The sequence below is a fragment of the Streptococcus cristatus genome, from assembly GCF_003944225.1.
Taxonomy (GTDB): domain Bacteria; phylum Bacillota; class Bacilli; order Lactobacillales; family Streptococcaceae; genus Streptococcus; species Streptococcus cristatus_K.
Genome location: NZ_RJPN01000005.1, coordinates 1 through 57,671 on the forward strand (window position 1 = coordinate 1; position 57,671 = coordinate 57,671).

At 41.6% G+C, this 57,671-nt stretch carries 52 protein-coding genes, 2 pseudogenes, 2 CRISPR repeat arrays and 1 riboswitch (1 of these 57 running past the window's edge); of the genes and pseudogenes, 48 read left to right on the top strand and 6 right to left on the bottom strand.

The features are described 5' to 3' along the window. Positions 1-160 precede the first annotated feature (160 nt). From cas10 to D8797_RS06275, 14 genes and pseudogenes are all read left to right on the top strand, one after another. On the top strand, positions 161-1,789 hold the full coding sequence (gene cas10, locus D8797_RS06215) for a type III-B CRISPR-associated protein Cas10/Cmr2 (RefSeq protein ID WP_125379684.1): 1,629 nt from the start codon (positions 161-163) through the stop codon (positions 1,787-1,789). Next, positions 1,789-3,060 (top strand): hypothetical protein, encoded by a 1,272-nt coding sequence (locus D8797_RS06220; RefSeq protein WP_125379685.1) that lies wholly within the window; start codon positions 1,789-1,791, stop codon positions 3,058-3,060. Before cas10 ends, D8797_RS06220 begins: the two co-directional genes overlap by 1 nt. 10 nt (positions 3,061-3,070) lie before the next feature. After that, positions 3,071-3,784, top strand: a complete 714-nt coding sequence (locus D8797_RS06225) for an RAMP superfamily CRISPR-associated protein (protein ID WP_125379686.1) — start codon at positions 3,071-3,073, stop codon at positions 3,782-3,784. Continuing rightward, entirely contained in the window at positions 3,765-4,178 is a 414-nt protein-coding gene (locus D8797_RS06230) for a hypothetical protein (RefSeq protein ID WP_223327673.1), read from the top strand. The genes D8797_RS06225 and D8797_RS06230 overlap by 20 nt, the downstream gene beginning before the upstream one ends. Before the next feature lie 2 nt (positions 4,179-4,180). Then, complete coding sequence (cmr6, locus tag D8797_RS06235; RefSeq protein ID WP_125379687.1) at positions 4,181-4,984, top strand: type III-B CRISPR module RAMP protein Cmr6; 804 nt, start codon at positions 4,181-4,183, stop codon at positions 4,982-4,984. Between the two features lie 14 nt (positions 4,985-4,998). Further along, positions 4,999-7,143 carry a hypothetical protein gene (locus tag D8797_RS06240; protein ID WP_125379688.1) on the top strand — a complete coding sequence of 715 codons (2,145 nt, stop codon included), beginning with the start codon at positions 4,999-5,001 and terminating at the stop codon, positions 7,141-7,143. Then, entirely contained in the window at positions 7,144-7,656 is a 513-nt protein-coding gene (locus tag D8797_RS06245; protein ID WP_125379689.1) for a 3'-5' exonuclease family protein, read from the top strand. It begins immediately after the preceding gene. Between the two features lies 1 nt (position 7,657). Beyond that, a complete protein-coding gene (locus D8797_RS06250) occupies positions 7,658-8,032 on the top strand; it encodes a hypothetical protein (RefSeq protein WP_125379690.1) in 375 nt (124 codons plus the stop codon). A gap of 24 nt (positions 8,033-8,056) precedes the next feature. Then, positions 8,057-8,464: pseudogene (locus D8797_RS10415) on the top strand (reverse transcriptase domain-containing protein); the annotation flags it as partial. Continuing rightward, positions 8,450-9,577, top strand: a complete 1,128-nt coding sequence (cas1, locus tag D8797_RS06255; RefSeq protein WP_260471217.1) for a CRISPR-associated endonuclease Cas1 — start codon at positions 8,450-8,452, stop codon at positions 9,575-9,577. The pseudogene D8797_RS10415 and the gene cas1, both read left to right, overlap by 15 nt. 164 nt (positions 9,578-9,741) lie before the next feature. Next, a CRISPR array of direct repeats spans positions 9,742-10,289; the repeat unit is 29 nt; unit sequence GTTATACCTTACCTATAAGGAATTGAGAC. Between the two features lie 86 nt (positions 10,290-10,375). After that, entirely contained in the window at positions 10,376-11,851 is a 1,476-nt protein-coding gene (locus D8797_RS06260; RefSeq protein WP_125379692.1) for a hypothetical protein, read from the top strand. 1 nt (position 11,852) lies between these two features. After that, complete coding sequence (gene cas2, locus D8797_RS06265; protein WP_125379693.1) at positions 11,853-12,113, top strand: CRISPR-associated endonuclease Cas2; 261 nt, start codon at positions 11,853-11,855, stop codon at positions 12,111-12,113. Between the two features lie 245 nt (positions 12,114-12,358). Beyond that, positions 12,359-12,779: a CRISPR direct-repeat array (repeat unit 29 nt; unit sequence GTTATACCTTACCTATAAGGAATTGAGAC). Positions 12,780-13,006: 227 nt separating this feature from the next. Next, positions 13,007-14,743 carry an ABC transporter ATP-binding protein gene (locus D8797_RS06270; protein ID WP_125379694.1) on the top strand — a complete coding sequence of 579 codons (1,737 nt, stop codon included), beginning with the start codon at positions 13,007-13,009 and terminating at the stop codon, positions 14,741-14,743. A gap of 9 nt (positions 14,744-14,752) precedes the next feature. Next, complete coding sequence (locus D8797_RS06275) at positions 14,753-16,525, top strand: ABC transporter ATP-binding protein (protein WP_125379695.1); 1,773 nt, start codon at positions 14,753-14,755, stop codon at positions 16,523-16,525. A 90-nt stretch (positions 16,526-16,615) separates the two neighbouring features. On the opposite strand, the gene D8797_RS06280 is transcribed toward D8797_RS06275, so the two are convergent. Both D8797_RS06280 and D8797_RS06285 read right to left on the bottom strand, forming a co-directional pair. Continuing rightward, a complete protein-coding gene (locus tag D8797_RS06280) occupies positions 16,616-17,299 on the bottom strand; it encodes a B3/B4 domain-containing protein (protein ID WP_125379696.1) in 684 nt (227 codons plus the stop codon). A gap of 56 nt (positions 17,300-17,355) precedes the next feature. Then, the gene (locus D8797_RS06285; protein ID WP_125379697.1) at positions 17,356-18,369 is read right to left on the bottom strand and encodes a YdcF family protein; all 1,014 of its coding nucleotides are present in this window, start codon (positions 18,367-18,369) and stop codon (positions 17,356-17,358) included. 230 nt (positions 18,370-18,599) lie between these two features. Between D8797_RS06285 and brnQ the strand changes: the two genes are divergently transcribed. The 12 genes from brnQ to sdbB all read left to right on the top strand — a co-directional run bounded on the left by brnQ (position 18,600) and on the right by sdbB (position 31,916). Further along, positions 18,600-19,931, top strand: a complete 1,332-nt coding sequence (brnQ, locus tag D8797_RS06290; protein ID WP_125379698.1) for a branched-chain amino acid transport system II carrier protein — start codon at positions 18,600-18,602, stop codon at positions 19,929-19,931. Between the two features lie 239 nt (positions 19,932-20,170). Further along, positions 20,171-23,185 carry an SSURE domain-containing protein gene (locus tag D8797_RS06295; RefSeq protein ID WP_125379699.1) on the top strand — a complete coding sequence of 1,005 codons (3,015 nt, stop codon included), beginning with the start codon at positions 20,171-20,173 and terminating at the stop codon, positions 23,183-23,185. 80 nt (positions 23,186-23,265) lie between these two features. Further along, a complete protein-coding gene (locus tag D8797_RS06300; protein WP_125379700.1) occupies positions 23,266-23,964 on the top strand; it encodes a response regulator transcription factor in 699 nt (232 codons plus the stop codon). Continuing rightward, positions 23,961-24,995: a HAMP domain-containing sensor histidine kinase gene (locus tag D8797_RS06305; RefSeq protein ID WP_125379701.1), complete on the top strand. Its 1,035-nt coding sequence runs from the start codon at positions 23,961-23,963 to the stop codon at positions 24,993-24,995. Before D8797_RS06300 ends, D8797_RS06305 begins: the two co-directional genes overlap by 4 nt. A 143-nt stretch (positions 24,996-25,138) precedes the next feature. Further along, positions 25,139-25,849, top strand: a complete 711-nt coding sequence (gene ccdA2 / locus D8797_RS06310) for a thiol-disulfide oxidoreductase-associated membrane protein CcdA2 (RefSeq protein WP_125379702.1) — start codon at positions 25,139-25,141, stop codon at positions 25,847-25,849. 27 nt (positions 25,850-25,876) lie between these two features. Then, positions 25,877-26,197, top strand: coding sequence for a hypothetical protein (locus D8797_RS06315; RefSeq protein ID WP_125379703.1), 321 nt, complete (start codon positions 25,877-25,879; stop codon positions 26,195-26,197). 68 nt (positions 26,198-26,265) lie between these two features. Next, positions 26,266-26,829, top strand: a complete 564-nt coding sequence (locus D8797_RS06320) for a TlpA family protein disulfide reductase (RefSeq protein ID WP_125379769.1) — start codon at positions 26,266-26,268, stop codon at positions 26,827-26,829. A 15-nt stretch (positions 26,830-26,844) separates the two neighbouring features. Beyond that, the gene (gene msrB / locus D8797_RS06325; RefSeq protein ID WP_125379704.1) at positions 26,845-27,963 is read left to right on the top strand and encodes a peptide-methionine (R)-S-oxide reductase MsrB; all 1,119 of its coding nucleotides are present in this window, start codon (positions 26,845-26,847) and stop codon (positions 27,961-27,963) included. A gap of 59 nt (positions 27,964-28,022) precedes the next feature. Further along, the gene (locus D8797_RS06330; protein WP_125379705.1) at positions 28,023-28,757 is read left to right on the top strand and encodes a response regulator transcription factor; all 735 of its coding nucleotides are present in this window, start codon (positions 28,023-28,025) and stop codon (positions 28,755-28,757) included. Then, positions 28,754-30,457 carry a cache domain-containing sensor histidine kinase gene (locus tag D8797_RS06335; protein ID WP_125379706.1) on the top strand — a complete coding sequence of 568 codons (1,704 nt, stop codon included), beginning with the start codon at positions 28,754-28,756 and terminating at the stop codon, positions 30,455-30,457. The genes D8797_RS06330 and D8797_RS06335 overlap by 4 nt, the downstream gene beginning before the upstream one ends. A 187-nt stretch (positions 30,458-30,644) precedes the next feature. Beyond that, entirely contained in the window at positions 30,645-31,352 is a 708-nt protein-coding gene (ccdA2, locus tag D8797_RS06340; RefSeq protein ID WP_125379707.1) for a thiol-disulfide oxidoreductase-associated membrane protein CcdA2, read from the top strand. Between the two features lie 12 nt (positions 31,353-31,364). After that, complete coding sequence (gene sdbB / locus D8797_RS06345; protein WP_125379708.1) at positions 31,365-31,916, top strand: thiol-disulfide oxidoreductase-associated lipoprotein SdbB; 552 nt, start codon at positions 31,365-31,367, stop codon at positions 31,914-31,916. A gap of 50 nt (positions 31,917-31,966) precedes the next feature. Here the strand turns inward: sdbB and D8797_RS06350 are convergent, their stop codons facing one another. From D8797_RS06350 to D8797_RS06360, 3 genes are read right to left on the bottom strand one after another with little or no spacing between them, the layout of a single operon-like run. Then, positions 31,967-33,199, bottom strand: coding sequence for an NAD(P)H-dependent oxidoreductase (locus tag D8797_RS06350; RefSeq protein ID WP_125379709.1), 1,233 nt, complete (start codon positions 33,197-33,199; stop codon positions 31,967-31,969). Positions 33,200-33,221: 22 nt separating this feature from the next. Beyond that, on the bottom strand, positions 33,222-33,830 hold the full coding sequence (locus D8797_RS06355; RefSeq protein ID WP_005589803.1) for an NADPH-dependent FMN reductase: 609 nt from the start codon (positions 33,828-33,830) through the stop codon (positions 33,222-33,224). Between the two features lie 19 nt (positions 33,831-33,849). After that, positions 33,850-34,779 (bottom strand): FAD:protein FMN transferase, encoded by a 930-nt coding sequence (locus D8797_RS06360; RefSeq protein WP_312023864.1) that lies wholly within the window; start codon positions 34,777-34,779, stop codon positions 33,850-33,852. Positions 34,780-35,008: 229 nt separating this feature from the next. On the opposite strand from D8797_RS06360, the gene nox reads away from it, so the two are divergent. The 12 genes from nox (at position 35,009) to D8797_RS06425 (ending at position 48,694) form a co-directional block, all read left to right on the top strand. Then, a complete protein-coding gene (gene nox, locus D8797_RS06365; protein ID WP_000036764.1) occupies positions 35,009-36,388 on the top strand; it encodes a H2O-forming NADH oxidase in 1,380 nt (459 codons plus the stop codon). Between the two features lie 203 nt (positions 36,389-36,591). Further along, a complete protein-coding gene (locus tag D8797_RS06370) occupies positions 36,592-37,410 on the top strand; it encodes a PrsW family intramembrane metalloprotease (protein WP_125379711.1) in 819 nt (272 codons plus the stop codon). 183 nt (positions 37,411-37,593) lie between these two features. Beyond that, positions 37,594-39,147: a H(+)/Cl(-) exchange transporter ClcA gene (locus D8797_RS06375; RefSeq protein WP_125379770.1), complete on the top strand. Its 1,554-nt coding sequence runs from the start codon at positions 37,594-37,596 to the stop codon at positions 39,145-39,147. Positions 39,148-39,273: 126 nt separating this feature from the next. Then, complete coding sequence (gene efeO / locus D8797_RS06380; RefSeq protein WP_125379712.1) at positions 39,274-40,146, top strand: iron uptake system protein EfeO; 873 nt, start codon at positions 39,274-39,276, stop codon at positions 40,144-40,146. Between the two features lie 4 nt (positions 40,147-40,150). Then, complete coding sequence (gene efeB / locus D8797_RS06385) at positions 40,151-41,359, top strand: iron uptake transporter deferrochelatase/peroxidase subunit (RefSeq protein ID WP_125379713.1); 1,209 nt, start codon at positions 40,151-40,153, stop codon at positions 41,357-41,359. Next, entirely contained in the window at positions 41,337-43,034 is a 1,698-nt protein-coding gene (locus D8797_RS06390; RefSeq protein WP_125379714.1) for an FTR1 family iron permease, read from the top strand. The genes efeB and D8797_RS06390 overlap by 23 nt, the downstream gene beginning before the upstream one ends. Further along, the gene (gene tatC, locus D8797_RS06395) at positions 43,027-43,734 is read left to right on the top strand and encodes a twin-arginine translocase subunit TatC (RefSeq protein WP_125379715.1); all 708 of its coding nucleotides are present in this window, start codon (positions 43,027-43,029) and stop codon (positions 43,732-43,734) included. Before D8797_RS06390 ends, tatC begins: the two co-directional genes overlap by 8 nt. Further along, the gene (locus tag D8797_RS06400; RefSeq protein WP_045496898.1) at positions 43,734-43,919 is read left to right on the top strand and encodes a twin-arginine translocase TatA/TatE family subunit; all 186 of its coding nucleotides are present in this window, start codon (positions 43,734-43,736) and stop codon (positions 43,917-43,919) included. The genes tatC and D8797_RS06400 overlap by 1 nt, the downstream gene beginning before the upstream one ends. 170 nt (positions 43,920-44,089) lie before the next feature. Continuing rightward, positions 44,090-45,073, top strand: coding sequence for a GMP reductase (guaC, locus tag D8797_RS06405; protein WP_037586165.1), 984 nt, complete (start codon positions 44,090-44,092; stop codon positions 45,071-45,073). Next, a riboswitch (purine riboswitch) is annotated at positions 45,068-45,165 on the top strand. Its footprint overlaps the gene before it by 6 nt. A gap of 101 nt (positions 45,166-45,266) precedes the next feature. Continuing rightward, a complete protein-coding gene (locus D8797_RS06410) occupies positions 45,267-45,848 on the top strand; it encodes a xanthine phosphoribosyltransferase (protein ID WP_125379716.1) in 582 nt (193 codons plus the stop codon). A gap of 1 nt (position 45,849) precedes the next feature. Beyond that, the gene (locus tag D8797_RS06415) at positions 45,850-47,115 is read left to right on the top strand and encodes a nucleobase:cation symporter-2 family protein (protein WP_125379717.1); all 1,266 of its coding nucleotides are present in this window, start codon (positions 45,850-45,852) and stop codon (positions 47,113-47,115) included. A gap of 238 nt (positions 47,116-47,353) precedes the next feature. After that, the gene (locus D8797_RS06425; protein ID WP_125379718.1) at positions 47,354-48,694 is read left to right on the top strand and encodes an MATE family efflux transporter; all 1,341 of its coding nucleotides are present in this window, start codon (positions 47,354-47,356) and stop codon (positions 48,692-48,694) included. A gap of 53 nt (positions 48,695-48,747) precedes the next feature. Here D8797_RS06425 and D8797_RS06430 read toward each other — a convergent pair. Beyond that, positions 48,748-48,939, bottom strand: a pseudogene (locus tag D8797_RS06430) (4-oxalocrotonate tautomerase); the annotation flags it as partial. A gap of 157 nt (positions 48,940-49,096) precedes the next feature. Here D8797_RS06430 and D8797_RS06435 point away from each other — a divergent pair. The 10 genes from D8797_RS06435 to D8797_RS06480 all read left to right on the top strand — a co-directional run. Next, complete coding sequence (locus D8797_RS06435) at positions 49,097-49,669, top strand: thymidine kinase (protein WP_048764258.1); 573 nt, start codon at positions 49,097-49,099, stop codon at positions 49,667-49,669. A gap of 35 nt (positions 49,670-49,704) precedes the next feature. Further along, the gene (gene prfA, locus D8797_RS06440; protein ID WP_125371734.1) at positions 49,705-50,784 is read left to right on the top strand and encodes a peptide chain release factor 1; all 1,080 of its coding nucleotides are present in this window, start codon (positions 49,705-49,707) and stop codon (positions 50,782-50,784) included. Next, positions 50,784-51,614 carry a peptide chain release factor N(5)-glutamine methyltransferase gene (gene prmC, locus D8797_RS06445; protein ID WP_125379719.1) on the top strand — a complete coding sequence of 277 codons (831 nt, stop codon included), beginning with the start codon at positions 50,784-50,786 and terminating at the stop codon, positions 51,612-51,614. The genes prfA and prmC overlap by 1 nt, the downstream gene beginning before the upstream one ends. After that, positions 51,607-52,197, top strand: coding sequence for an L-threonylcarbamoyladenylate synthase (locus tag D8797_RS06450; RefSeq protein ID WP_125379720.1), 591 nt, complete (start codon positions 51,607-51,609; stop codon positions 52,195-52,197). Before prmC ends, D8797_RS06450 begins: the two co-directional genes overlap by 8 nt. Before the next feature lie 47 nt (positions 52,198-52,244). Beyond that, on the top strand, positions 52,245-53,507 hold the full coding sequence (gene glyA / locus D8797_RS06455; RefSeq protein WP_125379721.1) for a serine hydroxymethyltransferase: 1,263 nt from the start codon (positions 52,245-52,247) through the stop codon (positions 53,505-53,507). Position 53,508: 1 nt separating this feature from the next. Then, entirely contained in the window at positions 53,509-54,483 is a 975-nt protein-coding gene (locus D8797_RS06460) for a nucleoid-associated protein (RefSeq protein ID WP_125379722.1), read from the top strand. After that, on the top strand, positions 54,483-55,085 hold the full coding sequence (locus D8797_RS06465; RefSeq protein WP_125379723.1) for a lysozyme family protein: 603 nt from the start codon (positions 54,483-54,485) through the stop codon (positions 55,083-55,085). Before D8797_RS06460 ends, D8797_RS06465 begins: the two co-directional genes overlap by 1 nt. 220 nt (positions 55,086-55,305) lie before the next feature. Continuing rightward, on the top strand, positions 55,306-55,803 hold the full coding sequence (gene msrC / locus D8797_RS06470; protein ID WP_125379724.1) for a free L-methionine (R)-S-oxide reductase MsrC: 498 nt from the start codon (positions 55,306-55,308) through the stop codon (positions 55,801-55,803). Then, positions 55,803-57,467, top strand: a complete 1,665-nt coding sequence (gene dnaX, locus D8797_RS06475) for a DNA polymerase III subunit gamma/tau (RefSeq protein WP_125379725.1) — start codon at positions 55,803-55,805, stop codon at positions 57,465-57,467. The genes msrC and dnaX overlap by 1 nt, the downstream gene beginning before the upstream one ends. A gap of 38 nt (positions 57,468-57,505) precedes the next feature. Beyond that, a protein-coding gene (locus D8797_RS06480) for a DUF3272 family protein (RefSeq protein ID WP_125379726.1) crosses the window boundary here: on the top strand, positions 57,506-57,671 show its 5' portion. The gene runs 26 nt beyond the window's last position; only the first 166 of its 192 coding nucleotides appear in the window; the start codon lies at positions 57,506-57,508; its stop codon lies beyond the right edge, outside the window.

Sequence of the window (57,671 nt, forward strand, 5' to 3'; positions counted from 1 at the left end):
GGGAAAAACTTTATCTAACAACTCCAGAGGAGTTTGATTTACTAAAATTTTTAGACTTTGCTGTGAAATATTATAATAAAGAAGATAATAGATATTTGCATAATGTCGATATTTTGTATAAGATTGAGAAATCCTAACAGACACAAAAGGAGATGAGTAAATGAAATACGTAGGTATTACAATCGGTCCGATTTTTAAAACCATTGGAGAGGCGATCTCTCCGGCAGGTTTGTGGTTTGGCAGTTATTTTTTCTCAACGGTGACAAAGAAACTCTGTGAAAAACTTGTTGAGATTCCAAATGTCAAGATTTTTTCACCGTTTTATGACTCTAATAGTAATCAAAACCCACAAGAAGATGGTATTGGTCGTTACCATGATCGGATTTTGTTTTCAGTTGATGGTAATACAGTAACTGAGGAAAAATTACAGAAGATAATTTCAGCAGTGAAGAAGGAAATGGCTGGAAAGTTTGGAAAATTTAATTCAGGGCAGATTGAGAATTTTATTAACAATTATCTGAGAATTGATTTTGTTATTCTTAATGAAAAAACTATGAATGAAATTAAAGAAAAAAGTGTAAAAGATGGAAATAACATAGCTATAATACTGAATGATGCTTTGGATAAACTGGAGCTAATGGCAGCAGGTAAGGGAAAAACAGATATGAACTTATTTGCTCCATTCTTTGCAGGCAAGAAAGACAATCGGAATTGCTATATTAAAGGAAGTGAGCTATTTACAGATACCAGGCTAAATAGCCAGTTGCTTACAAGCTACTCAGACCACGCTTCTGAATTGAAATCAATAGAAGATATAGCTCTATCTCGAAAGAAAGAGGAAAACTCTTCTGAAGAGGTCCCTGATGGTGAGGTAGCACCGATCAGAAGCGAATATTATGCAGTCGTCAATTCAGATGGGGATAAGGTCGGAACGCTTTTGAAGGATTTATGTAGAGGTGTAGATATCTCCCAACAGTCTGATAGGATAAATAGTTTTTCGAAGGCTTGTTTAAAATATGCTGGTGAAGCGGCTAAACTTGTCGGAGATTATGGCGGGATGACTATTTATGCTGGGGGGGATGATTTACTGTTTATCGCCCCTGTTCATTCTATTTTTGCCCTATGTCAGAAACTAAATATATTATTTATAGATACTTTGTCAAAAAGTATTAAGGAGTTGAAGGAGGAAGTCAAGATTAGCTTGTCTTTTGGTGTTGCTATTCAGTATGTAAAATATCCTCTATATGAAGCGCTGGAAAGAGCTAGAGTCCAACTTTATAAGGCTAAAGAAAGTTGCGGTAAACGTCCGAATGGTAGTGAAATCAGCGGAGGCAATCGTCTGGGGATAGAGTTGGTCAAGCACAGCGGAAAAACCGTTCAATTGATGGTAGAAAACGAGAAGTTGGAGGCCATTGATCATCTGATAAAATATCGAGCAACTACGAACGATCAAGCATTGGAATCTGTCCTCTATAATCTGCAGGATACAGAAATTATTTTTAAGTTGTTGTTTGAAAAAACCGCGCAGGATATATTTGATTTTCAAGAATATAAAATGAGGTTTTTGAATAACTTTAACAATCCAAACCAGTTGTCTTATCATAGTTATCTTGACGAAATAGCTAAATTTTTCTATGACAACTATTTAAAAGAATATAAAGATAAGCCAGAGACGAAAGAAAAGATTGATGGGATTTGTATAAAACGAAACATAAGTATCGGGGAATATTATACAAAAGAGTTGCAAGCTATTTTATTTCTGGTGAAGTTTTGGCAGGGAGGTAAGTGATGACAGACTATCTTGTGACTTTTAGACCGCTAGGAGACTATTCTTTTGGTTCAGACAGACACTTTAGCTTTGTCGGTAAAAATAACTATTCGAAGGATGAATATGCCCCTTATTTTATCCGTACTAATCGCGTTCCTGAGCAGTCCACAGTCTTTGGGATGATACGCTATCTTATCTTAGTCAGTAATGGGATTAAGCTGAAGCAGGATTTTAAGTATGGTGACGATACGCGAAATAAAATCGAAGCTCTAATCGGAGAGAAGAGCTTTTCTCTAAATGGAGGTGTGCGAGACTTTGGAAAATTAGAAAAAATCTCTCCCATCTTTCTGCTAAAAAATAGTGAGGAAATTGTCATACAAAATCCTTTTAACAACAAGCAGGGGAGAGAGGGGATTGATCAGTTTGCACCAATGCTACTAGAAGAAAAAATTAAAGTATCAACTAGTTTTGGTAAAATCGCTCTTCCTAAATCTAAGGAATATAATCCTAAAGAAGGATATGGGGATGGCTATTATAATATTGATACAGGTCATTTAGAAGCAGTCGAAGATATTTTTAGGACTAAGGTGGCAACTGGTGTAAGGCGTGTTACGCAGAAGGATCTGCAGGAGCTAAAGAAAAATATTCAGGCTTTGTGTAAGTTGTTTGTGAATGAAGATATGAAACAGGAGGATTCTAGTTTAGATAGGAACAGCAATCTTAGTTTAACCGAGTTTATAACTAATTTTATGGATTTGTTAGAAAAGTATAACAAAGAGGAAAAAAACCACTTTCAAGAAGAATTAGAAAAACTACTCAAAAATTATGATGCTGACCGTCTATTTAAGCGAGAGGTACATCAGCTACATAAGGACTATGAATTTGCAGTCTATGTAAAGGTTAATGGTGATATTACATTGAAAGACAGTATTGTTCCTATGGGGCAGAAAGGTACACTCTTCAAGGTTTCTGTAAAAGAATCGGAAAATAATTTAGAAAGTGAAATCACAAAGCATTTCCAGAAACATACTCCAAAAGGGCAAACCTGGCATTACTGCCTCTCAGATGTGTGCCTCTTAAATGATGTGACAGGCTTTGCGATCTTAGAGGAAAAGTTAGTTCGCCAGCTTCATACAGACCTTAGTAAACATCGTCTAAAAGGACTTGATTTGCAAGGATCTAGTCTTCTTTATAAGGCAGGGAGCGTCTTTTATGGTGATGATGCTATTTCGGTAAAAACTGGTTTAGAGTCAGCAGGTTACAATACTATCTATAAGATTACAGGGAAGTAAGGAGTAAAAAATGAAAGCAAAAATTTTTGTCATTGAATGTTTAACAAATTTGCATGTGGGCAATGGAGATGTTAATTTTAACATCATTGATAACGAAGTGGAGCGAGATGTTGTGACGGGATTTCCGACGATTAACTCCTCAGGTGTTAAAGGTGCTCTGAGGGCCTTCTTTAAAGAAAACGAGTTATCGGACATTATTGAAATATTCGGTTCGGAAGATAAAGGGGTTACTACTTCAGGAGCACTAAAATTTCTTAGTGCGAATCTACTAGCCCTGCCAATTCGTTCAATAAGTGGTGGGGATAAGCCCTATTCAATACATGCTCCGAAAACAGCTTGTGAAGATTTCAAGAAAATGCTTAAAAATTTTCAATTAGAAAATGTTTCAATAGCAGATATAAAGGGTGGAGATGAGAAGATAACTCTGGACGCAGATAATTCTTGCTTTGAAAAATATGGTTTACCAGTAATTGCTCGGAATAGTGTCGGAGAACAAACTAATTTGTGGTATGAGGAAGTTGTGCCCCACAAATCGATTTTCTATTTTGCAGTGGTGGCATCAACCAGTGAGGCAGATGGCCTTTTAGATGTGTTTACAGAGTCGGTGAGAGAAAAAATCATCCAGTTTGGTGCAAATGCTTCTGTAGGTTATGGACTTTGCAAGGTTGTTAAAGTGATTTCAGGAAATGAAGAAGGAGCAAACAATGGACAAGAACAGAATTAATCGGTTGCTTCCTATTGCTGTTGAGGTGATTAAAAAAGAGCTTTCGGAGCCAATTCCAAATGAGTTTCGAGGATATATCGCTTCTTTTGGAGCCGCGGTTACTATGGGAAGTCTCCCTGCAGCAGTTGCCTACTATTCGGCTGCATCAAAAAATGCCAAAGAAGATCGTACCAAGCTACCTGTTATGATTTTGGAAGTATTGAAGAAAGAAAACACAGCCATTAAAGAAACCACCTTGTTTGAGTATGTTACATCGTTCAAAAATGATAATGAGAGTTTCGCTATTAAAGAGGATGTATTGCATGCAGCCATTGCGATCAAACTAGGGCTAAACTTGTTTGAAATTGAGTCAAAAGATCAAAAAGTCAAGGAAGACGAGAAAAATGGAGGGTAAGGATGATGTTTAGTTCAAAAAACATGTCTTATATCTACTATCATGAATATTTTAAAGGATTAGAGGAGCGAAAAGAAAAATCAGGTTTAGTTTATGAACTGGGTAGGCAAAAAAAATCTAGTGAGGAGCAATTTCGTGATAGAAATATGGCTTTGCAGGATTTTAAATTTGACCTTTCTCTATCACCTTTGGAGCATTTAAAAAATGCTTCAAAAGGTGTAGCAAGTTTCCAAACCTTTTCTTTGGAAACTATTTATCCTGGCCTCATGATAGGAACTGGCAATCCCCATGATTTGAAATCAAAGGGTTCTATTTATTCTGGCTTTTCATTTGATTATGTAACGGGACTGCCCTATATACCTGGCTCCTCTGTCAAAGGGGTATTGAAAAGCGTCTTTCCTACGAAAGAAGATACCAAAGATGATATTAATCAACAAAAGATGGAGTATATTAAGTCACTTCTTAAACCAGAACTTTCTGATGAAGAAGTTTATGGCTTGAAAGATGATATTTTCGAAGATAATGATGTCTTTTTAGATGCTTATCCCTGTCCAACCTCTAAGCAACAGTGCCTAGCATTGGAATTCATTACGCCTCATAGTGATATTATCAAGAATCCTATTCCAATCAACTGTCTGAAAGTTAAGCCTGGAATCTCTTTTGAATTTGGCTTTTATCTGAACGAGTACCAGCTTTCAGATAAACTTCAAATTACGGTTAAAGAAAAAATAGAGTTATTTAAAACCATCTTAACTGATGTAGGCATTGGTGCTAAAACGAATGTTGGTTTCGGACAGTTAGAGTAGCAGAGGAAGCTTTTATGAAACAATTTGAGTTGTGGCTGGATGAAAGTGGGGAATTTGCCGATTCTGAGTCTCAAAGAGAGGAAATTTACTCTTTTCTTGGTGGTGTGCTAGTTGAAAAGGCTACTATTAAAAACTTTAACTTTTCTAGCATTCTTAATGATGATTCATTAAATCATGCGATGAATATGACCCCAAATCAGAAAAAGCAATATGTTATTCCTAAATTGATTGAATTTAAAAATCAGACGGATGCGTGTTATATCTTTTTTGAAAATATTGAGTGGCAGGGAAATGGGGATAATCGACAACTGTATTTACAAATCTTATCCGAGGGTCTCGTGCAACTCACGCAGCTATTAGAGGCAAAATATGGTGATATTAGATTGGATATAATCATTGCCAGTCGTGTAGCTCGAAAAGGTACAGAGGGGTTTGTCCATATTAACGAGTCTGAATATAAGCGTTCCTTTACAACGAGTTTAAAAACAAGTGAAGTCAGCTATCGTTCCGGGACAGATGTTCAATTTCAGTTGAAAAAAGCGACGGAATCACAAAGGTTAATCTTGGCGGATTTTGCTTCGAATATTCGGCGGATGTATTTGCGAGATCTTCCAGTTTTTCGAGATCAGAGAGCAGTCTTGCGCAATTTATTTGAGGATTCTTATGTATTTTCTCTGTCAACGTTATCTTCAGATAGTCGCATCCGATATTTGCTTGCTCAAAACGATGTATCAGAAGCTCTGATGGAATACTATACATCTCAAACTATAAAGACCAAGGGAACATATTTACATCTGATTGTCGACCGAATGAAGTATCTGAGTTATAGAGTACTGAAGTCGCAATTAAAACAGTTTGCTTCGGAGATTTTAGCTTATACGGCGAGACAGGATGATTATGAGAAGTCTATCGTGATATTTACAGAGATCTGTGAGCAACTTTTACCACTTTTGAGAGAAAAAAAGTATCCGTATGAGTTGTTTGCTTTTGAGGTCTTTCTGCAACTAAGCGATGTCTACCTGCGTTCTGGCCGTTCCTGTCAAGCAGGTCAAGTCATTTCTCAAAGTTTGGAATTGGTAAAGATTTCTGAAAATAGCTTAGAAAATCTTTTTAGCCTCTACCGAATCAAGGAAAAACTCGCTGTATTTTACATTGACAGTGGTCAGTATAAAAAAGCTTCTCAATTAATGGCAGATCTCCGAGCTATTTTTAAAGAGCTGCTAGATTTATTGTTAGCTTATAATTCAATTTCAAATTATTTTCAATCCTTGAAGTCCGAATACTATGGGGATGTTCTCTGTATGGAAATCTATAGCCTCTTGTTTCAAGCCCAGCAGGAAGATTTTAAATTAGGTACTATCATCCGTTTGTCTGATGAAGGTTTGCAGCAGTATCCGAGTTTTCCTGGAGAGTTGGAGCGTCATCGGCAATATCGTAGCAGAATTGAACTTCTAATGAAGGATGCTAAATCTGCACTTCATTGGTTGATTTTAGCGATTGACTATGATCATAGGATGGATAGTGAGATAGATGAGGTTGTGATTCAAGATTTTTGGGATAGGGTTGAGCGACAAGAGACAACCATTAGTCAACAGTTCTATGCCATGTATTACTCTTTAATCATGACTGAGGCTTATCAGCAGGATATAGACCTTGCTAAACTACTTTATACTGCCTTTGTTAAACATCCAGTCTATCGAGAGTTCTTTTCATCTCACGAGCGAAATCACGCAACAAAGTTGGTCAATACGGAGAAAATTTTCTACCATCCCATGGAAATCGTGTACTGGAATTTTGCTAATTATTATCGATTTGAGGGACAAATGGAAGACAGCCTGAATTGCTATGATAAGGCTATTAAAGTATGCATGAGAAACCAAGATAGTTTCACGTTAAAACTACGCTCCATTCCAATCTATGCAGCTAAAATTAGCTGTGAGAAGTTGCAGAAGAAAAAATCTAATACTTACGAAAAATTAAAATCTACCCTTCATCAATTGGAAACAATGGTGAAGGGCTATACTGGCAAAAACGATGTTGGTTTTTCAGAAACGCAGGAATTGCTGAGGGAATGGAAAAGCTTTTTTGATAATCTTGATCAAAAGTCGGAAACTGTCTCTGATAAACTTTGGTCATTTTCTCAGAAATGGAGATATTAAATGGAGTATCGTTTTATTGTAGATGCTGAGGTGGATGGTCTTTATGGTCCTCTGCTGACGATGGCTGTCATAGTCACAAAGCTAGATGGAACGGAAGTAGCTTCTTTCTACGGTGGTGTACCTAAGCAGATCGCGGAGACAAAAGAAGCCTGGGTGTTGGAACATGTCATCCCCTACATCGGAGTTTATCAAGTCTTTGCTACAGAAGAGAAACTTTTGGAAGAGGTCTGGAAGCTATGGTGTACTTATCGGACTTCCGCGCGTTGCTTTGCAGATGTACCCTTTCCTGTAGAGAGTCGGCTTTTCCATAAGATGGTAGAAAAGGATAGGAAAAATAGAGCATTTTTGGCTCCTTTCCCTATTATTGATGTTGCCAGTCTTTTGTACGCAAGAGGATTTGAACCCATTGGAAACCGACTGGATTTAGTCTCGCATTTCGAAGGAAGGCTGCATAATGCGCTAGATGATGTCAGATTATCAAGTCGTATCATCCAAAGACTGCTTGGTGAGTGAGATGTTTTCGTTAGAAGAGCTATTTTCGAAAAGAAATCAAAGAGAAGCACTCTTGCATCTATCAGGTAAGCCAAATAGAGTAGGTAGTGATGGTGTGCTTTTGAGTGAATTAGCAGATTATTGGTCGATGAACTCAGAGAGTATTCGGAAGGTAATAGAGCAAGGAAAGTATCGGCCGAGCTTGATTTATCAAACAGACTTTATTAAGAAGTCAGGTGGCAAAAGAAGAATTTCTTCATTTGGAACAGTAGACCGCTTCATCTTGCGATTGTTGGAACAGAAGCTAAATTGCTACCTTAATGATAGCTTTTTAGAACATTGTTTTGCTTATCAGGAAAATAAGGGCGTGCTGGCTGCTGTTTCTTGTGTGCAATAATTTCTAAGCAAAAATCTTCATCATCTTGTTGAAATTGATCTCCATCATTATTTTGATCAGATTGACCTTGAAAAACTTCAAGAGCAGCTAGGCGGGATATTGGAAGATCGCAGGGTACTTGATTTGCTAACTGCTTACCTGTATGCAAGTGTTTCCTATCAAGGGCAAATACATGAGAATACAATCGGCTTAATTCAGGGGAGCGCCATCAGTCCTGTTTTAAGCAATCTATATCTGAGGGATTTCGATCAATTTTTAGAGAGTAAGGGCTGGAACTGGCTTCGATATGCTGATAATATCTATATTTATTGCAAAAGTAAGAGTGAGGCTCAGGCTATTTACAAAGAAGCGACGGAGGTTTTGGTACGCGATTTCGATTTAGAAATCAATCAGAAAAAGAGCGGTGTCTTTGCTTCTATGAATCGTAGGGTCTTAGGTTATGATTTTCTCCTTAGGGAAGGAGAGGTGATTTGCCAGAAGCATCAGTATACTCCTCTCAGTTATTATTCTGGTTGTCATCCTAGTCAGCTAAATTTTGTCAATCGTCAGTATCATATAGTTGAAGGTGGCATTTTAAATCAAAAGGATTATTCGCTACTATTTGAAAATGAAGAACATCGGTATCATTTGCCGATAGAGGCAGTGGAGCAGATTGATATTTATTCAGATGTCATGATTGCACCGCGGACGCTCAAGCTTTTGGCTCAAAAGAGGATCCCTTTGGTAGTTCATAATGACTTTGGCAATATCCAAGCCTACTTTATTCCTGAGTCTATGAAGAGTCCTGCTCCGCTTTTATTGAAGCAGTGCCAAGTATATCTGGACGAGGAGAAGCGTTTGCTGTTGTCCAGGCAGTTTGAGTTATCGCATTTTCATAATCTGCGGGCAAACTGTCGCTATTATCTTAAAAGATATAAGTCCAATAAGCTTCTTTTAGAGATTGAGAAAGACTTGACGATGGCGATTAAGGAAGTTCATCGCAAAAAGTCGGTCGATGATTTGATGCTTTTAGAGGCACGGGTCAAGCAGATATACTACCCTATCTTCAATGAGATTCTGAATCAAAGTGGTTTTTCTTTTGTTAAGCGAACCAAGCGGCCACCTCGAGATCCTCTGAATGCCTTGATTAGTTTTTGCAATACGATTTTATACAGTCGTGTTCTCCGCTTGATCTGGCAGGCTAGACTGGATCCTAAAATCGGAGTGCTCCATGCTTCAAATAATCGTCCTTATAGTTTGCATCTGGATTTTGCGGATTATATGAAGCCAGTTATCGTGGATCGAGTGATTTTGAGTTTGATCAATAAACATCAAATCAATGCCACAGATCATTTTGAAGAAAGGGAAGATGGCTCGATTTATCTGAATCGGGAAGGGAAGTATATCGTCTTGCGAAGTTTTGAGGAAAAGCTACAGACGAGGCTAGTCATGGGAGGCTCGACCTATACCTATGCCCAGCTCATCCAGCACGACATTCGCCAGTTTAAGAGAATCTTGCAGCAGGATGGGAACTTAAAACGCTTTAAACCCTACAAATACTATTAAAAAGTCGGTCGATCTTTTCGATTTTTTGCCTCCTTTTTAAAAGCTGTCAACCAAGCGGTTTATGAGCGAAGGGTACAAAAAGATCGACCGACTTTTTTCATTGAAATCTTGAAAAAAGCCCTGTTTTTTGATACAATCAAGCTAGAAACAGCGAAAATGCTGTTGTTATACCTTACCTATAAGGAATTGAGACTTCGCACAGAAATTGCACTTTTGTGCTTCCTCTCCACGCGAATTTTTGTTATACCTTACCTATAAGGAATTGAGACTTTAAATCAAAGAAGAAATTCTTCTTTCGAAGAAGACCGACTGGTTGAGTTATACCTTACCTATAAGGAATTGAGACAAAATAGTTATTCTATTCCTTTCATTTAATATTTCAATTAAGTTATACCTTACCTATAAGGAATTGAGACATATTAAATTTCTGGGTCTGAGCTTGAGGCTGAGTAACGCTCTCAGTTATACCTTACCTATAAGGAATTGAGACTATACGGGATTCGAACCCGTGACGTCCCGTCGTGTCTGTGTAGTGTTATACCTTACCTATAAGGAATTGAGACCGAACAGATAATGAATAATCGAAATTATTCCCACTATCGCAATAGTTATACCTTACCTATAAGGAATTGAGACAACACCCCTTTTTCTGATATATAGTTTACATACCCTGATTGCACTTCGCTATACCTTACCTATAAGGAATTGGTTGCTTCAACTGAAAAAACTTGCGGGTGCAAGTTTTTTATGGTATATTGGAAGTGCTTTCATGATGAATGTCTTAATCGGAGGTTGTTTATGTCTGAGAGTCAATCTGTATATAGTCACCATATCTTTGTTTTGCCCTTTGCGGCCAAGGGGCTGGAGTCTTTTCCGAAGTCTTCCAATTGGAAGAAACTCAGCCAAGATGCCAATGAACTCCCCTATCTGAACGTGGAAGCTGGTGGAAAAATCGAGCGATTAAAGTACGCTTATCGCCGATATTTTAATAAAGAAGCAGAGGAGCTGATTTTCCGTAATCCTGAGCTGGTCACAAACTATGCTTATACTGGCTTAGAAAAAGGTGACGTGTATCGGATCTCTTATTATAATCAAATCAACAAACTTGAGTGTTATGACCTGACGCTTGACTATATCATGCTTCGTTATTTTCCAAATTTAGAAGCAGGTTTCCTAATTTTTTCAATGGAAAATCGTTGCTATGAGAAATTGGAAGATATTAAAAACATCAACCAGTATGGTCGTCATCTCTATGCTCCTTTTTTGCCTGCTCTTCGGAGTTATTCAGTCTCACCTAATAATATTGAGCTGATTAAGAGTGAAAAAATTAAGGAGGAACCACGGGAATCCGACTTGCTTTTGTCCTATGGGATCATGTCGGCTCCGAAAGAAATCTTACAGGATTTCTTTGGCTTGCCTGGGGAAGCGATATTCCCAGAGGATATCTCGCAGTTTGAGTCAAAGCCTCATTTGGAAATCATCATTGATGACCGGATGTATGTGGTGAGCTACATGATGGTTCCTGAAGTAGAGGACTTGATTTATAAAACGGCGAATTGGGCGAATTTTGATGATTCGGAGCAAAGTTTAGAAGAGATGAAGCTTCTTTATAGTGTTTTATACGTTGATAAGGGAGATTCAACATGTCTGAGTCGAGATATGCTGAAGGCAGAGCTGGAAAAGCTTCTCTATACGAGGTGGTCAGCTGAGGGAAGTCTTTATATGGCCAGTCAGCATTCGATGATTTTTATGAGTGGTTCTGATTTTCCAGAGTTTTTCCTCAAAGGCTACTTTTTGACGGAATATCTGGACTTGGCTTTGATCACGCTCAGTCAGAGGATTGGTATTCTGAAGTATTCCAAGGATGCGGGAGATAAGGTCAATGCTACAGTTTCTGATAAACTGAAGCTGCAAAAGGCTTACACGACCTTTAAAAATCAATTTTTGCTTCCAGAGCTGTGCCCGCAGGAACAGGCGGTGGAAATCTACGAATTGCTGCAAACTTCTCTCTATATCGAGAAGCATATCAATCTCCTAGATAGTCAGATCAGTGAACTGCATGATATCAGCCAGACGGAAGCAAGTAATGAATTGAATGAGACGGTAATAGTACTCACTGTTTTAAGTATTACATTAGCAATTATTCCGAATATCAAAGAACTGCAGGAACACTGTCTGACGATTTGTAATCTGAGCCTGGCTTATTCATCTTGGCTTACTTTGCTTATTCTTCTTTTGATAATTTGTTTCTTCTATTTCAAAAAGAGAAAATAAAATGTATATTATCTTGACATACGATGTGCATCGCAAACGCGTGGCCAAGGTTTTGAAAACTTGCCGAAAATACTTGGTTCATGTGCAAAAGTCGGTCTTTGAGGGGCATATTACTCCAGCAAAGCTGAGCGCTTTACAAAAAGAATTAGCCAACATTATAGAACCTCATACAGATTCTGTACAGATTTATCAGTTGGAATCTCCAAAATACACTAAGAAGCTCCAAATCGGAATAGTCGAATCGAATGAGTTTATCCTTTAGGTGGTTGCTGTAGTGCCCTAGCTAATAATCTAATCGCATGAAGTGTCTTCTTCATGCGATTTTTCTGATTTTGTCTTTCAAAAAGTCGGTCGATCTTTTCGATTTTTTGTCTCTTTTTCAAAAGCTGTCAACCAAGCGGTTTGTAAGCGTTAGGACAAAAAAGATCGACCGACTTTTTTCATTGAAATCTTGAAAAAAGCCCTATTTTTTGATACAATCAATCTAGAAACAGCGAAAATGCTGTTGTTATACCTTACCTATAAGGAATTGAGACAAAGTTTTTCTTCTGAATTGAGAATAATATAGTTAGATAATTTATTTATAGTTATACCTTACCTATAAGGAATTGAGACGTTTGGATCTTCACTATAAAGATTCAAGCCGCGTTTAAGTGTAAACACGTTATACCTTACCTATAAGGAATTGAGACCTACCGAAAGTAGCAGGTGTCACAACAGGCGCAACTACACCAAGTGTGACAGCAGTAAGTTATACCTTACCTATAAGGAATCGAGACAAGTAGATATCAGTACCAGTCTTAACGTACTTGTTGTAGAACTCTTCGTTATACCTTACCTATAAGGAATTGAGACTTTGGAGTTCCTATGTATATGATTATTCAGGAAAAATCATACACGTTATACCTTACCTATAAGGAATTGGTTGTGTGTCTTTGTCTGTCTCCGAGGGCACCAAAAAAGCGAGCAAATTTTTGTCTGCTGGGAAGCGTGAGAATTTGTTCGCCTTTTGTTTATAGGAATATTTGAAATTTCCATCATGATTTGCTATACTAGTAGCAGTTAGAGATTGTAGCGGAGCTGTTGGCTGCTATATGGATAATCAAGAAAAGTACTCTTCAGTACTTTTTTATTATTATAGAAAATGGAGGGATTATGCTTTACATTTGGTCTTATTTGAAACGCTACCCCAAGTGGCTGGTGCTGGATTTTGTGTCGGCTATATTTTTTGTAGTGGTCAATCTAGGGTTGCCAACGGTTTTGGCGCGCATGATTGACGAAGGGATTAACCAAGGCGATCAGGAACGCCTGTATTTCTGGGGCTTTATCATGCTGCTGGTTATTATCCTTGGGATTTTGGGGCGGATCGTCCTTTCCTATGCCGCTGGAATATTAACGACCAGCATGGTGCGGGATATGCGGAATGATCTCTATGACAAGCTGCAGGAGTATTCCCATCATGAGTACGAGCAGATTGGCGTTTCTTCGCTGGTGACGCGGATTACCAGTGATGCCTTTGTCCTCATGCAGTTTGCTGAGCAAACGCTCAAGATGGGAGCTATTACGCCTATCATGATGCTGTCGTCCATCCTCATGATTTTCCTGACCAGCCCGTCCATGGCTTGGATTGTGGCGATTTCAGTGCCTTTTTTGGCAATCGTAGTCTGGTATGTGGCGGTCAAGACGCGTCCCCTGTCTGAAAAGCAGCAGAAGACGCTGGACAAGATCAACCAGTATGCTCGGGAAAATCTGACCGGTCTGCGGGTCATTCGAGCTTTTGCCCGTGAGGAATTTCAGGAAGAGCGCTTCGCTAATGAAAATGAAATCTATGCGGAGAATTCCAACCGTCTCTTTAAGCTGACAGGTTTGACGGAGCCCCTTTTTGTGCAGATTATCATTGCCATGATTGTGGCTATTGTCTGGTTTGCTCTTAAGCCACTGGGCAGCGGCGAGCTGAAAATAGGAGATTTGGTTGCCTTTATTGAGTACAGTTTTCATGCCCTTCTGTCCTTCCTGCTCCTGTCTAGTCTCTTTACCATGTATCCACGGACGGCGGTTTCTAGTGAGCGGCTGAAGGAAGTCATGGATATGCCGATTTCCATCGATCCAAATGAGAATGGAATCACGGAAACTGCGACTCGTGGCTATCTGGAATTTGACAATGTAACCTTTGCCTATCCAGGTGAGACGGAAAATCCTGTCCTGCATAATATTTCCTTCAAGGCCAAGCCGGGGGAAACGATCGCCTTTATCGGCTCAACAGGCTCTGGGAAGTCTTCCTTGGTGCAGTTGATTCCGCGTTTCTATGATGTGACCTTGGGCAAGATTTTGGTGGATGGTGTGGATGTCCGCGCCTATAATCTCAAGGCCCTCCGTCAGAAGATTGGCTTTATTCCGCAGAAAGCTCTGCTATTTACCGGGACGATCGCTGAAAATATCCGCTATGGTAAGGAAGATGCTAGCTCTGAGGAGCTCAATCAAGCAGCAGATGTGGCTCAAGCTCGCGATTTTATCGAGAGCAGAGAAGAGCGCTTCGAGACGCATTTGGCTGAAGGTGGCAGCAATCTATCCGGTGGTCAAAAGCAACGTCTGTCCATTGCGCGTGCGGTTGTTAAAGAGCCAGACATTTATATTTTTGATGATTCCTTCTCGGCTCTGGACTACAAGACAGATGCGACTTTGCGCCGCCGACTCAAGGAAGTGACGCAGGATGCAACGGTTCTCATCGTAGCTCAGCGGGTCGGAACCATTATGGACGCGGATCAAATCATTGTCTTAGACAAGGGTGAAATCGTGGGTCGTGGCCGACATGAGGAGCTGATGGAAAATAATGCCATCTATCGCGAAATTGCCAATTCCCAGCTCAATAGCCAATCATTAACAGAAGAATAGGAGGAAGAGATGAAAGAAAATAGTTTTGTCCGTTTATGGGGCTATCTAAAAGTCTATAAAGCCGCCGTGCTTCTTGCAGTCTTCCTCAAGATTGTCAGCGTGGTCATGAGTGTCCTAGAGCCTTTTGTCCTAGGGCTTGCCATCACAGAGCTGACAAAAAATCTGCTGGATATGGCCAAGGGAGTGCCCGGTGCAGCCATCAATAGCAGCTATGTGGCTTGGATCATGCTCCTTTACTTCATTCGTGCCCTCTTTTATGAGATTGGTGCCTATTTCTCTAACTATTTTATGACCAATGCTGTGCAGAGCACCGTTCGCGATATGCGCAATGAGCTCAGTCGTAAAATCAATCGAATTCCTGTTTCTTACTTTGACAAGCACCAGTTCGGTGATCTGATTGGGCGCTTTACCAGTGATGTGGAGACCGTCTCAAATGCACTTCAACAAAGCTTTTTGCAGGTGGTCAATGCCGTTATGACCCTGATTTTGGTCATCGGGATGGTTCTTTATCTGAATATCCAGCTGGCCTTGATCGTTATCGTCAGCATTCCTCTGACTTATTTTGGAGCTAGATTTATTCTTAAAAAATCCCAGCCCTACTTTAAGCAACAGGCGGATGTTTTGGGTGCTATGAATGGCTTTGTTCAAGAAAATCTGTCAGGCTTCAATGTGCTCAAACTTTACGGTCGGGAAGAGACCTCGGCTGAGGATTTTCGAGCTATTACTCAAAATCTACAGGAAGTCGGCTTTAAAGCTAGCTTTATCTCAGGGCTCATGATGCCCGTCCTTAATGGGATTTCAGATTTGACCTATCTTATCGTTGCTCTCTTGGGTGGTTTACAGGTTATTTCTGGTCAGCTGACCATCGGGAATATGCAGGCCTTTGTCCAGTACGTCTGGCAGGTCAATCAGCCTATTCAAAACCTCACCCAGCTGGCAGGTCAGCTCCAGAGCGCTAAGTCTTCGCTGGATCGGATTTTCCAAATTTTGGATGAGCCAGATGAAGTCATGGATAATACCGTCCAGCTAGACAAGGACTTGACTGGTCAAGTCAGCTTCAAAGATGTGGATTTCCAATATGTGGCAGACAAGCCGCTGATTCGCAACTTTAATCTGGAAGTCCAGCCAGGTGAAATGGTGGCTATTGTTGGGCCGACTGGAGCTGGTAAGACGACCTTGATCAATCTTCTCATGCGTTTCTACGATGTGACCAAGGGCTCTATCAGCGTGGATGGCCACGATATCCGCCAGCTATCCCACCAAGACTATCGTAAGCAATTTGGTATGGTTCTGCAGGACGCTTGGCTTTATGAAGGGACTATCAAGGAAAATCTCCGCTTTGGTAACCTTGATGCTACCGATGAGGAGATTGTGGAGGCAGCCAAATCAGCCAATGTGGATCACTTTATTCGTACCTTGCCGGGTGGCTATAATATGGAAATGAATCAGGAGTCTAGCAATATCTCGCTGGGGCAAAAGCAGCTCCTAACGATTGCACGAGCGCTCTTGGCCGATCCTAAGATTCTAATTTTGGACGAGGCGACCTCCTCAGTGGATACTCGTTTGGAGTTGTTGATTCAGAAGGCTATGAAAACTCTTATGCAGGGGCGGACGAGCTTTGTCATTGCGCATCGTTTGTCCACTATCCAAGAAGCAGACAAGATTTTGGTGCTTAAGGATGGGCAAATCATTGAGCAGGGCAATCATGAGTCGCTGCTGGCCGACAAGGGATTCTATCATGACTTGTATATGAGCCAATTTTCGGATAAGAAAGAAGCCTAGACATATAAAAGAGGAAACTCAGCTGAGTTTCCTTTTTGATTTATAATTTGATGGAGTTTTACTTCAAAAACTTGTCGGGAGAAGGGTTGCTTAAAGACTTTCTGCTTGGACGACATGGGTTTCAAATTCGAGATTTGGCATGGCTGCTGCTAAATCCTGATGGATGCGTTCAAGGGCTTCTAGCCGCATTTGAACAGATGTATGGGCATTTCCTTGGATAATGAAAATGGCATTTTTGGTGCTATCATCAAATTTATAAAGGTCGCTGTCACGGACATCAAGCCAAGCAAGGATGCCTTTTTCATCTCGATAGACATAGTCAGTCGGAGCTACATGTTTTTCCTTGGATAAGATGGGGAGGAAAATATCGTCCTTCTGACTGACAGTAAACTCGATCTCATCACCGATTTTATCAAGGTCATGACCGCCGATAGCTAGGAGAGAATGCAAGGATTCTACATTATAAATATCAATAACGCTGTTAATCCTTGGAATGGAGCCGCGGTGTTGGATATTGCGGATCAGAGCTGGTACTGTGGGCGGGTTCTTTTTAACACTGCGCCCAACTTTCTGTAGCAAATTACAGTAGCCTTGGATAGTCGGATGGTCAGTGATTTCTGCTAAATTGCAGTTCAAAGCCCAGTTTTCTGCTTCCTTCTGTTTTTGGAGAAAGGCTTCTGATAAAGGTGCTTGGGGATCGACGTTTCTAGCAATGCCAAGGACGACACTTGTGATGCCAAGTTCTGCTAAACTTTTATCAATGGTAAATTTCATTTTTGACGGACCTCCATTTTTTTTCTTACCATTATTGTACTCTTTTCTGGGGCTTTTTACAATGAAAAATATGTGTGGAATAAGGAGAAAAGGAAGGGAAGTAGCAGAATTCCGATGATAACCGCATGCCATTTCCAGTAGATACGGATCAAACCGGCAGTTTCTCGGATCCATGCAGAAGGAAGAAAATAGAAGGCCGTGCGAGAACCAATACTGCGGCCTTTGAGACCAACTTGTTTCATATAGATGCCAGCACGTAGCGCGTGGAAAGAATTTGTGACTAGGACAACTCGATCTTGCTCCAATCCTTGTGCGAGCATGAGCTCTTTACTGAATATGAGATTTTCAAGCGTAGTACGAGATTTATTTTCGAGGAAAATACTGTCAGTTGGAACTCCTTTTTCCATCAAATAACCTGCCATAGCCTCTGCTTCGGAAATCCACTCGTCGTCTCCCTGACCGCCAGAGACAATGATGACTGGCTTCCGATTAAATTGTTCATAGATTGCTATCCCTTTATCTAAGCGTTGAGCCAGCAGAGGAGGCACCTTATCTCCAAACAATCCTGCACCGAGGATAATAATAGTCTGAGGCTCTTTCTTGACTGGAAAAATATTTAAAAAGAATGCATAGATGATATAGGAAAGATAGAGAAAGGTTCCGTAAAATAGTAGTAAATCAGCGAGGGAAATCAAAGTTGCAAGAAATGATCGAGGAGCGAGAAAATGTAGTAAAGCAAGTCCCACGATCGCTAGGCCGTAGAGAAGCGATAGTAGATTGGCTAGTCTGAGTCCCTCTAGCTGCAACATTTGACGACCGTTGAAAATCAAATAAGCAGTAGAAGCAAAAATACTAAAGGGGACTGCTAAAAGCAGGATATAAAAGCTAATCATAGCTGGTTTATAACCAATAAATCGCTCAAGACTAACAATCGTAAGCCCAGCTAAAACAATTCCCATCATCATAAGAGTGAAGGTCAGGAGATAAGCATTGAATAAACTTCTAGGTTCCCGATAGACTAAAAAAGTAAAGATAGCAGCAGGAATGAGCCAGATTAGATGAAGTAACATATTAAAACCTCGCAAATGAACTTATAACTAGTATAGCATAAGTCCATCTAATAAAAAAGGAATTACGTATATGATATAAATCGAAAATAAGTAAAGATAATTCGTAATAAATCGTATTATGTTTAGCGATTTTCTTAGGGTTGAGAAAAGGCGATTTTTATTTCAAAATCCTTGCAATGAGTGGTGTTTATCGGTATAATGGAAAAATCTTAAAAAGACTGGAGATGACGATGATAAAAAAAGGATCCTTGACCGGTTTGCTTTTGTTTGGAATGTTTTTCGGAGCCGGTAACCTGATTTTTCCACCTCAATTGGGTTTGGAATCTGGTCAAAATTTCTGGCCAGCTATTGGAGGCTTTGTCCTATCGGGCGTCGGTATTGCTATTCTAACTTTGATTATAGGTACTTTGAATCCCAAGGGCTATATTGATGAAATTTCGAAAAAGATTGCCCCTTGGTTTGCGGTAGTTTACTTGGTAGCTCTTTATCTTGCAATTGGTCCCTTTTTTGCCATTCCTCGGACGGCGACCACTGCATTTTCTGTCGGGATTGAGCCAATGTTGCCTGCAGGTTCTCATGCCATTTGGCTTTTTGGTTTTACGCTGGTTTATTTTGCCTTTGCCTATCTGATTGCACTTACTCCATCGAAAATCCTTGATAGTATTGGTCGTTATTTAACGCCAATCTTTGCCCTATTGATTGTAGTTTTAGTTGTATTGGGCGCTGCCAAATATGGTTCCACTGCCCCTCAAGGAGCAACAGCGGAATATGCTGCTTCAGCTTTCGGGGCAGGCTTCCTTCAAGGCTACAATACTCTGGATGCTTTGGCTTCAGTTGCCTTTAGTGTGGTTGCCGTGACGACACTAAACCAGCTCGGTTTCAAGAATAAAAAAGAATACATTTCTACCATTTGGATCGTGGGTATCCTTGTGGCGCTAGGCTTTAGCGTTCTTTATATTGGTCTTGCCTTTCTTGGAAATCACTTCCCACTTAATCTAGCGAATTTGCCGAAAGGTGCAAACGTAGGGGCTTCTGTTTTGTCTTCTTTAACTCAAGCCATCTTTGGTCCGATGGCTCAGATTTTCCTAGCGATTATGGTAACGGTGACTTGTTTTACAACTACAGCTGGACTTATCGTCTCAACTGGCGAATTTTTCCACAATACCTTCCCGAAAGTATCTTATAAAGTGTATGCGACCATTTTTACGCTAGTTGGTTTCGCTATTGCAAATCTTGGTTTGAATGCTATTATTCAGTATTCAGTTCCAGTTCTGGAAATTCTTTATCCGATTACCATTACGATTGTGATGATTGTCATGGTTAATCGCTTTTTACCACTTTCTAAACCAGGGATGCAATTGACCATCGCAGTGGTGACGCTGATTGCTTTTGCTAGCATTTTGGGACGGCAATTCAAGCTCACTGACATTCTCAATATAGTCAATGCTCTGCCATTTGCTCCAGCTTCTCTACCTTGGTTGCTGCCGGTTCTAGTTGGAATTTTGCTCTCGCTCCTTTTGCCAAACAAGCAAAAAACTGAAGCATTTGAATTTGAAGCATAAGAAGAAAATTCACCACAGTGTGGTGGATTTTTTTGACTCATTGTCAATTGTAGTAGGTGATTTAAGTTTAAGACTGGGAATGTTTGGTGAAGAAAATCAAGTTGTTTCTTATGAATAATAAGACAATATAAGCATTTTATAAGATAGATTTAAGAGAAATTTTAACTATTTCTTATCTCCATTTAATCTTAGGAGATTATACTAAAGTCATCAAAAAAACAAACCTAAAGGAGAATCTTATGAAATTCAATCTAAATCAAAAGTATGCTCGCTGGTCGATCCGTCGTTTAAGCGTGGGTGTGGCTTCCGTCGTAGTTGCCAGTGGTTTCTTTTTGCTAGTTGGTCAACCAAACACTGTACATGCAGATGTTCTCACTACGACTCCGACTGAAGTTCTTCAAACAGATTCATCATCACTAGAAAAGAATGAGTTGCCAGAGACAGCTTTAAAAGAAGGAGTGGATTCGGCTCTTCCTGAAAATCAGTCAGCTCCAAAGGAAGTAGTTGATGAAACTATTTCTTTAGATAAGTCTAACCCAACTCCAAAGGAAGAAGTTGCAAAACCAAAAGAAGAAGAGGCTATGTTGGAGGTTAACAAACCAAAAGAAGAAGAGGCTATGTTGGAAGTTAACAAACCAAAAGAAGAAGCTAAGCCAGTGGCAACTCCTGATGCAGTTTCAAAACAAGACCGTGAAGCGACTACTCCTCAATCAGTAACAACTCCAGACGAAGTTAAAAAAGGTGTTGCTGAGAATACTAAAGATACAGTAGATGTCCCAGCTAGTTACCTAGAAAAAGCGAATGTTCCCGGTCCATTCTTGGCGGGTGTTAACCAAGTCATTCCGTATGAAGCTTTCGGTGGAGATGGTATGTTGACGCGTCTCTTGCTCAAATCTTCTGACAAGGCTCCTTGGTCAGATAATGGTTCAGCTAACAATCCAGCCCTCTTGCCACTTGAAGGCTTGGCGAAAGGTCAATACTTCTACGAAGTGGATTTGAACGGCAATACTACAGGTAAAGATGGACAAGCCCTTCTCGACCAACTTCGCGCTAACGGAACTCACACTTACCAAGCTACTGTCAAAGTCTATGGTGCTAAAGATGGAAAAACAGATTTGACCAATCTCGTAGCTACAAAAAATGTAACTGTTAACTTGAACGGCCTTGTTTCAAAAGAAGCAGTCAAAGATTCAGTCACCAAAAATATTAAAGACCATATTGATGTCCCAGCTAGCTACTTAGAAAAAGCGAACGTTCCTGGTCCATTCTTGGCCGGTGTTAATCAAGTTATTCCGTATGAAGCTTTCGGTGGAGATGGTATGTTGACGCGTCTCTTGCTCAAATCTTCTGACCAGGCTCCTTGGTCAGACAACGGCACAGCGAACAATCCAGCCCTCTTGCCACTTGAAGGCTTGGCCAAAGGTCAATACTTCTACGAAGTGGATTTGAACGGCAACACGACAGGTAAAGACGGGCAAGCCCTTCTCGACCAACTTCGAACTAATGGCACATATGCTTACCAAGCTACTGTCAAAGTCTATGGTGCTAAAGATGGCAAACCAGATTTGACAAATCTTGTAGCAACAAAAAATGTAACTGTTAGTTTAAATGGCCTTGTTTCAAAAGAAGCAGTCAAAGACTCAGTCACTAAAAATATTAAAGACCATATTGACGTCCCAGCCAGCTATTTAGAAAAAGCGAACGTTCCCGGTCCATTCTTGGCAGGTGTTAATCAAGTTATTCCGTATGAAGCTTTCGGTGGAGACGGCATGTTGACGCGTCTCTTGCTCAAATCTTCTGACAAGGCTCCTTGGTCAGACAACGGCACAGCTAACAATCCAGCCCTCTTGCCACTTGAAGGCTTGGCGAAAGGTCAATACTTCTACGAAGTGGATTTGAACGGCAACACGACAGGTAAAGACGGACAAGCCCTTCTCGACCAACTTCGTGCTAACGGAACTCACACTTACCAAGCTACTGTCAAGGTCTATGGTGCCAAAGACGGCAAACCAGATTTAAGCAATCTTGTTGCGACAAAAAATGTGACTGTTAACTTGAACGGCCTTGTTTCAAAAGAAGCAGTCCAAGACTCAGTCACCAAAAATATTAAAGACCATATTGATGTCCCAGCCAGCTATTTAGAAAAAGCGAACGTTCCCGGTCCATTCTTGGCTGGTGTCAATCAAGTCATTCCGTATGAAGCTTTCGGTGGAGATGGTATGTTGACGCGTCTCTTGCTCAAATCTTCTGATAAGGCACCTTGGTCAGATAATGGTTCAGCTAACAATCCAGCCCTCTTGCCACTTGAAGGCTTAGCGAAAGGTCAATACTTCTACGAAGTGGATTTGAACGGCAATACTACAGGTAAAGACGGGCAACCCCTTCTCGACCAACTTCGTGCTAATGGCACATATGCTTACCAAGCGACTGTTAAAGTCTATGGTGCTAAAGATGGAAAAGCAGATTTAACCAATCTCGTAGCTACAAAAAATGTAACTGTTAACCTGAACGGCCTTGTTTCAAAAGAAGCAGTCAAAGATTCAGTCACTAAAAATATCAAAGACCATATTGATGTCCCAGCCAGCTATTTAGAAAAAGCGAACGTTCCCGGTCCATTCTTGGCTGGTGTCAATCAAGTCATTCCGTATGAAGCTTTCGGTGGAGATGGTATGTTGACGCGTCTCTTGCTCAAATCTTCTGACAAGGCACCTTGGTCAGACAATGGAACAGCTAAAAATCCAGCTCTCTTGCCACTTGAAGGCTTAGCGAAGGGTCAATACTTCTACGAAGTGGATTTGAACGACAATACTACAGGTAAAGACGGCCAAGCCCTTCTTGACCAACTTCGTGCTAACGGAACTCACACTTACCAAGCTACTGTCAAGATCTATGGTGCCAAAGACGGCAAACCAGATTTGACAAATCTTATCGCGACTCGTCAAGTAACGATTCAGCTTCGTGGAAAAGAAATGCCTACAATACCATCTCAAGAAGGTCAAATGAATAAGAAGCCTTCTACAACAGATTCTATGAGTACAGCTGAGGGTACGAAGGAAGTAGATCATCGCATGACTGATGTGAAGGGGGAACACCCAACTTCTAAGCCGATGGCAGATACGATGAAAAAAAATGATAAGCCTACGTTACCAAAAACTGGTGAGGCTCAAACAGCTACAGCTACCATTGGTTTCTTAGGACTAGCTTTGGCAGGAATTCTTAGCCTTCTAGGTTTGAAAGAAAAACAAAAAGATTAAGGTTCAAATCATTTAAAAATTACTAAAAATAGTGTTATACTAAAGCCAGTATAACACTGTTTTTATCAGGAGATTGGCAAATGGGAAAGACAATTTTACTCGTTGATGATGAGATGGATATTCTAGATATTCAAAAGCGCTATCTTATGCAGGATGGCTACCATGTTTTAGTGGCTCGAGATGGCGTGGAGGGATTGGATCTTTTCAGAAAGAAATCTGTTGACCTGATCATCACGGACATCATGATGCCGAATATGGACGGTTATGACTTTATCAGTGAGGTTCAGTATATAGCACCTGATCAGCCTTTTCTTTTTACAACGGCTAAGACTAGCGATCAAGACAAAATTTACGGTTTGAGCTTAGGAGCAGATGATTTTATAGCCAAACCTTTTAGTCCGCGTGAGCTAGTTCTAAGGGTCAATAATATCTTGCGCCGACTGCATCGTGGAGGCGAGATCGAACAAATTGAGCTCGGTGATTTGGTGATGAATCATGCGGTTCATGAGGCTCGCATCGGAGAGCATTTTTTGGAATTAACAGTGAAATCCTTTGAACTGCTCTGGATTTTAGCTAGTAATCCTGAGAGAGTTTTTTCAAAGACGGAGCTTTACGAAAAGGTGTGGCAGGAAGACTTCGTAGATGATACCAATACCCTTAATGTTCATATCCATGCTCTGAGACAGGAATTGACTAAGTATGCCAGTTCAGACACTCCTGCCGTCAAAACTGTCTGGGGTCTGGGGTATAAAATGGAAGGAGCACGAGGTATAAAATGAAATTAAAAAGTTACATTCTGGTGGGGTATCTGATTTCTAGCCTATTAACGATTTTGCTTGTTTTCTGGGCAGTCCAGCGAATGTTGATTGTAAAAAGCGAGATTTATTTCCTAGTTGGAATGACCTTGATTGCTAGTTTTATAGGAGCGGCAGTCAGTCTCTTTCTTTTATCGCCAGTATTTTCTTCCCTTCGGCATCTGAAAAAACAGGCTCAGAATATAGCTGACAAGGATTTTAGTACAGAGATTGACGCCAAGGGCCCTATCGAATTTCAAGAGTTGGGTCAGGCTTTTAACGATATGTCGCATAATTTGCAAGAAACGTTTGAATCGCTTGATGAAAGTGAACGAGAAAAAGGAATGATGATTGCCCAGCTTTCTCATGATATTAAAACTCCCATTACCTCTATTCAGGCGACTGTGGAGGGGATTTTAGATGGAGTGATCGAAGAAGAGGAGCAGATTCATTACTTGACCACGATTAGCCGTCAGACAGAGCGCTTGAATAAATTGGTGGAAGAATTGGATGTTTTAACTCTTAATGCCCAGCCTCAAATAGAATCAGATGGAGAAGCTGAAATAGTCTTTCTAGACCAGCTATTGATTGAGGTCATGAGTGAATTTCAACTATTGATTGAGCAAGAGGAGCGAGACATCTACATTCAAGTGTCTCCTGAGTCAGCGAAAATTAAGAGCCATTACGATAAACTTTCCCGTATCTTGGTCAACTTGCTAAATAATGCCTTTAAGTATTCAGACCCTGGAACTAAAATTGAGGTCGTGGCTCAATTAACTGAGCAAATCTTGACAATAAGTGTAAAAGATGAAGGACAGGGTATTGCTCCTGAGGATTTGGATAAGATTTTTAAACGCCTTTACCGTGTGGAAACTTCTCGTAATATGAAGACAGGTGGGCATGGTCTGGGCCTTGCTATTGCTCGTGAGTTGGCTCATCAGCTGGGTGGAGAAATAATGGTTGAAAGCCAGTGTGGCCTAGGAAGCACTTTTACATTTACTCTCAACTTAACATAAATCTACAGCAATTGGTAAACGTTTTCAATTCTTGGTTTAGCAAAGATAAAACCAAATTCAAGTTTTTCCAAATCGATCTCCCTATTTTTAGGGAGATTTTTATTTTATACTAGAGTCAGAAAATTGATAGAGAGGTTTTTGAAATGGCAACAAGTTTTTTGTTCTTTATTTCTGTTTTTCTGGCGGGGATTCTTTCCTTTTTCTCCCCTTGTATCTTACCGCTGATGCCGGTTTATGTAGGAATCTTGTTAGATGAAGACCAGCCGAGGACGTTCAAGATTCTAGGACGAGAGCTTTCTTGGTATGGGATGGTCAAGACACTCTGTTTTATAGCGGGATTGTCGACTGTATTTTTAGTCTTGGGCTACGGTGCTGGTGCTTTAGGGCAAGTCCTCTACGCCCCTTGGTTTCGCTATGTTCTGGGCGGGATTGTCATTCTACTGGGAATCCACCAGATGGGACTTATCAATATCCAACAACTGCAAAAGCAAAAGAGCATCCAACTTAAAAAGAATAGTAAAAGAAGTGATTTTCTTAACGCTTTTCTCTTAGGCATCACCTTTAGCTTTGGTTGGACGCCTTGTGTGGGACCTGTTCTGAGCTCTGTTTTAGCAATTGCTGCTTCTGGCGGTAACGGCGCTCTTCAGGGAGGCTTACTTATGTTGGTTTATACACTTGGATTAGCCCTTCCTTTTCTAGCCATGGCTTTGGCTTCCGGCTGGGTAGTACAGCGCTTTGCAAAACTCAAACCTTATATGGGAACGCTTAAGAAAGTTGGCGGAGTTCTCATCATTCTTATGGGAATTCTACTTATGCTCGGGAATCTAAACGCTTTAGCGTCACTATTTGGATAAATATTATATAATTAAAGGAGAAATATCATGAAAAAAATCGCTACCCTTACAATGGCTACTCTTAGTATCTTTGCCTTGGCTGCTTGCTCCAGTCAAAAGTCAAATTCAGACATGAAAAAGATGGACGACAGCAGCATGACGAAGAAAGATGATATGAAAAAAGACGACATGAAGAAGGAGGATATGAAAGACTCTAGCATGTCTGATGATAAGATGAAAAAGGATGATATGAAGGACTCTTCTATGATGTCCGACAGCAAGTCTGACATGAAAGATGATATGAAATCAAGCGACTCAAGCATGAAAGATGACATGAAAGATTCATCCGAAATGTCATCTGAAAAATAAAATTATCAATAAGGGTGGAAGTCGTCAGTTTTGTCGGCTTTCTCCTTATTTTGAAAGGAAAGAAAATGATGAAGAAACTATCGATTTTGACTGCCAGTCTGCTTTGTGTCGGCTTATTGGGAGCTTGCTCAAATCAGCAAATGAATTCGGAAGCTTCTAAAAATGATAAAAGTTCCATGACTAGTAAGGCAAATTCTAATCAAGCTACAAAAATGGCTAAGGACTTTAGTCTGCAAGGAGTAGACGGCAAGACCTACAAGTTGTCTGATTTCAAAGGCAAGAAAGTATACCTTAAGTTTTGGGCATCTTGGTGCTCTATTTGTCTATCCACTCTTGGAGATACCAATGATTTGGCTAAGGAGCAGTCTGGAAAAGATTATGTTGTCCTGTCAGTAGTGTCTCCGACTTTTAATGGAGAAAAGTCAGCAGATGATTTCAAGGAATGGTACAAGTCTTTGGATTACAAAGATTTCCCAGTTCTCATGGACACCAAGGGAGAATTGCTGAAAGAATACGGTATTCGCTCGTATCCATCTGCTCTCTTTATCAATAGTGATGGCTCACTTGCTAAAACTCATGTGGGCTATATGAGCAAGGAAGATATTGAAAAAACACTGAAAGAAATCAAGTAGAAAGGAGTAATGAGCATGGAAGGCAAATGGAAGATTTTTCTGGTTTTGTTTGGCTTGCTTGCCTGTTTTGGTCTATTTTTCTTAATCAAGGGCTCCATGTCTATTAACCCATCTCAGGCCAATATTGAGCAAATCAAGAAAGCCTCTATGAGCAAGACAGAAGTGACTAAACAGAAGAAAGAAGATGTCAAGGAAGAGGACAAGCGGGAGATTTATCTGGCTGGCGGCTGTTTTTGGGGAGTAGAAGAGTACTTTTCTCGCGTGCCAGGTGTAATTGATGCAGTATCAGGCTATGCAAATGGTAAGAGCGACACGACCAAATATGAATTAGTTTCCCAAACTGGTCATGCTGAGACGGTAAAAATTACCTATAACGTTAAAAAGATATCTCTCAAAGAAATCTTACTACATTATTTCCGTATTATTGATCCAACTTCTAAAAACAAGCAGGGAAATGATCAGGGTACCCAGTACCGGACAGGTGTTTATTATAAGGACGAAGCTGATCTTGAGACTATTAATCAGGTCTTTGATGAAGTTGCTAAGAAATATGATAAGCCTTTGGCTGTTGAAAAAGAGTCTCTGAAAAACTTTATCAAAGCAGAAGATTATCATCAGGATTACTTAAAAAAGAATCCTAATGGATATTGCCATATCGATGTCAATCAAGCTGCTTATCCTGTTATCGAAGCTAGTCGCTATCCTAAGCCTAGCGATGAAGAGATTAAGGCTAAGCTCTCGCCAGAAGAATACGCAGTTACACAAAAGAATGACACAGAGCGGGCCTTTTCTAACCGCTATTGGGATAAGTTTGATGCTGGTATCTATGTGGATGTGGTGACAGGCGAGCCTCTTTTTTCATCAAAGGATAAGTTTGACTCAGGCTGCGGTTGGCCGAGTTTCACACGCCCTATCAGTCCAGATGTTGCGACTTACAAAGAAGACAAGAGTTTCAACATGACACGGACAGAAGTTCGCAGTCGGGTTGGAAATTCACATCTGGGCCATGTTTTCACAGACGGTCCTAAGGACAAGGGTGGCTTGCGCTATTGTATTAATAGTTTGTCAATCAAGTTCATTCCAAAAGCTGAGATGGAGGAGAAGGGCTACGGTTATCTGTTGGATTATGTTTAAGAGCATTTTGATTAAAAATTTGCTATAATAAATCCAGTAAAAATAAGGAGTTGAATCTTGTGTATTCAATTATGATTGTAGAGGATGAGTATCTGGTAAGACAGGGAATTGCGTCCTTGGTAGACTATGAACAGTTTGGTATGCAGGTCATTGCCCAGGCTGAAAATGGAATAGAAGCTTGGCAGAAATTTCAGGAAAATCCTGCTGACATCCTGCTGACCGATATCAATATGCCACAGATGAATGGCCTTGAACTGGCCAAGCTAGTCAGGGACCAGGCTCCTAAGTGCCATATCGTTTTCCTGACAGGCTATGATGACTTTGACTATGCTCGGACGGCCATTAAGTTAGGTGCAGATGACTATCTTCTCAAGCCATTTTCCAAGGATGATGTTGAGGAGATGTTGGCCAAGGTGCAGACCAAGCTTGATAAGGAACGTAAAAAAGCCCAGATTCAAAACTTGGTCGATCAGGGACAGCACTCTGAGTTGGAAGAGGCTATTCACGCGCGTCTAGCTGATTCAGAATTAAGCTTGAAAAGTTTGGCTTTCCAATTGGGATTTAGTCCGTCCTACCTAAGTGTTCTTATCAAAAAAGAATTAGGCTTGCCTTTTCAAGATTATCTGATTCAAGAGCGGATGAAAAAAGCTAAACTCTTACTCTTAACCACAGATTTGAAGATTTATGAAATAGCAGAGCAGGTAGGTTTTGAAGATATGAACTATTTTTCTCAGCGCTTCAAGCAGGTGGTCGGACTGACACCTCGGCAGTTTAAAAAAGGAGAGGAGAAATGAAACGTTATCCGCTTCTTATCCAGTTGATTGTCTATATTTTTCTGCTGGTTCTTTTACTCTTGGGATTTGTTGGGAGTCTCTACTATCAGACTAGCTCGCAGACTATTCGGCAGCTGACAGAGCGGACGACGCGAAATAGCATGGAGCAAAGCGGGCAGTTCATTGCTTCCTATTTGCAGAAATTAAAACAGACTACCTCCACACTGAGTAAGGAAGAAACGATTCGTAAGTTTGCTCAGAATCAAGAAAGCAGCCAAAGGTCAGTTCAGACTTTGATGAAAACCATCATTGAGACAGATCCGGATTTGGTGTCGGCAGTATTGGTCACCAAGGACGGGCGCGTGGTCTCAACAGATTCTCAAATCAGTATGCAGACATCCTCTGATATGATGAATGAAAAGTGGTATCAGGAAGCTATCCATACCAGAGCCATGCCTGTCTTGACTCCTGCTCGGAAAGAATCTCTGTCATCAGAGAAAGAGAAGTGGGTTGTTTCTGTCACTCAGGAAGTAATGGATGAAGCAGGACAGAATCTCGGTGTTTTGCGTCTGGATATCGGCTATAAGAGTCTCAAAGCCTATTTGGATCAGCTTCAGCTAGGGAAGAAGGGCTTTAGCTTTATTGTCAATAGCCAGCATGAATTTGTCTATCATCCTAAGAAGAGTGTTTATTCATCCAATCAAGAAATGAAAGCGATGCAGCCCTATATCTCGGTCAAGGATGGTTACGCAGACCAGAAACAGGCTTTTGTCTACCAGATTGATATTGCGGACAGCGACTGGACTTTAATTGGCGTTGCCTCATTAGAGCAATTGCAGATGCTTCAGTCACAAATGCTTTATTCTTTTGTGGGAATGGGCGTTTTAGCACTCCTGCTGTGCTTGACTGGTATTTGGTTCGTCCTGCGTTTGTGGATTAAGCCTCTGCAGAATCTACAAGCAGTTATTCTGAAGATTGGGGCAGGTGACTCAAATCTGCGTGCGGAAGCAAAGGGTTCTCCAGAGTTAGTTGACTTGGCTCAGCAGTTCAATAAAATGCTGGATCAAATCGAACAACTAATGGAAGCTGTTAAGACTGAAGAACAAAATGTTCGCCGCTATGAGCTCCGAGCTCTCTCAGCTCAAATCAATCCCCATTTCCTTTATAATACCTTGGATACGATTGTCTGGATGGCTGAATTTAATGATAGCAAGCGTGTTGTTGAGGTAACGAAATCACTCGCTCAGTATTTCCGTTTGGCGCTTAATCAAGGACACGAACAGATTGCCCTCAAAGATGAGATCGATCACGTTCGTCAGTATCTTTTTATCCAGAAGCAGCGCTATGGCGACAAGCTCCAATATGAGATTGAAGAGGATGAATCTATAGCTGATTATAAACTGCCCAAGCTAGTACTTCAGCCTTTGGTTGAAAATGCCATCTACCATGGCATCAAGGAAATCGACCGACAAGGCATGATTCGGGTGACGTCGAAAGCAGAAGAGGGACAGCTAATATTGTCTATCTATGATAATGGCCGTGGCTTTGATATCCAAAATTCAGTGGATAAGACTCTCCCTCGCTTAGGTGGTGTCGGTCTGAAAAATGTCGATCAACGTTTGAGATTGCAGTTCGGAGAAGACTACCATATGGAAATCCAGTCCGAACCAGATACATTCACCCAGATTTGTCTTTATTTGCCACTAGATTCAGATGATTGAGTTCGCTATCCTTCAATATCCAAGCCGGAAAATTTCCGGCTTTTTTTCTTGTTTAGGAGCAAAATAGTGTTTTTACAGATGGCTTCTCCGATAAATGATACAAAAATGAGGATAGTGTAGCAAAATGTGGAAAAATTTAAATCGTTTGTTATAATAATATTGAAAACACATCTTAAAGGAGGTTGGGATGGAGTCTGGTTTATTTTTTGTTTCGGTCTTTTTGGCTGGAATTCTCTCGTTTTTCTCACCCTGCATCTTTCCCTTGTTACCAGTCTACATAGGGATATTACTAGATGAAGAAGAGCCTAGAGAAGTCAAGTTTTTAGGCAGAAAGATCGCTTGGACTGGTCTGATCAAGACCCTGTGTTTCATTGCTGGAATTTCTTTAGTTTTCTTTCTACTAGGCTTCGGTGCAGGATTCCTAGGTAGAGTGATTTACGATGAGAAATTCCGTTATCTGATGGGGATCATCATCATTTTGCTCGGAATTCACCAGATGGAGCTGATTAATATCAGGCAGTTACAATTCCATAAAAATGTGGAATTTAAGAAGAACAGTCGTCGGAATGATTTTCTGTCAGCCTTTTTGCTTGGTATTAGTTTCAGTTTTGGTTGGACACCTTGCATTGGACCTGTCCTTAGTTCGGTTCTGGCTCTAGCTGCCTCTGGAGGAAATGGAGCTATCCAAGGAGCGCTTTTGACACTGGTTTATACTTTGGGAATGGCCTTGCCATTTCTCCTCTTAGCTTTAGCTTCTAGCTTCGTTATGCGGTATTTTTCAAAAATCAAACCCTATATGGGGCTAATGAAAAAAATTGGAGGGGCCTTAATTATTTTTATGGGAATCCTTCTCATGCTCGGGCAGTTAAATGCTTTATCAGGAATTTTTGGATAAAAGGAGAAAAAGATGAAAAGAATTCTTTCGCTCGTTGTTGCTTCGATAGCTTTTCTGACACTATCAGCTTGTTCATCTGACGAAAAGGGGATGGATAGTCAAAGCCAGTCCAGTACAAGTGTCCAATCGCTGGTTGCAGTTGGCCAGGAGGCACCGGACTTTACTCTTCAGTCGATGGATGGAAAAACTGTCAAGCTTTCTGATTACCGTGGAAAAAAAGTCTATCTGAAGTTCTGGGCTTCTTGGTGCGGACCTTGTAAGCGAAGCATGCCAGAATTGGTCGAGTTAGCTGGTAAAAAGGACCGTGATTTTGAAATATTGTCTATTGTAGCACCGGGTCTCCAAGGAGAGAAGTCTGTTGAGGACTTCCCAAAATGGTATCAAGAACAAGGATATAAGGATGTGCCCGTTCTATTTGACACGTCTGGTGCAATCTTCCAAGCCTATCAGGTTCGCAGTATTCCAACTGAAATCCTCATTGATAGCCAAGGAAAAATTGGGAAGATTCAATTTGGAGCAATCAGCAACGAAGAAGCAGAAAAGGCCTTCAAGGAGATGAAATAAAATAAAAAAAAGAATGGATGTGAAAATCCATTCTTTTCATTTTTTTCTGATTAAGCACTAGCGCCAGATGTTGCATCGGTATCTCCACCGCCGTGACCACCGCCAGTATCTGAAGCACCAGAAGTGGCATCGGCTGCTGCAGCTGCAGGAGCAAAAGGACCACTTCCTCCAACCAAGCGTTGACCAGTTGTTTTTAGATACCAATCTAGCCAAGGCTGGAAGTTGAAGACGATTTCGTTGATACCAGCGTAGGATCCGTCAGGATAGTACATTGCTTGGTAGTTATGGGTATTGATAACACCTGCTGGTGAGCCCGGCACGATTGTACGAACGTACTCTTGATCACCATTACGAAGAACACCAACTACCCATTCTACGTTCTTCATGCGGGCAGCAGGAAGAGAGTTGTGTAGAGTTGAGAGACGGCCACCTGATTGGGATGGTACACGTTTGGCAAACATAGTGTCTGGATCTTGATGAGCGTTGTTATAGTAAAGGAACTGGTTGTTATCATCAGCATAAGTCAATTCAAACGGCATAGCCTTTAAGAACATGTCGATTTGGTTAACAGTCAGGATACCATGGTCAAGCTTGACATAGGTATCGCCAGAAACAGCACCAACAGCTTTTGCAGCTTTTTCTACCCATTCTGGATCGTCAGGGTCAACTTCTGTGATGGTTGTTGCGATTGGGTTCGTGACATCTAAGTCTTCAGGAGCAATTGGTTTAGGTTTTTTCAATTTTGAGACTACCTCAACATATTTAACAAAGTTATCTAAGCAAGATTCAAGGAATTTAACAGTTCCTTCGTTTGTGATGTTGCCTTCATTATCAAAAGCTTCTTTCGCTTTACCAAGAAGGAATTCATTTCCTGGTAAAGTATAAGCATTGACACCTGGAGCATCCAAGATCTTACGCAAATGTACTTGGGCACGAGACGTTCCTTGGTCGTAGTAGGAAGCTCCCACAATCATGACAGGCTTGCTTTCAAATGGGTGAACCTCATAAGAGAGCCATTCGAGGACGCTCTTGAGAGCTGCTGTAATGGTGTGGTTGTGCTCAGGAGTGGCAATGATGACACCATCAGCGCGCGTGATGCGGTTGTACAAAAGGCGCAGCTGGAAGGATTCGTCCCATTTTTCATCTTGATTAAAGAGTGGAACTTCATCAATTTCCAAAACTTCTAATTCAAATTTCAGTTTAAATTGTTTTCTGATGAATTCTAGTAATTTACGGTTGTATGATTGGTCTGCATTTGAGCCGACAAGTCCAACAAATTTCATGTGATTCTTTCCCTTCTAGTTCTTACAATTTTTCCCAGTCAAAGTTTTCAGCTTCTTGATGAAGAAGTGCTTGGGCACTTGATAACTTTTCTGTAATTTTAACAAACAAACGGAAGTCATCAAAAAGAGCGTCCAATTTTTGAATGGTTTCGAGGTCAATCAAGTCTCCATTTTTATCAAAGGCTTGAAGTGAGTGAGAAAGTAGGAACTCAGAACCTGGCATAACAGAAGCCTTGAGTTCTGGTGAATCCAAAATTTGACGGAGTTGTAGTTGGGCGCGAGATGAACCCAGAGTTCCATAAGAGGCTCCTGTAATCATCACTGGTTTACCAAGTAATGGATAAATACCGTAAGACAACCAAGCCAAGGCACTCATAAGAACAGCAGGAATAGAGTGGTCATATTCAGGCGTTCCGATGATAACACCATCAGCGGCTTCAATTTTCGCAGCGATTTCTTTAACGATCTCTGGAACTTGCATATCAGACGGTTTGTTGAAAATAGGAATATCTTTGATTTCAATCAACTCAATTTCTGCTTTATCAGCGAAATGCTTTTGCATGTACTGAAGGAGTTGGCGGTTGGTTGATTTCTTTGAGTTTGTACCAACTAGACCGATAAATTTTAACATAGTAGGTTCCTTTCTGGATTTAGGATAAGATTTCTGGGCTGAGACCAGATGAATAAAAAATTTGATGATTTTCTGTAATAACGAAGGCTTCGATTCCATTTTCTTGTTCGACTTTCTCTAAGATGGAAGTAGGGCTCTCCCCGAATAAACGGGTCGTCCATATTTCACCATCGACGGACTTTGATGAAACAATCGTGAGACTAGCTAGTTGATTGTCGATTGGGTAGCCTGTGGTACGGTCAAAAATATGATGATAAACCCTGCCATCTACCTGCAGTTTTCTTTCATATATTCCTGAAGTCACGACAGACTGATTCTGAACTGACAGAAGAGCTAGGTTGTTTCCACGTGGCAAGATTGGATTTTGAATGCCAATCCGCCAGCAACGATTATTTTTTTCATTTAGACCGATGGTTAAGATATTTCCACCAAGATTGATGAGGGCAGAAGCAACGCCTTGACTCCGTAAGAAAGCAGCGATTTTATCTGCAATATAACCTTTTGCAAGGGCGCCTAAGTCGATTTTCATGCCTTCCATTGTCAGAAAAACACTGGAGGCAATTGCATCTAACTCGATACACTCAGGGTCAGTAAGTGACAGCGCTTGCTTGATTTCTTTTGGACTGGGAACTTTCGCATCTGCAAAGCCAATTCGCCAAGTTTGAATCAAGGGTCCCAAGGTAATATTGAGATGACTGTCCGGAGCGAGACTATGTTTTTTTCCCAACTCAATCAACTCAAACAAATCAGGATGAACGCAAACGGCATGTTTACCGGCAGCGTGATTGATTTGCATGAGCTCAGAGCTGTCATCATTTGCACTAAAGCGCTTTTCATACAATCTTAGGAGAGAAAATACCTGGTCTAAAAGACTGTCGGCATTTTCATGGAGAATCGAAATAGTGATAGTCGATCCCATTAAATGGATGGATCTAGAAATAAGATCCACTTTTATCACAACCTTCCCTATTAAATTTCTTAATCTTCTCTATTAGTATAACAGAAAGATACCGTTTTCACAATTGTAAATATATAATATTTTCAGAAAAACTGAAATTTTTTGTTTAAAATAAAAGTTATTTGCCAAATTTTAAAAAATTCTGAGCATATATCTTGTAAACGCTAACAGATACATGGTATACTAGTTTGGTAAATTAAATTTAAAGGTGGATTATTCTATGAGTAAAATCGTTGTAGTTGGTGCTAACCACGCTGGTACAGCTTGTATTAATACGATGTTGGACAACTTTGGTCATGAAAATGAAATTGTGGTATTTGACCAAAACTCAAATATTTCATTCCTTGGTTGTGGAATGGCGCTTTGGATCGGTGAGCAGATCGATGGCCCAGAAGGTCTCTTCTATTCTGATAAAGAAAAATTGGAAGCTAAAGGCGCTAAAGTTTACATGAACTCACCAGTTCTTTCAATTGACTACGATAACAAAGTTGTGACTGCAGAAGTTGAAGGTAAAGAACACAAAGAGTCTTATGATAAATTGATCTTTGCAACTGGTTCAACTCCAATCTTGCCTCCAATCGAAGGCGTTGAAATCGTTAAGGGGAACCGCGAATTTAAAGCGACTCTTGAAAATGTCCAATTCGTTAAATTGTACCAAAATGCTGAAGAAGTTATTGAAAAACTTGAGGACAAGAGCAAACACCTTGAACGCATTGCCGTTGTTGGTGGTGGTTACATCGGTGTAGAACTTGCCGAAGCCTTCGAGCGTCTTGGAAAAGAAGTGGTGCTTGTGGATATCGTAGACACTGTTTTGAACGGCTACTACGACAAAGACTTCACTCAAATGATGGCGAAGAACTTGGAAGACCACAACATCCGCTTGGCACTTGGTCAAACAGTTAAAGCAATCCAAGGTGATGGTAAAGTTGAACGCTTGGTAACAGACAAAGAAACATTTGATGTGGATATGGTGGTTCTTGCAGTTGGTTTCCGTCCAAACACAGCTCTTGCGGATGGTAAGATTGAACTCTTCCGCAACGGTGCCTTCCTTGTAGACAAGAAACAAGAAACTTCTATTCCAGGTGTCTACGCTGTTGGAGACTGTGCGACTGTTTATGACAATGCACGTAAAGACACAAGCTACATCGCCCTTGCATCTAACGCTGTACGTACTGGTATCGTGGGTGCTTACAACGCTTGTGGTCATGAGTTGGAAGGAATCGGTGTTCAAGGATCAAATGGTATTTCTATCTACGGTCTTCACATGGTTTCAACTGGTTTGACTCTTGAAAAAGCAAAAGCAGCTGGCTACAACGCTACTGAAACTGGCTTTAACGATCTTCAAAAACCAGAATTTATCAAACACGACAACCACGAAGTTGCCATCAAGATTGTCTTTGATAAAGACAGCCGTGAAATCCTTGGTGCGCAAATGGTGTCTCGTGATTCTGCAATTAGCATGGGAATCCACATGTTCTCACTTGCTATCCAAGAGCATGTAACAATTGACAAGTTGGCTTTGACAGACCTATTCTTCCTGCCACACTTCAATAAACCATACAACTACATCACAATGGCTGCACTTACAGCTGAAAAATAATCAATCAATAGTCCCGATGAGGGACTTTTTTGTTACTTGTTTTATCAAGTTGAATTGTCAATACAATACAGAACGAGGCATATATATTATATGTTTATCAACTCGTACAATAATTAATAATCATTCTAATGAGTCTTAAAATTAGTTCTATTTTAGATTTTTTTGTTATACTAAGATGAAAATAAAATTTTAGAAAGTTACTTATGAAGAAAAATATTGTTCTTTTCATTTTTCTCCTTCTGAGCGCGATTGGCTTGGAATACGAGACGCAAGCTTATACTACTGGCAGTATGTCAGGTACTGGTTATGGAATTGTCGGACTGTCAGCCCTTTTAGCCCTGCTCTATATCATTCCAGCTCTACTTTTGATTCGCGGCTTGGGTAAAAAATGGCAGACGCCTGCACTTAGCCTTGGGATTGCTCTGCTAGGTGGTCTATTCATTTCTGGTTGGACGTCTGGATTAGCCAATACTTATATCCACGAGTGGGTTAGCACGAGCTTCCCAAATACAGTGATTAGTTATCTGGAGAATGCCCTCGCAGCTCCGCTGGTTGAAGAGCCACTTAAGCTTTTGGCGGTTGCTTTCGCTGTCTATCTAGTCCCAGTTAAAAAACTTAAAGGCTTTTTACTGTTGGGAATTACAGCTGGCATAGGTTTTCAGATTAGTGAGGACTTTTCTTATATCCTTTCCGACCTACCTGAAGGATTTTCCTTCACTATCTCTGGTATTTTAGGTCGTATCACTGGTGGGGTAGCTTCTCACTGGCTTTACACTGCTTTGACCACTATCGGATTAGCTCTGATGTTCCGATTTGCTAAGACTCAAAAGGTCTACTTTAAAGCTGGTCTATTTTACTTCTTATCAGCTTTTGTTCTCCACTTCTTCTGGAACTCTCCATTGACTTCTATTGAAACGGATATCCCAGTTATCGTTCCTGCTATGACTGCTGTAGCTGTCTTCATTTTCTACCAAGCTTATCGAACAGCTCACAAGATTGATCGAGAAGATTTGTCAATCTAAACACGAAACGACCTTCAAGGTCGTTTTTTTGATGTTTAAACTGCATTTTTGGCATTCTTTTAAATCTGATAAAGTTGATGTTAAAAAATTTATGTCCAAAAGCAAAATGTTCATGGCTATCGCCTTGTTTCTTGCCCACATGTTGTGCTAAAATGTTGCTATAAGATCTTTTGGAGAGAAATGATGATCAAACAAAAAGAACAGATTTCTGATACGAGAAAAGAATTTAATTTTATTTCCAGCTCCATCATTTCCCAAGTATCTAGAGGGATTCTGGTGGGCATTTTTGCTGGACTAGTAGTGGGAGCATTTCGTTTTTTGATTGAGAAAAGTTTTCACTTGATTCAGGCGGCTTATGTGAGGGGCAGGAGTGAGTGGTTTTGGCTAGTAGCCTTGCTTTTCTTGTATGCTTTTATTGTCTTTGTAAATGCTAGATTGGTAGCTACAGACAAGGATATAAAGGGTTCAGGGATTCCACAAGTTGAGGCCGAGTTGAAAGGCTTGATGTCACTTTCTTGGTGGAGCATTCTCTGGAAAAAATTCTTAGTTGGTATTTTAGCAATTTCCAGTGGCTTGCTGCTGGGGCGTGAGGGACCGAGTATTCAGCTAGGAGCGATGAGTGGAAAAGGTATCTCCAAGTGGCTGAACTTGAGTCCGGTAGAGGAGCGGACCTTGATTGCTAGTGGTGCAGCTGCGGGCTTGGCCGCGGCTTTTAATGCGCCAATTGCAGGTTTGCTCTTTGTTGTTGAGGAAGTGTACCATCATTTTTCCCGCTTCTTTTGGGTTTCAACCTTGGCTGCAAGTTTGGTGGCAAATTTTATTTCACTGTCTATATTTGGCCTGACTCCTGTTTTGGATATGCCGGATAATATTCCTTTCATGGGGCTGAATCAGTACTGGATCTATATCTTGATGGGCCTGTTTTTAGGATTGGCAGGTTTTCTCTATGAAAAAGCAGTCCTTAATATTCATCTAGTTTATGAAGCCCTAGGCAAATTTTTTAGATTACCAAAAGCTTACTATCCGATTTTTGCCTTTGTCTTAATCGTTCCGATTGGCTATTTTCTGCCTCATTTACTGGGCGGCGGGAACCAGCTGATTTTGTCTCTGACGAGTGCTCATTACACAGTTGGAACCTTGCTTCTCTTTTTCTTACTCCGTTTTGTATGGAGTATGATTAGTTATGGTAGCGGACTTCCAGGTGGTATTTTCCTGCCCATTCTGGCTTTGGGTTCTTTACTAGGCGCAGCAATTGGAGCCCTTTGTGTAGAGGCTGGCTTTATCACGCAGGAACAATTTCCAATCTTTATCATCTTGGGAATGAGTGGGTATTTTGGTGCTATTTCCAAAGCTCCGCTGACAGCTATGATTCTCGTGACAGAGATGGTGGGAGATATTCGAAATCTTATGCCACTGGGCTTGGTCACTCTGATGGCCTATATTGCTATGGATCTGCTAAAGGGAGCGCCTGTCTATGAAGCCATGCTTGAAAAAATGCTGCCAGATCGGATTGAAGATGACGGAGAGACAACCTTGATTGAAATTCCTGTTTCAGAAAAGATCGCAGGTCGGCAGGTGCATGAATTGGAGCTACCGCATGGCGTTTTAATCACCATGAATATCCATAAGGGCAAGACCCAGACGGTCAATGGAGTCAGTCGTCTCTACCTAGGAGATACGATTTATGTAGTCGTTAAGAAGTCAGAAATTGGCAAAATTAAGGATATCTTGCTTTGAAATGCTCATTTTATGCTCAGAAAGGAAAGTTTTATTATAATTATCTGACAATTTATTGAAATATGAGAAATAAATTGTTATAATTTATATGAATTCGCCCCTTTTAGGGAAAATAAAGGAGTCAAGATGAAAAAACTTGGAATTGTCTTATTGTCAACAGCTATTTTACTGACTGGCTGTGCTGCTAATCAAAAATCGAATACAAGTGCCAGCAGTTCGGAAGCTAAAACAAGTCTATCGTCCTCTGACCAGAAAGCTTTGGATAAGGCAACAACAGAGTATAAGGCTTTTGTGCAGAAAGAAATCGACCAATTACTGACGGATACGGAGAAATTCAGAGATACGCTCAAAGAAGGCAAGCTTGATGAAGCCAAGAAAATGTATCCGCTAATTCGCATGAGCTACGAGCGTTCAGAGCCGATTGCCGAAAGCTTTGGAGAGTCTGATGTGAAGATTGACTTTCGCTTAGCTGACTATGTGGATGAAAACAAGACCGAAGAAGGCTGGTCAGGCTTCCACCGGATTGAAAAAATTCTGTGGGAAACTAATACAACGACTGGTACAGAGAAATATGCAGACCAGTTGGTCAATGATATCAAAGAATTAAAGGCTAAAATCGCGACTGTTGAGGTTACGCCAGATATCATGCTGACTGGTGCAGTTGATCTCCTTAACGAAGTGGCGACCAGCAAGATTACTGGTGAAGAAGAAATCTTTTCACATACGGATTTGTATGATTTTCGTGCCAATATTCAAGGGGCAGAAAAGATTTTCGAACTCTTTAAACCTTTGATTGAGAAGAAAGATGAAAAACTGGTAAAAAGTATAGAAACTGAGTTCAAGAATGTTAATAGTTTGTTAGACAAGCACATGACTGATTCTAAGAATTATAAACTTTATACCGAATTGAGCAAGGAAGATACTAAAGAGCTAGGAGAAGCTGTCACAAAACTGGGCGAGCCTCTCTCTCAAATGGGTATCATCCTAGATGGGAAGTAAGAAGATGACCAAGGACGAAAAATGGTTTAATAAAAAAATGGATCGTCGGGAATTTCTTAAAAAAGCAGGGATTGGAGGCGCAGGCTTAGCACTTGGTGTCTCCAGTGCATCTGCTTTTTTCGCTAATCAAGCGAAGGAAGACAAAAAACTGGCTGACGGTGAAGAAGAAATCAGTTTTTACGGTGAGCATCAAGCTGGTATCACAACAGCCATGCAAAAGAATATCTATTTTGTCATTCTGGACTTGCATACGACGGATAAAGAGACCGTTATCCAGATGTTCAAGGACTGGACCGCTTACAGTGAAAAGTTGGTCAATGGGGAGCTAGTCAAAAAAGATGGTTCTAATTCCCTCTTGCCACCTACGGATACTGGAGAAACAGTCGGGCTCAACCCTTATCGACTGACCTTGACCTTTGGCATCTCCGCCTCTTTCCTCAAAAAAATGGACTTGGAGAATAAAAAGCCCAAGGAATTTCGCGACCTGCCTCCTTTCCCTAAGGAACAACTAAAAGAGAAATATACTGGTGGGGATATTGTCATTCAAGCTTGCGCAGATGACGAGCAGGTGGCTTTTCATGCCGTTCGCAATCTGGTTCGTAAAGCGCGAAATGCTGTTACCATGAAATGGAGTCAGGCTGGCTTTGCTGCCATTGGCGATCGTATGTCTACTCCCCGCAATCTATTTGGTTTTAAAGATGGCACAGCCAATGTCACCAAGGAGAAAGATTTTGATAAGGTGGTTTGGTGTGATAGCAAGGACTGGATGAAGGGTGGCTCCTACATGGCTGTCCGTCGGATTCAGATGTTTCTTGAGACTTGGGATCGGACCAATCTGCAAGAGCAAGAAAATACCTTTGGGCGTTATAAGGAGAGCGGAGCGCCCTTTGGTAAGAAGAATGAATTTGATGAGGTAGACTTGGACTTGCTTCCAGTTGATGCACATGTACGGCTGGCCAAAGAAGTCGACAAGCCTCTCTATCGTCGTTCCTATTCTTATTCGGATGGTATTGACGAAACAACCGGTCAATTTGATACAGGCCTCCTCTTTATCTCTTTCCAAAAGGATCCTGACAGCTTTATCAAAGTGCAGACCAATCTTGGAGCACAGGATAAGATGAATGAATATGTCACCCATGTGGGCAGTGGCTTGTTTGCTTGCTTCGGCGGTGTCAAAGAAGGAGAATATCTTGGTCAGAAATTATTTGAATAAGATCCTGTTTTTACTTTTGGCGCTCGTACTCCTAGCTCAGCCTGTATCGGCTGAGGATTCTTATAGTAGTCTCTTTATCAAGATTACGGATGCCAGTACCGCCGTTCAAAAGGGCGACCAAGCCAGTGCCAAAGAGTTGCTGAAAGAAATCCAGACTGAATTTGCGGCTTTAAGCAACCATGACTCAGCTGCAGGGAAAGAAGTCAGCAAGGCATTGACTATCTCAGGCGATGTGACAGAGGATAAGCTGACCAAGGTTTCAGCTTCTCTTTTGGCTTTTGAAAAGGAGCAGAATCCTGTTGATCTTGAGGCGGAAAAAAACAAGCTGGTTAATAAATTAGAATCAAAATTTCAAGCTCTTCAGGCAGCGATTAAGAGCAAAGATCTTGAAAAGATTCGTGAAGCCTATAAAAAAATGAATTCGACCTGGACCGCCAATGAAGGAGTGGTGCGGGATCATAGTACGGCTCATTATGGTAAGGTGGAAACTGCTATTTCATTTTTACGGAGTGCTATTGAGACGGAGCCAACGGATTTTGAAGCTATTCAAACTTCCTATGATGACCTGACGGCAGCGATTGATAGCTTTGTCAAGGGAGAGGAAGCGTCTGCTAGCAGTGAAAATCTTACACTGGCAGATGGTATTGGCCTGCTAAAAAAAGCTCTGCTTGCTTTCCAAAAAGGAGACGAAAAGCAGGGCAAGGCTGCGATGAAGAAATTTATCACGATTTGGCCAAGCGTTGAAGGAGATGTCAGCACTAAAAATCCCTCCCTCTATACCAAAGTAGAAAGCCAGTCGCCTGTCATCATGGTGAAAGGCAAGGACAAGGAGTATCAAGACCAGCTCGAGTCCTTGATTAGTGAGCTAGAACAGATTGACACCAGCGGATCTTATACTTTCTTTGATGCCATGCTGATTTTGTTGCGTGAGGGTGTTGAGGCTCTCTTGATTGTGATGGCACTTGTCACGACGCTTAAGGCCTCCAAGATGAAAAAAGGCCTCAAATGGGTCTATACTGGTGCTGGTTTGGGCGTACTAGCCAGTACGGCCATTGCCATTTTGCTGCAAACTCTTTTTCCAGCCGTTGCCTCTGGCTCCAATCGTGAAATTATTGAGGGAGCAGTGGGGATTTTTGCGGTTGTTATGATGATTTTGGTCGGCATTTGGCTCCACAGTAAGTCCTCCGTCAAGAAATGGAATGACTTCATGGAAAGTCAGATGCAGGCAGTGACAGCTAGTGGTAGTTTTATTTCCATGTTTGCCCTGAGCTTTCTCGCTGTCTTCCGTGAAGGAGCAGAAACCATCTTGTTCTATGCAGGAATTTTACCGCGCATTACTGCTCTAGATTTCTTTTTAGGACTGGGACTTGCTATTTTGGTTTTAGTCTTGCTCGCAATTCTAATGACTAAGGCCAGCAGTTTGATTCGGCCTCATCGGATTTTCTTTGGTCTGACCTGGCTGATCTATGCCTTGGCCTTTAAGATGTTAGGTGTCAGCATTCATGCCCTGCAATTAACTGCTATTTTTCCTAGTCACTTGCTGTCTCATCTTCCAACCATTGATTGGCTGGGAATTTATCCGAGCCTAGAAGTAGTACTAAGTCAAGCCATCTTTCTTGTCGTTGTCCTTTATGTGACCTTTAGAAATCGGCAAAAGGAGCGAGCAGATGCCTAATAAGGAACAGACTGTTGTTGAGCATTTGACGGAATTTAGATGGCGCTTCCTTGTTGTCTTAATCTGGTTCGGTTTGATTTTTCTGGTCAGTCTACTTTTTGCAGCGGATATTTACAAATGGTTGACCGCTTCTTTTGAGCAGAAGCTGATTGTATTGGGACCAGACGACATCCTTTGGATTTATATTAGCTTGGCTAGTCTTGTGGCTCTCTCATTGACCCTGCCTTTTATGGTCTATCAGCTTTGGGAATTTATCCGCCCTGCTCTGAGAAATAGTGAGGCCAAGGCAATTTTTGCTTACATACCAGCTACATTTCTCAGCTTTATCTTGGGCTTGGCCTTTGGTTTTTACTTTATCAGCCCTGCTATTTTGCAAGTTTTGCTCTCTTTAGGTGATGGTTTATTTGCTGTCCAGATGACAGCGCAGAACTATCTGTCCTTTCTATTTCACACGACCATTCCGATTGCTTGTTTGTTTGAATTGCCTATCATTGTGGCCTTTCTCACATCAATCGGTTTGCTCAAACCGCAATTTTTGATAAAATATAGACGCTATGCCTATTTCGTTTTATTGGTATTAGCAGTTGTCTTGACGCCGGCTGATTTCATCAGTGACCTGTCAATGACAGTGCCGCTGATTTTGCTGTATGAAGTTAGTATCCTATTGAGTAAAATGATTGAGAAAAGGAGAACATCGTAATGGGAATTTTAAAAGACATCGGACTACCAGGGCTTATCGTTATCGTCCTAGGTGCCTTACTGATTTTTGGGCCAAAACGTCTGCCAGAGCTAGGGCAGTCTATTGGAAAAATGTTTTCAGAGTTTAAAAAGGCAGTCGATGGAGGAGCAGAAGACTCCAACTCAGAAAAAGATAAGAAAGATTAAAACACGGACGACCGTGTTTTTCTTAATTTCCGAACGTTATCAATAATATATTTGAAATATTTTACAAAACCTGTACCTTGTGATATACTTTTTCTGGAAACGTCTGGATAGATGTAGCGATGCTGAAGAGCATAGGTAGGTCATTTTTAAGTATTGATAAGGAGTTTTCCATGCTCAATGATTTTCAGGTTTTTGACTATGAAGATATTCAACTAATTCCAGCGAAATGTATTGTGAAAAGTCGCTCAGAGGCTGACACTAGCGTGAAATTCGGTAAACATACGTTTCGGATGCCAGTCGTTCCGTCCAATATGCAGACGATTATTGACGAATCTGTCGCTGAAGAGCTTGCTCGAGGAGGCTATTTTTACATTATGCACCGTTTCGACGAGGAGGGTCGCAAACCATTCGTCAAACGAATGCATGAGCAAGGCCTGATTGCATCGATCTCAGTCGGTGTAAAAGACTATGAATATGACTTCGTTAGCAGCCTCAAAGATGATGCGCCTGAATACATTACCATTGATATTGCGCATGGGCACTCAGACAGTGTGATTCAAATGATCCAACACATCAAGAAAGAATTGCCAGAGACCTTTGTCATTGCTGGAAATGTCGGAACTCCAGAAGCTGTGCGGGAGTTGGAAAATGCTGGCGCGGATGCAACTAAAGTCGGCATTGGTCCAGGCAAGGTTTGTATTACCAAAGTCAAGACAGGTTTTGGTACAGGCGGCTGGCAGTTATCTGCTCTTCGTTGGTGCTCAAAGGTTGCCCGCAAGCCTATTATTGCGGACGGAGGGATTCGGACGCACGGTGATATTGCCAAATCAATCCGTTTCGGAGCCAGCATGGTTATGATTGGTTCGCTCTTTGCAGGCCACATTGAAAGCCCTGGTGAAACCATCGAGGTAGATGGTGATAAGTTTAAAGAATACTATGGTTCTGCATCCGAGTATCAAAAAGGTGCTTATAAAAACGTCGAAGGCAAGAAGATTTTGCTGCCAGCTAAGGGCCACTTGCAAGATACATTAACTGAAATGGAGCAGGATTTGCAGAGTTCCATTTCCTATGCGGGGGGGCGTGATTTGCATAGCCTGACTCGCGTGGACTATGTCATCGTAAAAAACTCCATCTGGAATGGAGATGCTCATTAATTAAATAGAATAACTTATTTATCTTGCTAATGATTGGGGCAAGGTCTCTACAAGATGCCAAACATCTAACAATAAGTGAGTCTAATGACTTTCTGATACTTTTAGTGTCAGGCTATTTGTCATTAAAAGAAAGGACTTGCTTATCGTGGTAGGTCCTTTCATCATTGAACCAAGATATGTTAAGAGGAGATACATGAAAAAATTAGAAGAGAGAATTCTGCAAGACGGCAACGTTTTGGGAGAAAATATTCTCAAAGTTGACTCTTTCCTGACCCATCAGGTTGATTTTTCGCTTATGAAAGAAATCGGACAAGTATTTGCCGAGCATTTCAGGGATGCAGGCATTACAAAAGTTGTGACGATTGAGGCTTCAGGGATTGTACCGGCTGTCTATACGGCGGAAGCCTTGGGTGTTCCAATGATTTTTGCTAAAAAGTCTAAGAACATCACCATGACTGAAGGAATTTTAACGGCGGAAGTATATTCCTTTACCAAGCAGGTCACTTCGACTGTCTCCATCGCTAGTAAGTTTTTGGAGTCAAGTGACAAGGTTCTGGTCGTTGATGATTTCTTGGCAAATGGTCAGGCAGCTAAAGGCCTGATTAAAATCATTGAAGAAGCTGGTGCTGAGGTGGTAGCCGTTGGAATCGTGATTGAGAAATCTTTCCAAGATGGTCGAAGCTTGCTAGAAGCTCAAGGCCAAACAGTTCTTTCCTTGGCTCGAATTGACAGATTTGAAAATGGAAAAGTTGTATTTAGAGAGGCAGATCTATAAGATGAACTATAATGAAGAAAAACATTCACAGGCAGCCATTTTAGGGTTGCAGCATTTGTTGGCTATGTATTCAGGCTCCATTCTTGTACCGATTATGATTGCTGGGGCTTTAGGATACTCGGCCGAGCAGCTGACCTATCTGATTTCGACTGATATATTTATGTGTGGTGTTGCCACTCTCTTGCAACTCCAGCTAAATAAATATTTTGGTATCGGTCTGCCAGTCGTGCTGGGCGTGGCCTTCCAGTCCGTTGCTCCCTTGATTATCATTGGGCAGAGCCATGGTAGTGGCGCCATGTTTGGTGCCTTGATTGCATCAGGGATTTATGTTGTTCTGATCGCTAGGATTTTCTCAAAAATCGCTAATCTGTTTCCATCTGTTGTGACTGGTTCGGTTATTACGACCATTGGGTTGACCTTGATTCCAGTAGCCATTGGCAATATGGGAAATAATGTAGACAAGCCAACCGCCCAAAGTCTGATTCTAGCAGCTGTGACGGTGCTGATTATTCTTTTGATTAACATTTTTACCAAAGGTTTTATCAAATCCATCTCTATTTTGATTGGGTTGATTGTCGGTACGGGCATTGCTGGAGCCATGGGCTTGGTGGATTTGACGCCCGTTGCACAGGCTCCGCTGGTCCATGTGCCAACCCCTTTCTATTTTGGAGCACCAAAGTTTGAATTTTCTTCTATCGTAATGATGTGTATCATTGCAACGGTTTCTCTAGTGGAGTCAACAGGGGTGTACTTGGCACTTTCTGACATTACCAAAGATAAAATTGACAGCACCCGCTTACGAAATGGTTATCGAGCAGAAGGACTTGCGGTCCTGCTGGGTGGTGTCTTCAATACTTTCCCTTACACAGGATTTTCACAAAATGTTGGCTTGGTCAAATTATCCGGTATCAAGACGCGGTTGCCTATTTATTATGCCGCTGGTTTCCTGATTCTCCTTGGTCTTTTGCCAAAATTCGGAGCCTTGGCGCAGATTATCCCAAGTCCAGTTCTTGGTGGTGCCATGCTAGTTATGTTTGGTTTTGTGTCCGTTCAGGGGATGCAAATCTTAGCGCGTGTTGACTTTGAGCACAGTGAGCATAATTTCCTCATTGCAGCGATTTCTATTTCAGCAGGTGTCGGACTCAATGGTAGCAGCCTTTTCAACAGCTTACCGACCAGCCTTCAGATGTTCTTCTCAAATGGAATTGTCATGGCTAGTCTGATTGCCATTGTCCTAAACGCCATCTTAAATCGCAAAAATAAATAAGAAAGAGAGTGGGACAGAAATCGGTAATTCGTTAAAATTCGATTTCGTCGTCCCACCTCCGCACAGTTGAGTAGGGCTGTAAAAGCTGATGAAATCAGCGTAGTAGAGCCCACTCAACCACTGCGTCTTGCTCGACAATCCAAAGACAATTGAGAGGTTAGGACTTTTGTCCCAGCCTCTTTTGACTATTGAGCTGGCTTGTAGTATAGTTAAAGAAGATTAAAAAAAGGACTTCAACATGTATCAGACTTATCATTTGAAACAACGCCTAAGCTTGTTTGTCTCAATTTTTCTTCCCATCTTGATTTATCAGCTGGCAAATTTCTCGGCTTCCTTTGTTGACACGACCATGACGGGCCAATACGATACCTTGCATCTGGCAGGTGTCTCTATGGCGACCAGTCTGTGGGGTTCATTTTTCTCTTTTCTAACAGGGATTGTGTCTGCTTTGGTTCCGATCATCGGTCATCATTTAGGACAGGGGAAAGATGAAAAAATTGCATCAGATTTTTATCAGTTCATCTATCTTTCTTTGGCTCTATCGCTGATTTTATTTGCGCTGGTATTTTTAGGTGCTCCTTTGGTTTTGCAGCGTCTAGGCTTAGATTCTTTGGTAAAAGATGTGGCCCAGCATTATCTTCTCTACTTGTCCATTGGTATCATTCCCTTCTTGCTCTTTAGTGTTATTCGCTCTCTCTTAGATGCTTTGGGGCTGACTCGACTTTCTATGTATTTGATGCTCCTGCTATTACCCTTGAATGCCAGCTTTAATTATGTGTTGATTTATGGAGCTTTTGGCTTTCCAGAAATGGGCGGAGCTGGTGCGGGACTGGGCACTTCTTTGGCTTATTGGGTTTTATTAGTCATATCACTATTATTGGCCATCAAACATCCTAAAGTCCGCCAATACCAACTCTGGAAAATTCGTTCCTTGAACAAAGCTGGTTTGGCTGAAGGTTTTCGCTTAGGCTTGCCAATAGGAGGGACAGTCTTTGCCGAAGTTGTCATCTTTTCAATCGTCGGACTAGTGATGTCAAAATTTTCTTCTTTGATTATTGCTAGCCATCAGGCTGCCATGAATTTTTCAAACTTAATGTACGCTTTCCCTATGAGTATTTCCACAGCTATGGCCATTATCGTCTCTTATGAGCTGGGAGCTGAAAGACTTGACGATGTGAAAAAATATTGCACTTTGGGGAGAATTGTAGCATCTGGGTTTGCGGTCTTTACTTTGATTTTTCTCTATATTTCCCGAGATAAGGTTGCCAGTCTCTATGGCTCAGATCCGGATTTCATACGTCTGACCTCAATCTTTCTGACCTTTAGCCTCTTTTTCCAATTGGCTGATACGATTGCCGCTCCTTTGCAGGGAATTTTGCGAGGCTACAAGGACACTCAAGCACCATTTTACTTGGGCTTGTTAGCTTACTGGGGTGTTTCCTTGCCTCTGGGCTTGTTTTTAGATCAGGCTACGGATTTGGGACCTTATGGCTATTGGATTGGACTGATTGCGAGTTTGGTTGTGAGTGCAATCCTCTACCAACTGCGATTGAATTATATCCAAAAGAAGCGACGCTGAGCGTTTTCATCATAAAATTAAAAGGCTGAGTTATTATCTCAGCCTTTTTGATTTTATTTTGTTCGCATTTCACCTTGAGGGAAGTAAGTGCCTTCTGGCATGTCGTTGATGATGACATGGACAGCAGACTGAGGTGCGCCAGTATTTCTGACAACGGCTTCGGTGACTTCCTTAGCCAAAGCTTTCTTTTGTTCCAAGCTGCGGCCTTCAAATAAATCAATTCTTACAAATGGCATATGATTTCTCCTTTTCTTTTGATAATCTTATTTTATCACAAATTAGGTTTTAAAGAATAGTGAATTGTGGTAAAATAATAGGAAGTACGGTCGGTCTTTTCAGCCGAGTCTATGGATAAAGCTGAAAGTCCTAGAAAGACAATACTTAGAGAGAATGTAAGAATAAATGGCTCAGTTATATTATAAATATGGCACAATGAATTCGGGCAAGACCATTGAAATTTTGAAAGTGGCCCACAACTACGAAGAGCAGGGGAAGAGCGTGGTTATCATGACCTCGGCTGTCGATACACGTGATGGCTTTGGTGTCGTTTCTAGTCGTATCGGCATGAAACGAAATGCCATAGCTATTGAAGACCAGACGGATATTTTTGGCTATATCCAGCAGCTTCCTGAAAAGCCTTACTGTGTTTTGATTGATGAGGCTCAGTTTCTGAAACGCCATCATGTCTATGATTTGGCTAGGGTGGTGGATGAGCTAGATGTTCCAGTCATGGCTTTTGGTCTGAAAAATGACTTTCGTAATGAACTCTTTGAAGGCTCCAAGCACCTCTTGCTCTTGGCTGATAAGATTGACGAAATCAAAACCATTTGCCAATATTGTTCAAAAAAAGCAACCATGGTTTTGCGGACGGATAACGGGAAACCTGTCTATGATGGCGAACAGATCAAAATCGGTGGCCATGAGACCTATATTTCTGTTTGCCGCAAGCATTATTTCAATCCACCCATTAAGTAGAATGAATTAGAAAATCAAGGAGATAGATTACAAAGATGAATATTTATGACCAGTTACGGGCAGTGGAAGACCGCTATGAAGAGCTTGGAGAATTACTTAGTGACCCAGATGTGGTCTCAGACACCAAGCGTTTCATGGAGCTTTCAAAAGAAGAGGCTTCTACTCGTGATACAGTGACAGCTTATCGTGAGTATAAAAAAGTCCTGCAAAACATCACAGACGCTGAAGAAATGATAAAAGACGCTTCTGGTGATGCTGATTTGGAAGAAATGGCCAAGCAAGAGCTCAAAGATGCCAAGGCTGAAAAAGAAGCATACGAAGAAAAGCTCAAAATCTTGCTCCTTCCAAAGGATCCAAACGATGATAAGAACATCATCCTTGAAATCCGTGGAGCCGCTGGTGGAGACGAAGCAGCCCTCTTCGCTGGTGATCTTCTAACTATGTACCAAAAGTATGCGGAAGCCCAAGGCTGGCGCTTTGAAGTCATGGAAGCCTCTATGAATGGTGTCGGTGGTTTCAAAGAAGTAGTGGCTATGGTTTCAGGGCAATCCGTTTACTCTAAACTTAAGTATGAATCTGGTGCCCATCGTGTACAACGTGTTCCTGTGACAGAAAGTCAAGGCCGTGTTCATACCTCAACAGCAACTGTCTTGGTTATGCCAGAAATCGAAGAAGTAGAATACGATATTGATCCAAAAGACCTTCGTGTGGACATCTACCACGCATCAGGTGCTGGTGGACAGAACGTCAACAAGGTTGCGACAGCCGTTCGTATTGTTCACTTGCCAACCAATATCAAGGTTGAGATGCAAGAAGAACGGACCCAACAGAAGAACCGTGAAAAGGCCATGAAGATTATCCGTGCGCGTGTGGCTGACCACTTTGCGCAGATTGCTCAGGATGAGCAAGACGCTGAACGTAAGTCAACGATTGGTACTGGTGACCGTTCAGAGCGGATCCGTACTTATAATTTCCCGCAAAACCGTGTCACAGACCACCGTATCGGCTTGACTCTTCAAAAGCTAGATACGATCTTGTCTGGTAAATTGGATGAAGTTGTAGATGCCTTGGTACTCTATGACCAAACGCAAAAACTAGAAGAGCTGAATAAATAATGACCCTAGCTCAATATTTAGCTGAGTTAGAGCAGGAGCTGGTAGCAGCGGGAGAAGAAGCAGAAAGCCTGTCTTTCGTTTATCGAGCTCTCAATGACCTCTCTTTTACCGACTTTGTTCTCAAGCTTCAGGCAGAGGTTAGTCAGGAAGATCGTGACCAGCTGAAAGCAATTCATGAGCAGCTGCTCGCTCATAAGCCAGCCCAGTATATCATTGGGAGCAGTGACTTTCACGGCTTGACTCTCAAGGTGGACGAGCGAGTTCTGATTCCAAGGCCTGAGACAGAGGAACTGGTGGAACTGATTTTGTCAGAAAATCTCGAAGGTTCTCTGTCTGTCTTGGATATCGGAACGGGTAGTGGGGCCATCGCTCTGGCACTGGCAAGCAGTCGTCCAGACTGGCAGATTACTGCTTCTGACCTCTCAGAAGATGCACTTGCCTTGGCGGCGGAAAACGCCCAATCCTGCGGACTTAACCTTACTTTTGTCCAATCCGATTGCATGGAAGCGTTTAGCGGGACATTTGACATCATCGTTTCCAATCCACCCTATATTTCAGAAGCTGATAAAGACGAAGTTGGACTTAACGTTCTGACCTCAGAGCCTCACATGGCCCTTTTTGCTGAGGAGGATGGCTATGCCGTCTATCGAAAAATAGCAGAGCAGGCAGGAGACTATCTGACAGAAAAAGGAAAAATCTATCTGGAAATTGGCTACAAGCAAGGAGCCGGCATCAGGGAGTTATTCAAAAAATCTTTTCCCAAAAAGCGAATCCGAGTTCTGAAAGATCAGTTTGGCAAGGATAGAATGGTGGCAGTGGACAATGGATAAGATTGAAAAGACTCTGGCAGCAGGCGGAGCGGTTGTCCTGCCGACGGAAACAGTTTATGGACTTTTTGCCCAAGCCTTGAACGAAGAGGCAGTTGAGCGAGTCTACGAATTAAAAAGAAGACCGCGCGACAAAGCTCTCAATCTCAATGTGGCTAGCCTGGAAGAAGTTTACCGTTTTTCTAAGAACCAGCCCAGCTATCTGGGAAAACTCTATCAAGCCTTTCTACCTGGGCCGCTGACTATTATCCTCCAAGCTAATGACCGAGTGCCATCTTGGATTAACTCCGGTATGGAAACCGTAGGATTTCGGATTCCTAAGCACCCTGTTACCCTTGACTTGATTCGCAAGTATGGACCCTTGATTGGTCCATCCGCCAATCTTTCTGGAAAAGCCAGTGGAACTGATTTCCAGCAGATTATGATGGATTTTCAAGAGCAAGTCTCAGGGGTAGAAGATGATGCTTCCTTGACTGGCCAGGATTCAACCATTCTGGACTTGTCTGGAGAAAAGGCACGTATTTTGCGCCAAGGAGCCATTACCCGCGAGGACATTCTCGCCCAAGTAAATGATATAACATTTTAACTATTAGGATCCTAGCGTCCTATTTTCTCAAAAAAAGGAGACACCTTATGATTTTTGACCAAGAAGACTACAAAGCATTTGACAAAGAACTCTGGGATGCCATTGCCAATGAGGAAGAGCGTCAGCAACATAATATCGAGCTGATCGCTTCAGAAAATGTCGTTTCTAAAGCTGTTATGGCGGCTCAAGGTTCTATTTTGACCAATAAATACGCTGAAGGCTACCCAGGTCGCCGTTATTATGGTGGAACAGACGTAGTGGATGTTGTGGAGAGCTTGGCTATTGAGCGCGCCAAGGAAATCTTTGGTGCCAAATTTGCCAATGTGCAACCTCACTCAGGCAGTCAGGCAAATTGCGCAGCTTATATGGCTTTGATTGAGCCGGGTGATACAGTTATGGGGATGGATTTGTCTGCTGGCGGTCACTTGACTCATGGGGCTTCAGTCAGCTTCTCTGGCCAAACCTACAATTTTGTATCCTATAGTGTTGATCCAGAAACAGAATTACTGGACTTTGATGCCATCCTCAAGCAAGCCAAAGAGGTTCAGCCTAAGCTGATTGTGGCAGGTGCTTCAGCCTATTCTCATATCATCGACTTTTCAAAATTCCGTGAAATTGCTGATGCGGTCGGCGCCAAGCTGATGGTCGATATGGCTCACATAGCTGGTTTGGTTGCTGCAGGTCTCCATCCAAGCCCTGTGCCTTATGCGGATATCACAACTACGACAACCCACAAGACCTTGCGCGGCCCTCGCGGTGGCTTGATTTTGACAAATGATGAAGACTTGGCTAAGAAAATCAACTCAGCTATCTTCCCAGGCATTCAAGGCGGACCATTGGAGCATATCATTGCAGCCAAAGCTGTAGCCTTTAAAGAAGTGCTAGATCCAGCTTTCAAGGTTTATGCCCAGCAGATTTTGGACAATGCCCAAGCTATGGCGCAAGTCTTCCGTCAGCATGATAAGTTCCGCGTGATTTCTGATGGTACTGAAAATCACCTTTTCTTGGTGGATGTTACTAAGGTTGTAGAAAATGGGAAAGTCGCTCAAAATCTCTTGGATGAAGTCAATATTACCCTTAATAAAAACTCCATCCCTTACGAGACTTTGTCACCATTTAAAACCAGCGGCATTCGTATCGGTACAGCAGCCATTGCAGCTCGAGGCTTCGGTGTAACAGAAAGTATCAAGGTAGCTGAGCTTATTATCAAGGCTCTGGAAAACGCTGAAAACGAAGCGGTGCTCAATCAAGTTCGGGCTGAAGTTCGTGAACTGACGGATGCTTTTCCGCTCTACGAAGGTTTGAACTAAGATGGACATTTACGTAAAAAAGGCCATCATTCATCAATTCAGTCCAGCTGATACCGAACTGCTGCTGTCGGATAAGTTTCTCAACATTACTCCAAAGATTGAGGAATACTTGCGTAAGAAAATCGAACGGGTCTATTCAGACGAGGCTAAAACAGGCATTTTCGAACCTGATAATGTCTTTTTAGCCCAGCTTTCAGACGACTTACTGGAAACATCCGTGACGGTGGTCAAGCTCTGGCAAGAGGAGTTTTCTGTCAGTGAAAACCAGAAAACCAACGATCTGATTTTCGTCCAGTTTGACAAGGAAGGCGTGGAGCATTTTGCTTTTCTGCGGATTGCCCTGCGGGAAACCTTGACCCACTTGGGTGGCGAGGTAGACAATCCTATCAAGCTGACGCAGAACAATCTGCCTGGCTTTGGTACGGGGGCGGACGAGGCTTTGGTCATCAATCTCCAGTCTCGCAAGTACCATCTGATTGAAAAGCGTATCAAGTACAATGGTGCCTTCCTCAACTATTTTTCGGATAATCTCTTGCAGGTTAGTCCTAAGATTTCACCAAAAAAATCCATCAAAACGCTGGAAAAAACGGCTCAAAAGATTGCCGAGAGCTTTAACACAGACGACTTTCAGTTCCAGTCTAAGGTTAAATCCAGCATTTTCAAAAATCTGGAGGAAAACGACGAATTGTCTCCTGAAAAGCTGGCAGACGAGCTGTTTGACAGCAATCTGACTGCCCGACTGACCTTTATCGACCAGGTCAAGGAAACCGTGCCAGAGCCAATCAAGTTTGATGAGATTGACAGCAGCCGTCAGAAGAAAAAGTTCGAAAATCAAAAATTATCCCTCTCTAATGGAATAGAGCTAATCGTTCCCAATAATGTCTATCAGGATGCTGAATCCGTGGAATTTATCCAGAATGATAACGGAACTTATTCTATTCTTATCAAAAATATCGAGGATATACAAAGTAAATAATGTTTAAATTTATCAGAAGATTGATTTTGGTCATCATTCTGGCTGCCATTGCGATAAAAGGCTATCAAGTCCATCGTGATGTTAAGCAGGTTATGACCTATCAAAACTTGGTTAGAGAAGTACTGGACGAGCAGGATACGGCGGCCAATGAAGAGCTAGTCCTAGCCATGATCTACACGGAAACCAAGGGAAGAAACAACGACCTCATGCAGTCTAGTGAGAGTGCAACAGGCGAAATCAATTCGATTACAGACAATAAAGAAAGTGTCCGGCAAGGGATTCAGACTTTATCGGATAATCTAGAGCTGGCCAGCGAGAAAAAGGTGGATGTCTGGACGGCAGTTCAGGCCTACAATTTTGGTCAGGCTTATATCGACTATGTTGCGCAAAATGGCGGCGAGAATACGCTCGAGCTTGCAAAAAAATACTCAAAAGAAGTGGTTGCTCCGAGTCTTGGCAATGTGACTGGAAAAACCTATTCATACTATAATGTACTTTCCATTTTTTACGGACCCAAGCTTTATATTAATGGTGGAAATTACTACTATTCGCGTCAGGTACGACTAAATATGTACCTTATCCGCTTTATGGGGTGGCTGTAAAAAGATGAGTTAAGCATGTTTAGTGTTTCTATAGCATCAGGGGTTGGGATGGATAATCTCAGCTTCTTATTTTTGAAGAAGGACTGATAAGGATTAGGTCTCTCTTTTGTAGTGGTTAGAATGAGAAGATATTTTACAACTTGAAGCTCGGACTAGAAAAGAAGCTAAAAAAATTTTATTTTTTCTCCTGTAGGACAGGCTTTTTGATATAATAGAAAGTATGAATAAAAGGGAAAAAATTTCAAATTATCAACTGTTGCTGGCTCAGCTAGAAGTCTTGCTGGATGGGGAGCCCAATGCTTTGGCCAATCTGTCGAATGCGAGCGCCCTGCTCAATCAAGCCCTTCCTCATTCGATTTTTACTGGTTTCTATCTTTTTGATGGGAAGGAGCTGATTTTGGGGCCTTTTCAGGGCGGTGTTTCCTGTGTCCATATTACGCTAGGCAAGGGTGTCTGTGGGGAATCTGCGGAGAAAGAACAGACGATTATCGTAGATGATGTGACCCAGCATGCCAACTATATCTCTTGTGATAGCCGGGCTAAGAGCGAGATTGTGGTGCCCATGGTAAAAGACGGTCGCCTTCTTGGAGTGTTGGATTTGGACTCGGCCTTGACGGGTGATTATGATAAGGTAGATCAGGAATATCTGGAAAAGTTTGTCCGGATTTTGCTTGAAAAGACAACTTGGAATTTTGAAATGTTTGGAGAAAAAGTCTAATGTATCAAGCTTTATATCGAAAGTACCGCAGTCAGACCTTTGGTCAGCTGGTTGGTCAGCAGGTGGTGGCCACCACTCTGCGTCAGGCTGTGGAGCAAGGGAAAATCAGTCACGCTTATCTTTTCTCTGGTCCACGTGGAACAGGAAAAACTAGTGTTGCCAAGATTTTTGCCAAGGCTATGAACTGTCCGAATCAAAAGGACGGCGAGCCCTGCAATGACTGCTATATTTGTCAGGCTATCACTGAGGGAAGCCTTGAAGACGTTATCGAAATTGACGCGGCTTCTAATAATGGTGTCGATGAGATTCGTGATATTCGAGACAAGTCCACCTATGCGCCCAGCTTAGCCAAGCACAAGGTCTATATCATTGACGAGGTTCACATGCTCTCGACTGGAGCCTTTAACGCCTTGCTCAAGACCTTGGAAGAGCCAACGGAAAATGTGGTTTTTATCCTAGCGACGACAGAGCTGCATAAGATTCCAGCGACCATTCTTTCGCGCGTCCAGCGTTTTGAGTTTAAGTCTATCAAGACGCAGGACATTATTGGTCATATTGAGTGGATTTTGGAGCAGGAAGGCATTGATTTTGAGCAAGAAGGTGTGCAGATTATTGCCCGTCGAGCTGAGGGCGGGATGCGAGATGCCTTGTCTATCCTCGACCAGGCTCTTAGCTTAACTCAGGAAAATCGTTTGACCACTGACATTGCCGAAGAAATCACTGGCTCTATCAGCTTAGGAGCCTTGGATGCCTATGTAGCTGCCTTGATTGCTCATGATGCGGTTGCAGCCTTGGATAATCTCAATCTGATTTTTGACAGTGGTAAAAATATGCCCCGCTTCGTGACGGACCTCCTGCAATATTTGCGTGACTTAATCATTGTCAAAACTGGTGGGGAAAATCATCATGCCAGCGAGCTCTTTCTGGAAAATCTCAAGACACCGCAGGAGACTCTTTTTGCCATGATTGAGATGGCGACTAAGAGTTTAGTAGACATCAAGAATAGCCTGCAACCTAAGATTTATACAGAAATGATGACCATTCGACTGGCTGAGGAAAAAGCAAGCTTAGATCAGATTCCTGACAACTTGGCAGAGGAACTGTCTAATCTCAAGCAGGAGATCCAGCAGCTCAAGCAGCAATTGGCCAACGTCGGCAGTCAGCCAGCTCCAGTAGCTAAGAAATCAGAGGCACGACCTCAGAAGGCTAAGACCTATCGAGTAGACCGCAATAAGGTCAATGCCATCTTGGAAGAGGCAGTGGAAAATCCTGACTTGGCTCGCAGCAATTTAACTAGGCTGCAAAATGCTTGGGGTGAAATCATCGAGAGTCTGGCAGGCGCGGACAAAGCTCTGCTCATTGGTTCGCAGCCAGTCGCGGCCAATGAAAACCATGCTATTTTGGCCTTTGAGTCTCATTTCAACGCTGAGCAGACTATGAAAAGAGAAAATCTCAATACCATGTTTGGGAATCTGCTCAGCAATGCTGCTGGCTTTTCACCAGATATTCTGGCTATTTCACTAGAGGATTGGACTCAAATTCGAGCAGAATTTTCAGCTAGAAGTCGTAGCAATAAAGCAGAAGTAGCTGAAAAGCAGGAAGAAAGTTTGATACCGGAAGGCTTTGATTTTCTAGCGGAAAAAATCACTGTTCAAGATGATTGAATTTAGATTTTTATGATTTTTCATGCTATAATGGAAGAATGAATAGACGACAATTTATAGTAATGGCGGCTTTTACAGCCCTAGAAACATATTTTTTTAATGAAGCAATCATGTCTGAGAACTATCTGATGGCTATTTTCTGGGCTATCTTGATTGGTCGCAATCTGCAGATTAGCTATGTGATGGGGCGGATTATGGATGAGA

Excerpts from the sequence above, each read along its gene's own strand:
- cas10 (WP_125379684.1), top strand. The coding sequence starts at position 161 with ATGAAATACGTAGGTATTACAATCGGTCCGATTTTTAAAACCATTGGA.
- D8797_RS06220 (WP_125379685.1), top strand. The coding sequence starts at position 1,789 with ATGACAGACTATCTTGTGACTTTTAGACCGCTAGGAGACTATTCTTTT.
- D8797_RS06225 (WP_125379686.1), top strand. The coding sequence starts at position 3,071 with ATGAAAGCAAAAATTTTTGTCATTGAATGTTTAACAAATTTGCATGTG.
- D8797_RS06230 (WP_223327673.1), top strand. The coding sequence starts at position 3,765 with ATGGACAAGAACAGAATTAATCGGTTGCTTCCTATTGCTGTTGAGGTG.
- cmr6 (WP_125379687.1), top strand. The coding sequence starts at position 4,181 with ATGATGTTTAGTTCAAAAAACATGTCTTATATCTACTATCATGAATAT.
- D8797_RS06240 (WP_125379688.1), top strand. The coding sequence starts at position 4,999 with ATGAAACAATTTGAGTTGTGGCTGGATGAAAGTGGGGAATTTGCCGAT.
- D8797_RS06245 (WP_125379689.1), top strand. The coding sequence starts at position 7,144 with ATGGAGTATCGTTTTATTGTAGATGCTGAGGTGGATGGTCTTTATGGT.
- D8797_RS06250 (WP_125379690.1), top strand. The coding sequence starts at position 7,658 with ATGTTTTCGTTAGAAGAGCTATTTTCGAAAAGAAATCAAAGAGAAGCA.
- cas1 (WP_260471217.1), top strand. The coding sequence starts at position 8,450 with ATGAATCGTAGGGTCTTAGGTTATGATTTTCTCCTTAGGGAAGGAGAG.
- D8797_RS06260 (WP_125379692.1), top strand. The coding sequence starts at position 10,376 with ATGTCTGAGAGTCAATCTGTATATAGTCACCATATCTTTGTTTTGCCC.
- cas2 (WP_125379693.1), top strand. The coding sequence starts at position 11,853 with ATGTATATTATCTTGACATACGATGTGCATCGCAAACGCGTGGCCAAG.
- D8797_RS06270 (WP_125379694.1), top strand. The coding sequence starts at position 13,007 with ATGCTTTACATTTGGTCTTATTTGAAACGCTACCCCAAGTGGCTGGTG.
- D8797_RS06275 (WP_125379695.1), top strand. The coding sequence starts at position 14,753 with ATGAAAGAAAATAGTTTTGTCCGTTTATGGGGCTATCTAAAAGTCTAT.
- D8797_RS06280 (WP_125379696.1), bottom strand. The coding sequence starts at position 17,299 with ATGAAATTTACCATTGATAAAAGTTTAGCAGAACTTGGCATCACAAGT.
- D8797_RS06285 (WP_125379697.1), bottom strand. The coding sequence starts at position 18,369 with ATGTTACTTCATCTAATCTGGCTCATTCCTGCTGCTATCTTTACTTTT.
- brnQ (WP_125379698.1), top strand. The coding sequence starts at position 18,600 with ATGATAAAAAAAGGATCCTTGACCGGTTTGCTTTTGTTTGGAATGTTT.
- D8797_RS06295 (WP_125379699.1), top strand. The coding sequence starts at position 20,171 with ATGAAATTCAATCTAAATCAAAAGTATGCTCGCTGGTCGATCCGTCGT.
- D8797_RS06300 (WP_125379700.1), top strand. The coding sequence starts at position 23,266 with ATGGGAAAGACAATTTTACTCGTTGATGATGAGATGGATATTCTAGAT.
- D8797_RS06305 (WP_125379701.1), top strand. The coding sequence starts at position 23,961 with ATGAAATTAAAAAGTTACATTCTGGTGGGGTATCTGATTTCTAGCCTA.
- ccdA2 (WP_125379702.1), top strand. The coding sequence starts at position 25,139 with ATGGCAACAAGTTTTTTGTTCTTTATTTCTGTTTTTCTGGCGGGGATT.
- D8797_RS06315 (WP_125379703.1), top strand. The coding sequence starts at position 25,877 with ATGAAAAAAATCGCTACCCTTACAATGGCTACTCTTAGTATCTTTGCC.
- D8797_RS06320 (WP_125379769.1), top strand. The coding sequence starts at position 26,266 with ATGAAGAAACTATCGATTTTGACTGCCAGTCTGCTTTGTGTCGGCTTA.
- msrB (WP_125379704.1), top strand. The coding sequence starts at position 26,845 with ATGGAAGGCAAATGGAAGATTTTTCTGGTTTTGTTTGGCTTGCTTGCC.
- D8797_RS06335 (WP_125379706.1), top strand. The coding sequence starts at position 28,754 with ATGAAACGTTATCCGCTTCTTATCCAGTTGATTGTCTATATTTTTCTG.
- ccdA2 (WP_125379707.1), top strand. The coding sequence starts at position 30,645 with ATGGAGTCTGGTTTATTTTTTGTTTCGGTCTTTTTGGCTGGAATTCTC.
- sdbB (WP_125379708.1), top strand. The coding sequence starts at position 31,365 with ATGAAAAGAATTCTTTCGCTCGTTGTTGCTTCGATAGCTTTTCTGACA.
- D8797_RS06350 (WP_125379709.1), bottom strand. The coding sequence starts at position 33,199 with ATGAAATTTGTTGGACTTGTCGGCTCAAATGCAGACCAATCATACAAC.
- D8797_RS06355 (WP_005589803.1), bottom strand. The coding sequence starts at position 33,830 with ATGTTAAAATTTATCGGTCTAGTTGGTACAAACTCAAAGAAATCAACC.
- nox (WP_000036764.1), top strand. The coding sequence starts at position 35,009 with ATGAGTAAAATCGTTGTAGTTGGTGCTAACCACGCTGGTACAGCTTGT.
- D8797_RS06370 (WP_125379711.1), top strand. The coding sequence starts at position 36,592 with ATGAAGAAAAATATTGTTCTTTTCATTTTTCTCCTTCTGAGCGCGATT.
- D8797_RS06375 (WP_125379770.1), top strand. The coding sequence starts at position 37,594 with ATGATCAAACAAAAAGAACAGATTTCTGATACGAGAAAAGAATTTAAT.
- efeO (WP_125379712.1), top strand. The coding sequence starts at position 39,274 with ATGAAAAAACTTGGAATTGTCTTATTGTCAACAGCTATTTTACTGACT.
- efeB (WP_125379713.1), top strand. The coding sequence starts at position 40,151 with ATGACCAAGGACGAAAAATGGTTTAATAAAAAAATGGATCGTCGGGAA.
- tatC (WP_125379715.1), top strand. The coding sequence starts at position 43,027 with ATGCCTAATAAGGAACAGACTGTTGTTGAGCATTTGACGGAATTTAGA.
- D8797_RS06400 (WP_045496898.1), top strand. The coding sequence starts at position 43,734 with ATGGGAATTTTAAAAGACATCGGACTACCAGGGCTTATCGTTATCGTC.
- guaC (WP_037586165.1), top strand. The coding sequence starts at position 44,090 with ATGCTCAATGATTTTCAGGTTTTTGACTATGAAGATATTCAACTAATT.
- D8797_RS06410 (WP_125379716.1), top strand. The coding sequence starts at position 45,267 with ATGAAAAAATTAGAAGAGAGAATTCTGCAAGACGGCAACGTTTTGGGA.
- D8797_RS06415 (WP_125379717.1), top strand. The coding sequence starts at position 45,850 with ATGAACTATAATGAAGAAAAACATTCACAGGCAGCCATTTTAGGGTTG.
- D8797_RS06425 (WP_125379718.1), top strand. The coding sequence starts at position 47,354 with ATGTATCAGACTTATCATTTGAAACAACGCCTAAGCTTGTTTGTCTCA.
- D8797_RS06435 (WP_048764258.1), top strand. The coding sequence starts at position 49,097 with ATGGCTCAGTTATATTATAAATATGGCACAATGAATTCGGGCAAGACC.
- prfA (WP_125371734.1), top strand. The coding sequence starts at position 49,705 with ATGAATATTTATGACCAGTTACGGGCAGTGGAAGACCGCTATGAAGAG.
- prmC (WP_125379719.1), top strand. The coding sequence starts at position 50,784 with ATGACCCTAGCTCAATATTTAGCTGAGTTAGAGCAGGAGCTGGTAGCA.
- D8797_RS06450 (WP_125379720.1), top strand. The coding sequence starts at position 51,607 with ATGGATAAGATTGAAAAGACTCTGGCAGCAGGCGGAGCGGTTGTCCTG.
- glyA (WP_125379721.1), top strand. The coding sequence starts at position 52,245 with ATGATTTTTGACCAAGAAGACTACAAAGCATTTGACAAAGAACTCTGG.
- D8797_RS06460 (WP_125379722.1), top strand. The coding sequence starts at position 53,509 with ATGGACATTTACGTAAAAAAGGCCATCATTCATCAATTCAGTCCAGCT.
- D8797_RS06465 (WP_125379723.1), top strand. The coding sequence starts at position 54,483 with ATGTTTAAATTTATCAGAAGATTGATTTTGGTCATCATTCTGGCTGCC.
- msrC (WP_125379724.1), top strand. The coding sequence starts at position 55,306 with ATGAATAAAAGGGAAAAAATTTCAAATTATCAACTGTTGCTGGCTCAG.
- dnaX (WP_125379725.1), top strand. The coding sequence starts at position 55,803 with ATGTATCAAGCTTTATATCGAAAGTACCGCAGTCAGACCTTTGGTCAG.